The sequence below is a fragment of the Novosphingobium sp. genome (assembly GCF_965228995.1).
Lineage (GTDB): Bacteria > Pseudomonadota > Alphaproteobacteria > Sphingomonadales > Sphingomonadaceae > Novosphingobium.
Genome location: NZ_OZ245852.1, coordinates 2,284,690 through 2,342,170, shown reverse-complemented (window position 1 = coordinate 2,342,170; position 57,481 = coordinate 2,284,690). Strand labels below are relative to the sequence as shown.

The following is a 57,481-nucleotide window of genomic DNA, read 5'->3' as shown; positions in this document are numbered from 1 at the left end:
AGCCAAGTCCGCCGCTCGCCGTAGTGTAGAACGTGTCGCGCTCCGTGATCGGCAGGCGATCATGCATCGCGCCCCGGCTGGAGGCGGCTTCCTCGACCACGATCGAGCTCTTGGGGCGCAGCGCGGCGACCTGCTGCAGCAAGTAGGCATCGGTCATCACACTGCCATCCAGTCTCGGCAGCGGTGCGAGTTGCAGCGGCGGATCGCGGCGCAGCGGCGCTGGGCCGGAGAGTAGCGTCTCAACCGCGAGCCGGCAGTTCGCGACCACGGCATTACCTTCGGGCAGCCATGCCGCATGGACCGGATTGTCGCCGATGAACCAAAGGCTTGCGCCCGCCGGCACATGCGGCCCGAACCCCTCGACGTGGTAGAGCGACATCGGACCGCCCAGCGCGAGGATGAGGTCATGTCCGGCAAGGCTCTCGACGATTGCCTCGCGTCCGGCGGTCAGAAATCCGCGGAACAGCGGATGGTTTTCGGGGAAGCTGCACTGCGAGGATAGCGGCGCGACCCACACGCCGGCACTATGCCGTTCGGCGAGCGCGATCACCTGATCCCACGCGCCATCACGCGCGGCACCTGCCCCCACCACGATCACCGGTTTTTCGGCCCTTGCCAGCGCCGCTGCCACCTCGGCCAGCGCGGCCGGATCGCCGGGGTTGCGAGCGTACATGCGGCGCGCGGGGATCGGCTCGCAGGGCTGATCCCAATCGTCGATCGGCACCGAGACGAAGGTAGGCCCCCACGGCGGCTCCATCGCGACATGGTAGGCCCGCGCAATCGCCGCCGGAACGTCTTCGGCCCGCGCCGGCTCGCAGGCCCATTTCACGAAAGGCTGCGGAAACTCGGTCGCCTGCTGGGCAAAGAGGAACGGCTCGTAAGGGAGGATCGAGCGCGCCTGCTGCCCGGCGGTCACCACCAGCGGTGTCTGGTTCTTGAAGGCAGTGAAAAGATTGCCGAGCGCGTGCCCGGTTCCTGCCGAACTGTGCAGATTGACGAGCGCTGCATTGCGCGTCGCCTGCGCATAGCCATCGGCCATTCCCAGCACGACGGATTCCTGCAGGCCCAGAACATAGCGGAAAGCTTTCGGAAAATCGCGGAACATCGGCAGCTCGGTCGAGCCGGGATTGCCGAAGATCGTCGTCATTCCATAGGCTTCGAGCAGGGCGAAAGTCGCCTCGCGGACGGTCGTCATGGTCTCTCCCACAAGGTCTGCCAGCGGTTCTGCGCCCCTGCCGATGCAAACACAACCGCCGCCATGCACTCTGCGCGCGGTGCGAAACGCTTGCCACAAAGCCCCTTGCCGAGCAGCACCTGCCCCGCGATGAAGTGCACAAGAGCACAAGCACATGCCGCACGAGGATGCCCACGATGACCACCCGCCATCTCGTCGATCCCGATTTCCTGCCGCTGATCGATCTTCTGCCTGCGATGGCCTTCACGCGTGAGGCGCTCCCCACGATCCGCGCGGAATCGGAAGGCCGCTTCGCCTTTGTCGGCGCGCCGCCGATAGCGCCAGAGATCAAGGTGATCGAAGGCGATGGCGAGCCGCTCGAGGTCTACTGGTACGATCCCGCGCCCGGCACATCCGGCCGCCCGGCCCTGCTCCATATCCATGGCGGGGGCATGGTCATCGGCTCGGCGCGGTCCATGCAGCAGGCGCCCTCCGGCATTGCGGCCGCGCTCGCGGTTCCGGTAGCCTCGGTCGAGTATCGGCTGGCACCCGAACACCCCTTCCCTGCCCCTCAGCAGGATTGCTACGCCGCGCTCAAGTGGCTTGCCGCGAGCGCCGACGAACTCGGCATCGATGCGGCGCGCATCGGCATCACGGGCGAAAGCGCGGGTGGCGGTCTCGCTGCCGGGACTGCCCTGATGGCGCGCGATCTCGGGGGGCCCGCGCTCGCCGCGCAGTTCCTGACCTATCCCATGCTCGATCACCGCACCGGAGGCGATGCCTGCCCCTATGGCAATCCGGTGACCGGTGAATTCGTCTGGACCCGCGCACACAACCAGTTCGGCTGGGAAGCCTTGCGCGGTGACTACGCCGCTGACGATGCGCACAAGGGCTGGTTCTCGCCCTCGCTCGCGGATGACCTTGCCAGCCTCCCGCCGACATGGATCGGCACCGGCAGCCTCGACTTGTTCCTCGACGAAGACCTCGACTACGCGCTGCGCCTCGTGAAGGCAGGCGTGCCGGTTGAGCTGCATTCCTATCCGGGCGCAATCCACGCCTTCAATGCCATGGCCGAAGCCAAGACAGCCAAGGCCTTTACCCGCGACCTGCTCGGCGCGATGGCGCGGATGCTGGGAGTATGAGCGGCGCTTTGCCGCACCATTAGGAATACTGGGGCTGGCCCCGATTTTCAGGCATGGGCCCAATTCGTCGTTTCAATCCCGCCCGGCCCGATTAAGCTCTGCGGTAAAGGCAGAGAGGGAAGCCCCATGAATTTCGAGACGTTCATCACCTGCGCCGTTACCGGCTCGGGCAACACGGCCGACAAGCACCCGGGCCTCCCGATCACGCCTGCGCAGATCGCCGATGCCGCGATCGAAGCGGCCAGGGCGGGCGCGGCCATTGCGCATATCCATGTGCGCGATCCCGAAACCGGCAAGGGCAGCCGCGATGTTTCGCTCTACCGCGAAGTGGTCGAGCGCATTCGCGCGTCGGACACCGATGTCGTGATCAACCTCACCGCCGGAATGGGCGGCGATATCGTGTTCGGCCCCGGCGAGAACCCCTTCCCGCTCGATCCCGCCGGAACCGACATGGTCGGCCCGATGGAGCGCCTGCTCCACGTGCAGGCACTGCTGCCCGAAATCTGCACGCTCGATTGCGGCACGATGAACTTTGCCGAAGCCGACTACGTGATGACCAACACACCCGGCATGCTGCGCACGATGGCAGCCGAAGTGCAGCGGCTCGGCGTGCGGCCCGAACTCGAAGTGTTCGATACCGGGCATCTCGTGTTCGTGAAGGAAATGATCCGTGATGGGCTGCTCGATGATCCGGTGATGATCCAGCTGTGCATGGGCATCCCCTATGGCGCGCCGGACGATCCGCTGACGACGATGGCCATGGTCCACCAGCTGCCGCCGGGCGCGGTGTTCAGCGGCTTCTCGATCGGGCGCAACCAGTTGCCTTTCGTCGCCATGGCGGCGCTGGCCGGGGGCAACGCGCGCGTGGGGCTGGAGGACAACCTCTATCTCGGAAAGGGCCAGCTCGCCACAAATGGTCAGCTTACCGAGCGCGCGGCGCAGATCCTCACCGCCATGGGGGCACGAATTCTGACCCCGGCCGAAGTGCGCACCAAGCTCAAGCTGCAGAAGCGCTGAGGACCTGCGAGCCATGACACAAGACATTCGCCCAGAGATCAACCGGGTCGGCATCGTCGGCGGCGGCGTGATCGGTGCCGGCTGGGCCGCGCGCTTCGCGCTCAATGGGATCGACGTTTCGATCTACGATCCCGATCCCGAAATCGAGCGCAAGACCGGCGCGGTCATCGCCAATGCGCGCCGCGCGCTGACCCGGCTGTTTGGCAATGCCCTGCCAGCTGAAGGAACCGTGACGTTTGCCGCCAGCATCGCGGATGCGGTGCGAGAGGCCGATTTCATCCAGGAAAGCCTGCCCGAGCGTGAGGATCTCAAGATCCGCCTGCTGACCGAGATCGACGCCGCGATGCCGGCCCACGCGGTGATCGGCTCATCAACTTCGGGCCTCCTGCCGACGAAACTTCAGTCCGCCATGGCGCGGCCTGACCGGCTGGTGGTTGGCCACCCGTTCAACCCGGTCTACCTCCTGCCGCTTGTTGAAATCTGCGGCGGCGACCAGACGAGCCAGAAGACCAAGGACATTGCCGCCGCCGTCTACACGCGGATCGGCATGAAGGTCCTGCACGTCCGCAAGGAGATCGACGGCTTCATCGCTGACCGCCTGCTCGAGGCCGTTTGGCGCGAGGCGCTGTGGCTGATCAACGATGGCGTGGCCACCGCTTCCGAAATCGACGATGCGGTCCGTTTTGGAGCGGGCATGCGCTGGTCGTTCATGGGCACCTTCCTCGTCTACCGCCTCGCCGGCGGCGAGGAAGGCATGCGCCATTTCCTCCACCAGTTCGGCCCATCGATGGAGTGGCCGTGGACCAAACTGATCGGCCCCAAGCTGACCGACGAACTGATTGATACCATCGCCCGCCAGAGCGACGAACAAGCTGGCGGCATCGACTTGCGCACCTACGAAAAGCTGCGCGACGATTGCCTTGTCGACCTGACCCATGCGCTCGAACGCAACGACTTCGCCTCGGGCCAGGTCGCCCGCGCACACCGGGCGCGGCTTGCGGCGGCGGGCAAGAGCGATGCCCCGGCCATCGGTTCGCTCCTTGAAGACGGGCGAATGCTCACGATCACGACACCGGTCCAGCCCGAATGGATCGATTACAACGAGCACCTTACCGAATATTGCTACCTGAAGCTGTTCGGTGATGCGACCGACGTGGTGCTCGCCGCCATCGGCGCGGGCGCGGATTACGTCGCGGCGGGCAATTCGTGGTACACGGTCGAAACGCATATCCGCCACCTCGGGCAGGCCCGACTGGGAGACGACGTCGCAGTGCACACCCGCGTGCTCGCCGCCGATGCCAAGCGGCTGCACCTCTTCCACGAAATGGTGCGCGGGGCAGAAGCGGTGGTCATCGCCACTGCCGAGCATATGCTGGTGCACGTCGATGCTGCTGCCGAGAAGTCTGCGCCGGCGCCCGAGGCGATGCAGCAAGCCGCCGTTGCTCTCGTCGCAGGCCAGGCCCATTTGCCCCCGCCAGAGGGCATGGGTCGCCAGATCAAGATGCCGGGTTAAGGCAGTTCAGTTCGCCCCACTCCGTCTGTCCTGAGCTTGTCGAAGGATTGCTCTTTCTTTCTGTGGCCTTGCGCTGCGCTCAAACAAGAAGAACAGTGCTTCGACAAGCTCAGCATGGACGGGGTTGGGGGATGGTCTTGGGATCCAGATCAGCCGGCAGGGGAGAGTGACGCCGCATGGCCTTGGTTGAAAGCCGATCGATCGATTACGTCCCCCTCGCCGAACGGCGCGGCAAGGTAAACCATCTCTGGCCGGTCTGGTTCATGGGCGATGCGCACCTTGCTACGCTCGCTACGGGGGCGATCAGTGTGGTCGGCGGGCTCGACTTGTTCTGGTCGAGCCTCGCGGTGATCGGCGGCTGCGCATTTGGCACGGTGCTGATGGCGCTCCACTGCACGCAAGGGCCCCACCTCGGATTGCCGCAGATGATCCAGTCGCGCCCGCAGTTCGGCTATATCGGCGCGCTGCTGGTGTGGATCGTGGCGCTTGTCACCTACATCGGCTTCAACGCGCTCAACCAGTCGCTGGCAGCGAGCACGCTCAAGGAACTCGTCGGCCTGCCCGAAGTGCCCGCGATCATTGGTTTCGGAGTGGTGGCGGCGCTGGTGGCGGGGATCGGCTATGATCTCATCCACCGGACCCAGCGTGTGCTGGCCTATATCATGCTCGCGGCGCTGGCGGTCTATACCGCCGGGTTCTTCGCCACCGCCAATCTTGCCGCGCTGCTCAGGCCCGGCGAATTCAAGCCGACGTTGTTCCTTGTCCAGTTCTTCGCAGCGGCGGGCTACCAGCTCAGCTGGTCGATCTATGTCTCGGACTATTCGCGCTATCTCCCGCGCGAGGTGGGCATCCGGGCAGCATTCCTGTGGACCTTCTGCGGCGCGTTCATTGGCGGCACGTGGATGATGCTCGTCGGGGCGTTTGCCGGGGCGACGTTTACCGATCCCGATATCGTCGTCGCGCTTCGCCGCAGCGCGGACGCGATGTTCGGCGGGTTCGGGATGATCATGCTGGCGAGCAGTTTTTTCGGCCTCATCACCATCACCTCGCTCAATCTCTACGGCTCCTCGCTCACGCTGCTGAGCGTGATCGACAGCCTCAAGCCCATTCGGCTCGGCGCTCCGGCAAGGCTCAGCGCGCTGGTCGTGTGCCTGATCGCGTCGCTTTCGCTCTCGCTCACGATGGGCGGCAATGTGCTGCACGGGCTCGAGGCGTTCCTCGGCATCCTCGTCTACCTGTTCACCCCGTGGACCGCGATCAACCTTGCCGACTTCTTCTTCGTGCGGAAGGGGCACTATTCGATCCGCGCGATGTTCATGGCAGACGGCATCTATGGCCGCTGGAACTGGCGCGGGCTGACGGCCTATGCCTCGGGCTTCATCGCGATGATCCCCTTCTTCAAGACCGCGCTCTACGTCGGCCCGGTCGCGCGCAGCCTCGGCGGCGCGGATATCTCGATGCTGGTGGGCCTGCCGGTCTCGGCGGCGGTCTACCTGCTGCTCTGCCGCAATCTCGATCTTGCGAGGGAACTGGCGCAGATCCCCGCGCTCGATGCCAACCTCGAAACGGAGCCCGTACGATGAACCTGCGTCTTGCGGCCCTGGCGTTGTCGCTTATGGCCGCGCCCGCCATGGCAAAGCCGATCGCATTCCCGGACCGGTTCGATTCCATCGGCACGCCGGTATCAAGCCTCAAGACCAGTGAGGGCCGCACGGTCCACTACACCGATACCGGTGAAGCGGGCTGGCGCCCCATGCTGTTCGTCGGCGGCGCGGGCACCAGCGGCCGCGCTGCCGAACTGGTCGCCTTTCTCGATACGCTGCGCCGGCGGCTCAAGGTCCGCATCATCACTGTCGAACGCAATGGGCTTGGCGATACGGCCTATGATCCCAACTGGACCTTCGCCGACTACACCAGCGAGGTGCAGCAGGTTCTCGGCCACCTCGGGATCGGCCAATTCTCGCTCGTCGCGATTTCCGGCGGTGGCGCCTACGCCGGGCATATCGCGGCCGCGATGCCGGAGCGGATCACCTCTTGGCACATGCTGGCGGCCATCGCGCAGGCACCGGCAGACAGTTCGATGTGCTCGGCCCCGCTCCCGGCGCTCGAAGCAAACCTCACCGAACAGACCGGCGCCCCGCGCGTCTTTCAGGCCAAGCCGCCCGAAGGCATGGCTTCCAAAGTGCGCGGCTTCGTGGACCGCGCTGCCGATGAAGGCGCGCATGCCTACTTCATTGCCGGACAGCACGGCGATACCCGCGGCGTCGTGCGCGAATACCGCCGCTTCTGTGACGCGCCCGCACCCGTCAAGGCTTTCCCCGCACCGGCCTATTTCACTTATGGCGAGGCCGACAAGGTCGTCCCTCCCGCACAGGGCGAGTTCTGGGCCAGCACGGTCGCCGGGAGGGTGACCTTCCGCCGCTACCCCGGCGAAGGACACGACGTGCAGTACCGGCACTGGGATCAGGTGCTGCTTGATGTCGCGGGCTACGGCAGCCAGACGCTGGTCTGCACCAAGGGCCGGGCAAGGCTGCTTCCCGGCCTCGTCCAGGCAGCCGATCTTCCGAAGGGCACCACCGCTGGCGTCTGCGCCTGGAACACGAAGGAGCCGAACCATGGCGGCCAGTGAAACCCACGGCCTCACCACGCCGCTCGAAGGCGTTGCCGCCAACCCGTTCCAGCCCGGCGAAGTCATCCCCGCCCCGCTGAGGCTGATCCGCCCCACCGTCCCGCGCGAATGGGTCGATTACAATGGGCACATGAGCGAGAGCTGCTATCTCCTCGTCTTCGGGGATCAGTCCGACGCGTTCTTCCGCAAGATCGGCATCGACGAGGCCTATCGCGCCGGGGGGCATTCGCTGTTCACCGTGCAGACGATGATCTTCAACCTCGCCGAAGCGCACCTCGGCGATCCGCTCGATCTCTCGCTCCAGTTGATCGATGCGGACGACAAGCGCCTGCATATCTTCCACACCATGCACCACGGCGAGACGGGCGAGCTGCTGGCAACTGGCGAGCAGATGCTGGTGCATGTCGATATGACCGCAGGCCGCTCCGCCCCCATGCCGCCGGACCTGCACACGCGTGTGCATGCTGTCCTCGCCGCTCACGCCGGGCTCGAAAGCCCGAGCCAGGTGGGCCGCTCCATCGGAATTAGACGGGAACCCAAGTGATGCATTTCGAACTCTCCTCCGAACAGCAGATGCTGGTCGAAACCGTCCGCCGCTTTGTCGAGGCCGAGCTCTATCCGCACGAAAAGCTGGTCGAAGAGACCGACAGCGTGCCGGACGAGCTGGCCGCAGAAATCCGCGCCAGGTCCAAGGAGCTCGGGCTCTACGCAGTCAACATGCCGGCCGAGCTTGGCGGCGGCGGGCTCGGTACGTTCGATACGACGCTGATGGAGCGTGAACTTGGCCGCGCCAGCTACGGCCTGCAGATGATGATCGCCCGGCCCAGCAATATCCTGCGCGGCTGCGAGGGCAACCAGATCGAGGAGTACCTGCTCCCCACGATCCGCGGCGAGCGGCACGACTGCCTCGCCATGACCGAGCCCGACGCCGGATCGGACGTCCGCTCGATGCGCACCTTCGCGCGGCGGGACGGCGGGGATTTCGTCATCAACGGCTCCAAGCACTTCATCAGCCACGCCGATGTTGCCGATTTCGTGATCCTGTGCGCGGCCACCGGTGAAGCTGGCGGCAAGAAGACGATCAGTTGCTTCCTCGTCGATTTCGATACGCCGGGCCTCACCCGCCGGCGCGGTCCCAAGTGCGTTTCGCACCGCGGCTATCACCAGTGCGAGCTGATCTTCGAGGATTGCCGGGTGCCCGCCTCCAGCCTGCTCGGCGAGCTCGACAAGGGCTTCGAACTGATGGGCCAGTGGCTTGGCTCGACCCGCCTGCAGGTGGCGACAACTTCGGTCGGGCGCGGGCAGCGCGTGCTCGAAATGGCGACGCAGTGGGCCGCGACACGCAAGCAGTTCGGCCAGGCCATCGGCAAGTTTCAGGGCACCGGCTTCAAGCTGGCAGACATGAAGACCGAACTGGAAGCGGCCGAACTGCTCACATTCCGCGCTGCGTGGAAGGACGATCAGGGCACGATGACCGATACCGATGCGGCCATGGCGAAGCTGTTCGCCTCGGAGGCGCTGGCGCGGATTACCGACAATGCGCTGCAGATCTTCGGCGGTATGGGCCTGATGGATGAGCTCCCCATCGAGCGCTTCTGGCGCGATGCGCGGGTCGAGCGGATATGGGACGGCACCAGCGAGATCCAGCGCCACATCATCAGCCGCGCGCTGCTGCGCCCGCTGGAGGCATGAGCGCCACTCGCCTGGCCCGCCTGCTGCGCCCGCGCAGTCTGGCCATTGTGGGCGGCAAGGCGGCCGAGGAAGCCGTGCGCCAGTGCCGAGCGCTCGGTTTTGCCGGGCCGATCTGGCCGGTCAACCCGAAGCGCGCGGAGATGGCCGGCCTGCCCTGCTTCGCCGATATGGCCGCCCTGCCCGCTGCGCCGGATGCGGTGTTCATCGCCGCCCCGGCGCCCGCCACCATCGCGCTGGCCGGGGACCTGAGCGGCGCAGGCGGGGCGATCTGCTATGCCGCAGACTTTGCCGAGAGCGGCGAGGAAGGCCGCGAGAGGCAGGCCGCGCTGCTCGGTGCCGCGCAGGGCGTGCCGCTGATCGGGCCGAACTGCTATGGCATGCTTAATCTGTTCGACCGTGTTGCGCTCTGGCCCGATCAGCATGGCTGCCTGCCGATTGACCGCGGGAAAGGCGTCGCCATCGTCAGCCAGAGCGGCAACCTCGCGCTCAACCTGACGATGCAGGCGCGCGGGTTGCCCATTGGCTATGTCATTTCGGTTGGCAATTGCGCCGATGTGACCCCGGCAGACCTCATCGAAGCCCTGATCGCCGATGAACGGGTGAGCGCTATCGGCCTCCATCTCGAAGGCCTCGGCTCTGTGGCGCGCTTCTCCGAGGCCTGCCTTGCCGCGCGCGCAGCGGGCGTGCCGCTTGTCGCGCTGAAGACGGGCGCTTCGGCCAAAGGCGCGGCGCTGACCATGTCGCACACCAGTTCGCTCGCGGGCGCCGATGCGCTGTGTGATGCACTGTTCGCCCGCTACGGTGTCGCCCGCGCGCACGATCCGGCGACCTTCCTCGAAACGCTGAAGCTGCTTCATGTGGCGGGCCCCTTGCACGGGCGGCGGATCACAAGCGCGAGTTGTTCGGGCGGCGAAGCATCGCTGACTGCCGACCTCGCCGAAGCGGCCGGCCTTGAAACGCCGGACTTTCCGCCCGCCACCCAGGCCGCGCTGGAAGGCGTGCTCGGCGAGCGCGTCCATGTCGCCAACCCGCTCGATTACCACACCTATATCTGGGGCGATGAGGCAGCGCAGGCGGCGTGCTTTGGCGCGTTGATGAGGGCCGGCTTTGAGGCCGCGCTGCTCATCCTCGATTTCCCCCGCGCAGATCGCTGCACCGCCGCCGATTGGGACGTGACACTCGCCGCCTTCCGCACAGCTGTCCGCGCTCAACCGGCAGCGCCTGGCACTGTGCGCATCGTGGCGAGCAGCCTTGCCGAAACGATGCCCGAAGCCGTGGCCGCCGAGCTGATCGCCGAGGGCATCTTGCCCGCTTCGGGCCTTGCCGAAGCCCTGCGCGCGATCGCCGCTGCCGCTCATATCGGCGAGGCGTGGCAGCGGCCTGCCCCTGCCCCGCTCCAGCAGCAGACCAAGCCCGGTGCGGGCGAGGCCAAGGTCTGGGACGAAGTGCGCAGCAAGGCCGCGCTCGGTGCTTTCGGCGTGCCAGTACCGCGAGGGGTCGTGCTGAACCGCGCCGAACTCGTCGATGCCGAGTTGCCCGCGCCTTTCCCGCTTGTTCTCAAGGCTGTAGGTGCTGATCTTGCGCACAAGACCGAAGTCGGCGGTGTCGCGCTTGGCCTTGCCGACCGCGAGGCGATCCTCGCCGCGGCAGAGGGCATGGCAGGCCTATCGGACCAGTTCCTGATCGAGGAAATGGTGAGCGGCGCAGTGGCGGAGCTTATCGTCGGCGTGGGCCGCGATCCCCAGTTTGGCGTGTACCTCACGATCGGCGCGGGCGGCATTTTTGTCGAACTGCTGCGGCAGACGGCGCAAGTTCTCCTCCCCGCGAGCCCTGCCGATATCGCAGCGGCGCTTGCCAGCTTGCCGCTCCACAAGCTGCTGACCGGCTATCGCGGCAAGCCCGGCTGCGACATGCCAGCGCTGGTCGATACCATCACCCGGATCGCCGCATGGGCCATGGACCATGCGGACCGGCTCGAAGAAATGGACGTGAACCCGCTGTTAGCATTGCCCCATGGCGCGATGGCCGTGGACGCGCTGATCCGCATGAGGGAGCCTGAAGCATGAGCGCCGTTAAGCTCGAAAACCGTGATGGTATCCTGATCATTACATTGGACAGGCCCAAGGCCAATGCCATCGACGTCGCGACCAGCCACGAGCTCTACGAGGCATTCAAGGCGCTGAACGATGACCCGGCCCTGCGCGTGGGCATCATCACCGGCACCGGCCGGTTCTTTTCGGCGGGATGGGACCTTGGCGCGGCCAATGACGGCGAAGCGGTCGATGCCGACCATGGCCCCGGCGGCTTTGCCGGGCTGACCGAATACTTCAGCCTGACCAAGCCGGTGATCGCGGCGGTCAACGGCCTCGCTGTCGGCGGGGGGTTTGAGCTGGCGCTTGCGGCAGACCTTATCGTTGCGAGCGAAACCGCGAAGTTCTGGCTGCCCGAAGCGCAACTGGGGATGCTCCCGGACTCAGGCGGCCTCCTCCGCCTGCCCAAGGCCATCCCGGAGCGGATTGCACGCGAGATGATCCTTACCGGGCGGCGCATGGATGCTGACGAGGCGGCAACGCTCGGCCTTGCCAGCCGCGTCGTGCCGGGCGAAGCGCTTGTCGAGGCCGCGCTGGAGCTGGCGACGATCATCGCCCGCGCCGCCCCGCTCGCCATTACCGCCGCGCGCGATATTCTGCGCGCAGCTGAAGGGTTGGAAGTCGAGGCCGGCTACAAGCTGATGCGCAGCGACTGCATCCCGTCCTACCAGGCCATGCTCAAATCGGATGACGCACTCGAAGGCCCCCGCGCCTTTGCCGAAGGCCGCGCGCCGGAGTGGAAGGGCCGCTAGGCGGCTTCCCAATCCACCGGCTCGACCTTTGGCAGGATCGCCAGCCAGCCCACTAACCCTAGCACGTTGACCAGCCCCGCCAGCAGGAACGCAGTGCCGTATGAGCCGCCGCCCGCGTCGATCAGCACGCCCGCGAAGAACACGCCGATGATCCCGGGCATGTTGCCCATCATGTTCTGCACCCCCACCCACCGCGCGGCGGCGGACGGGCCGCCCATGATCTGCGGGATCATGAAGTAAGCGGGCGAGGAGAACCCGAGGAAGATCTCGTAGACGAACAGCAGCGCGATGCAGGCCCCGAGCGGCATGAACGGCATCGCCAGCATGCACCCCAGCCCCGCCAGATGCGCCAGCGCCAGCGGTGCCTTGAGCGTGAGCGAGGGCGACCAACCGCGCTGGATCAGCTTGTCGAACGCCCAGCCTGCGGCAAGCGCGGCCAGCGCGTTGACGAGATAGGCGCTGGAGACAACCTCGGCCATCTGCTCCTTCGAAAAGCCGCGCTGCATTTCAAGGTACATCGGCAGGTAGCCGAGGATGAAATACCAGTTCCAGTTCCCAGCAAAGTGCCCCAGCGAAGCACCCCACAGCGCCCGCCGGGAGAGAATCTGGCGCATCGTCACGGCCTGCCGCGCCAGCGTTTCCGCTGGCTTTGCTTCGCGGATCTGCACCCGGCTCCACGGCAACAGCCACAGCAGCGACAGCGCACCGAACAGCATGAATGTCGGCCGCCAGCCCCAATGCGCCATCAGCATGCCGCCGATCAGCGTGCCCGCCGCAGGGCCAACGAGATAACCGAAGCCGATCAGCCCGTTGGCAAGGCCCATCTGCTCTTTCGGCACATTGCTGGCGATGATCTTGGAGGTGGTGGTAAAGGCCACGCTTTCGCCCATGCCCAGCATCAGGCGCAGCACGAAGAGGCCGTAAAAGCCCCCCACAAAGCCGGTCATCAGGGTGGAAATGGACCACAACAAAGCGCCCAGCCCCAGCACCAACTTGCCGCCCAGCCGATCCGACAGCGCGCCTGCGGGCAGCTGGCAGAAGGCATAGGCGAAGTAGAACCCCGCCGCGAGCGCGCCATAGGCCGTCGCGGTAAGATGGAGATCGGCGCGGATCTGCGTCGCCCCGGTCGCGAGGTTGCCGCGGTCGATGTAGTTGATGAACAGGCTCGTGGCCATGAGGCTGACGATCAGCAACGGCGCGGTGGTGATGCGCGCGCCGGGATTATCGCGCATAGTCGGAGCCTTGCCGGTCCAGCATGCGCTTCAGCGCCGCGAAATGCAGCTCGATCCGGTCGAACCCCTCGACCTTTGCGGAACTGGTATATTGCTCGACAGTGGTGGACAGCACGGGATTACCCACCAACCGAACGGGCTGCCCGCTCGATTGCGCGATGATCTGCGTCATCGCCGCCCGCTCGAAGAAATAGAGCGTATTGAAGGCTTCGGCGACGCTGGTGCCCATCGTCACCACCCCGTGATTGCGCAAGAGCAGCACCGCCTTTTCGCCCAGCGCCGACGCCATGCGCCGACCTTCGCCGCTATCCAGCGCAAAGCCCGCATAGTCACACAGCGCCACGAGCCCGGCAAAGCCGATCGCGTTCTGGCTCGCCATGAGGAGCTCCGGCCGCTCGAGCATGCTGAGCGCAGTCGCATAGGGCATGTGGGTGTGCATCACGCAGCGTACATCGGGCCGGGAAGCATGGAGCGGCGCGTGGATGTGGAAGGCGGTGTCCTCCACCGGTCCCTCACCCGCCAGCTTGTTGCCCGCGAAATCGACCACGAGGAAATCCGATGCACGGATTTCGGACCAGTGCAGACCGAACGGCGCGAGCAGGAAGCGGTCCGCAAAGCCCGGCACCAGCAGCGTGAAGTGGTTGTCGATGCCCTCGTGATAGCCGAAATGAACCGCCAGCCGGTGAGCGGCCGCCAGGTCCACCCGCGCCTCCCATTCGGCCTCATCCATCAGCGAGATGGCTCCGGCGCGCCGTCAAGCTCGCGGATCAGCGGCTTTCTGAGCGACAGGATCACCGCCGCACCGACCGCGCCGATGGCCGCATCCATCGTCCAGAACGCCGAGGGGCTCATGGCATCGAAGTAGCTGCCGACCCAGCCCGCCGTGACATGCGCCGCAAAGGGCGAGAGGAACGCGACCCCCATCAGGGTCGAGGCGACGCGCGGCGGCGCGGCCTTGCTGACGATCGCCATCGTGGTCGGCCAGTAGTACATCCAGCCCAGCCCCATGATGAGCCAGCCCGCAACGGCCCAGAAAGCGCCGACGCTGTGCTGCTCGGTCACGCCAAGGTTGGAGAACGCGAAGAGCAGCGCCGCGCCCGCGACGATGGCCGTGCCGATGCCCTGCTTGGTGACGTTGGCCGGCTCCTGCCCTCGCTTGGCCTGCCAGCTCCACAGCGCCACGAGGATCGGCGCGGCCAGAATCGAGCCGAACGAATCCATGCCGGCAAACCAGCTTGAAGGCACGGTGCCGAGCGGCGTCACCAGATTGACCCACTGATCGACCCACAGGATGCCGATGCTCCACACCATCGGATAAGTGATCTCGGCCGGGAAGGTGAGCGCGATGACGAAAATCAGCACCGCCACGCGGCGGCGCTCGGCAGGCGTGAGCGGCGGTGCCTTCTCGCGCGCAGTCGCGACCGGCTTGAAATCGGGCAGATGGCGCTGGCCGAGCAAGTAACCGACCATAGCCACCAGCATCAGCACCGCCGCCACCGCGAAACCTGCATGAAAGCCCCAGATCGCGGCAACAAGTCCCGTCACCACCGGGCCGCTCGCTGCGCCGATGTTGATGCCGGTCGCAAAGATCGTGTAGCCCTGCGAGCGGCGCGATTCATCCTCGCGCGGGTAAAGCGTGCCGACTTGCGCCGAGATATTCCCCTTGAGGAAGCCCGACCCCAGGATCAGCAGCAGCAGTGCGATCACGAAGCTCTCGTAGAGCGACATCGCTGCGTGCCCGGCGGCCATCAGCAGCACACCGATCAGCACCGTCCGTTTCGGGCCGAGCACCCGGTCCGCCACCCAGCCACCGATGATCGGCGTGAAGTAGACGAGACCCGCGTACCAGCCATAGATGATCGATGCGAAGGCGACATCGCTCATCGGGCCATGGAATTCGAGCCCGTGCCGCAGCGCGCCAAGCCCAAGCACCTTGCCCGCATGGAGCGGCAGCAGCTCTTTCACCATGTAGAGCGTGAGCAGCGCGGACATCCCGTAAAATGAGAAGCGCTCCCACATTTCGGTGAAGGCTAGGTAGTAGACCCCCTTGGGATGGCCGGCGAATTGTTCGAACTGCTGCGCTTCGGCCGCCATTATCTTGTCTCACCCCGCTTCCGCATGCGTCGGTTCACGCCGCGCGAATCTGCATGGGATGGGCGATAGGCTGCCCATCCGTCAATTGCGAAAGTCATATGCCGGTTCAGGGGATCGTGATGACAGCATTGCCGATAAGCTTGCCGGACTCCACCGTCTCGTGCGCCCTCGCGCTTTCGGCCAGATCGAACGTCGCGGCAATGGCATGCCGGAGCGCGCCCGCCTCCAGCGCAGCGGTCAGCCTCGCGACCGTCGCCGCGCGTTCCCGTGCTGAAAGCAGGTAGACCAGCAGCATGCGCAAGCTCGCGTGCCGGAACATCAGCGGATAGAACGGGAGCTTGGGTTCGGCCTCCGCCATGGAGCCATAGGCCGCGATCACGCCGCCTTCGCCGAGGACGGCGCTCGTGACCGCCAGATTGCCGCCGAACTCGACTTCGACCACGCGGTCGACAGGCCTGCCCTGATTGGCCGCAAGGATCGCCGCCGCGACATCGCCCTCACGGTAATTCACCACCGCATGCGCGCCTGCCGCCTCGGCGGCGGCTGCCTTCTCAGGTCCGCTCACCGTCGCGATGACCCGCGCGCCGCCCCAGCGAGCAAGCTGGATGGCATAGTGCCCCACTGCGCCCGCACCGCCGGTCACGAGTACCGTCTGCCCGGTCACATCACCATCGGCGAATACAGCATGGCAGGCCGTCGACGCCGGAATGCCGAGGCAGGCTCCGGCCTCAAAGCTGGTCCCCTGCGGCAGCGGCACTGCCTGCGCTTCGGGCAGGCACACGAATTCGGCGCATGTGCCAAACGGCCGCCGCCACGCAGCGTTCCACACCCATACCCGCGACCCGATCCGCGCGGCTGGTACGCCTTCGCCCACCTGGTCGATCTCCCCGGCGCCGTCCGAATGGGGAATGACGCGCGGGAACGCGATGGGGCCGCGCACCCCGGCGCGCGATTTCACATCGGAGGGATTGACGCCCGAAGCGCGCAGGCGGACCCGCACTTCCCCCGGACCCGGCTGCGGATCAGCCACTTCGCCAAGCTGCAGCACCGCGTCGGCAGGGCCGGTTTCTTCGTACCAGACAGCGCGCATCAGGCCTCCATATCCAGTGCCAGGCTTTCCGTATGCCCGTCGATGGCAATCGCCTGCCCGGAAATCCGCGCCCCGGCGGGCGACATCAGATACTGCACCATCGCGGTCACGTCCTCACGCGTCGCGAACGTGCGCAGCGAGGTCTGCCGCTTGTATTCGCGCTCGACCTCTTCGATCGTCAGGCCTCGCTCCGCGGCATCGGCGGCGATCACCCGGTCGATCCGCGGCCCCTCGACACTTCCCGGGCAGATCGCATTGACGCGAATGCCTTCCGGCCCAAGCTCCATCGCCAGCGTCTTGGTCAGCCCGATCAGTGCCCATTTGCTGGCAACATAAGGCCCCCGCAGCGGGCAGCCGAAAAGACCTGCGGTCGAGCTCATCGTGATGATCGCAGAGCCCGGCGCGCGGCGGCGCAGCAGCGGGATGGCGCTGCGGGTCATCAGGAACATGCCATTGAGGTTGATGCCAATCGCGGCGTTCCACGCGTCGATCGGCTGGTCTTCCAGCCGGGCAGTTGGCCCTGCAATCCCCGCATTGTTGACGAGCAGATCGATCCCTGCAGTCCCCCGCGTAAGCAGATCGTCTGCGATCCACGCGTAAAATCGCTCCACCGATGCCGGATCGCTCACGTCGCAGACAGTGGCGGCTATGCCCTCCTGCTGACGCCCAAGGGCCGCGATTGCCGCTTCGTCCCGGTCGCCGGCATAGACCTGCCAGCCATCGGCGCAGAGCGCTTCGGCAATGGCAAGGCCAATGCCGCTCGCCGCAGCCGAAATGACGGCGATGCGCCGCTTCATCCTCCCCTACCCCCGACTTGCGCGCGATTCAGTCCTGCACGGTCCGATCGCCGGCCGGGTCAGAATGAAACTCGTGCCAGATGCCATTGAGGATCGCGACGCTCACGGCAAGACCAAGACCGAGGATCCACGCAAAATACCACATGATGCTTGTTCCTCTCAGTACATGTCGGGGTTCAGGCGGACTTCCTCGGCGCCCACGCGGCCGAACATCACCCGGTATGCCCAGGTGGTGTAGGCGAGCACGATCGGCAGGAAGATCATCACCACCATCAGCATGATGAACAGCGTAAGGTGGCTCGACGAAGCGTTCCACACCGTGAGGCTGGACGCCGGGTCGATGGAGCTGGGCAGGATGAACGGGAACATCGAAAGCCCGACGGTGGCGATGATGCCCACGACCGCGAGCGAAGAACCGCCAAAGGCCAGCGCATCACGGCGCATACGCAGCCCGGCGAGCGCAACTACCGGGCCGAACAGGCCGAGGACCGGCGCGGCCATCATCCAGTGGTGCTCCGCAAAGTTATCAAGCCACGCACCCGGCGCCGCCACAGCGCGGGCAAGATGGGGGTTCGAAGGGCCAGCCGTATCCACCAGTTCCGCCATGCGGAACCCAAGTCCTCCCAGGACGACAAAGGCGCCGCCCGCGGCAAACAGCACCAGCGCCGCCGCCGCCGCAATCGCGCCAAAGCGCCGCGCGCGAAACTGGACCGGGCCCGGTTCCAGCTTCATTGCCAGCCAGCCTGCGCCGTGCATCGTGAGCATCGCCACCGAAAGCAGCCCGGTCAGCAGGGCAAACGGAGTGAACAGGCCAAGCAGCGAGCCCTCGTAAAAACTACGCAGATCGCCATCGAGGCGGAACGGCGCGCCAAGCAGCACGTTGCCCACCGCCACGCCAAAGACCAGCGCCGGGACCAGTCCGCCGGTGAACAGCGCCCAGTCCCACCGCGCGCGCCATGCCGGATCAGGCCGCTTGGAGCGGTACTTGAAGCCCACCGGACGCAGGATCAGCGCACCAAGCACGAGGAACATGGCAAGGTAGAAGCCCGAGAAGCTTACCGCATAGACATAAGGCCAGGCCGCGAATATGGCCCCGCCGCCGAGGATGAACCACACCTGGTTGCCTTCCCAAGTCGCGCTCACGGTGTTGATCACCATGCGCCGTTCAAGGTCATTCCGGGCGACAAAAGGCAGCAGCGCCATCGCGCCAAGATCGAACCCGTCGGTCAGCGCAAAGCCGATCAGCAGCACGCCGATCAGCGCCCACCAGATCAGCCGCAGCGTCTCGTAATCAAGCGGCAGTGCCATCGCGGCTCTCCTTCATTCGGCCGGGACGCTGCGGGACGGGCTCGGCGCGGATGGCGGCGGCACCGGATCGCGGCGCGGCTGCCACGGCGTGTAGCCCTCCGGCCCTTTGCGGATCGCCGCGACCATGAGCCGCAGTTCGATCACCGCCAGCGCGGAGTAGAGCAAAGTGAACCCGGCGATGGTGGTCCAGATCTGCCAGATGGTCAGACTGGAGGCGCCAAGGAATGTCGGCAGCACCCCGTCGACCGCCCAGGGTTGGCGCCCGATCTCGGCAACCATCCAGCCCAGTTCGATGGCGACCCACGGCAGCGGAATGATCATGACCGCCGCGCGCAGAAACCACTTTGCATCGAACCGGCGCGTGTTGGCAAGGAGCAGCGCGGTCCCGAAGAAACCGATGAACAGGAAGCCGAGCCCCGCCATCCCGCGGAACAGCCAGAACAGGACGGGCACATTGGGCACAGTGGACCAGGCGGCCTTGTCGAGCGCGGCGCTGTCTGCCTTGCGTGGATCGGCAACAAAGCGCTTCAGCAGCAAGGCATAGCCCAGATCGTCCTTCGCGCTTTCGAACTGTGCGCGGGCGGCAAGGTCCTTCGGATTTGCCTTGAGCCGTTCCACCGCGTCATAGGCAACCAGCCCATGTTCGATACGCGTGCGGGCATGGGCGACCAGCGGGTAGATCCCCTCGACCTGCCCCGTCAGGCTCCGCGTGCCGATGATGCCGAGCACGTAGGGAATCTTCACCTCGAACAGCGTTTCGCGCCCGGCGTTGGACGGCAGACCGAACACCGCGATCCCCGCCGGTGCCGGCTCGGTGTGCCATTCGGCCTCCACTGCGGCGAGCTTCATCTTCTGGTTGTCGGTCAGGGTATAGCCGCTCTCGTCCCCCAGGACGACGACCGAGAGCGCCGAGGCAAGCCCGAAGGCGGCGGCCACCGCAAAGCTGCGCTTGGCCAGTTCCAGATGCCGTCCCTTGAGCAGATACCATGCCGAGATACCCAGCACGAACACGCTGGCAGCAACATACCCGGCGCTTACCGTGTGGACGAACTTGGCCTGCGCGACGGGATTGAACACGACATCGTAGAAGTTCGTCACTTCCATGCGCATTGTGATCGGGTTGAACGCGGCGCCGGTGGGATGCTGCATCCAGCCATTGGCGATCAGGATCCACAGCGCCGAAAGATTGGATCCGAGCGCGACCATGAACGTGGTAAAAAGGTGCTGCCGCGCGCTAAGTTTGTCCCAGCCGAAGAACATGAGCCCCACGAAGGTCGCTTCGAGGAAGAAAGCCATCAGCCCCTCGATCGCAAGCGGCGCGCCGAATATGTCGCCGACATAATGCGAGTAGTAGGACCAGTTGGTGCCGAACTCGAACTCCATGGTGAGGCCCGTCGCCACGCCAAGCACGAAGTTGATCCCGAAGAGCTTGCCCCAGAAACGGGTGATATCCCGCCAGATCGGGCGGTCGGTCATCACATAGACGCTTTCCATGATGACCAGAATGAACGACAAGCCGAGCGTGAGCGGCACGAACAGGAAATGGTACAGCGCGGTCAATGCGAACTGCAGCCGGGAAAGCTCCACCACTGCCATATCCATCGCATGTGCCCTTTCTCGGCCTGATCGCGGCAGCGTGTCCGAGTCTGACGCGGCCGTCGGCGGCAAATTAAACGATTCCAAATCATGAGGATACCCAAAGCAGCAGGGCTTGCCTGGACTTCCGATATAGTTGGCGCTGCAGTGTTTGCCTGGGGCGTCGCCACGGCGCTGGAAACAAGGCTTGCGGGGGGCACAGCGACTGCTCTGGTAACCGGCGCGGTGATGGTCGTTATCGGCGGTTTGCTCAGGCTAGCCAGCCAGTATGGCGCGCAAGTGCTGGGCTTTGACCAGGGACGCGCGCTGGCGCAAGCGCGCCGCGCCGCACTTTTTCCACGTCTGCTGGGCATTGCCGGCCCCGGCGCCCCCGCGCTCGGCGCGACGGCGACACTGGGGATCGACCACATCGCCGCCGAACAGGTGCGCGCCGCGCGGTTCGATCCGGTGCGCCAGTCCGCAACGCTGGCCCCCATCCTCGTCGTGGTCGTGGTCGCCTTCCAGAGCAGAGTGGCCGCGCTGATCCTGTTTGCCACTCTGGTCCCGTTCGTGATCGGCATGATCCTCGCCGGGGGGGCTGCCCGGCAGGCTGCAGACCGGCAGATGGCGGCGATCACCGCGCTTTCGGCGCTCTATGTCGACCGGATCCGCCGCCTGCCGATCATCCGCCATTTCGGCGCAGAAGATCGCATTGCCCGGCAGGCCGGCAGCGCCGCCGAGGACGTCGCCGAGCGGACCATTGCAGTGCTGAGGGCCGCGTTCCTTTCGAGCGCCGTGCTCGAATTCTTCGCCGCGCTGAGTGTCGCGCTGGTTGCGGTCTATTGCGGCTTCAGCCTGCTTGGCCTGCTGCCCTTCCCCGCGCCCGAGCATCTCGACTACCGCGCGGCGTTCTTCGTGCTGGTGATGGCGCCGGAATTCTACCTGCCGATGCGCCGCCTTGCTGCTGCCTACCACGAGAAGCAGCTTGGCGAAGCTGCGGAGGCAGCACTCGCAGAAGTGCCGGAACCCGTGGCCCATCCCAGCGCCTCCGAACATGTCGCACTGCACGATGTCGTCGTCGCATGGCCGGGTCATCGCATTGGTCCGATCAGCTTCGAACTTGGCCGAACCGGCCTCGTCTGCGTGACGGGGCCAACCGGAAGCGGCAAGACCAGCCTGCTCGCCGCAATCGCCGGGCAGGTCGCGCCGAGCGAAGGTTCGCTCGCAACCTTGCCTGCGCATGCCATCGCATGGGCCGGACAGGTGCCACTGCTGCTGCCGTCAACGCTCGAGGACAACCTGCGACTTGGGCGACCCGGTGCAGAAACAGCGGCTGTGGCCGCGGCGGTACACGCAGTGGGTCTGGGCACGCTGCTCGAGCGGCGGGCGGACGGCCTCGCGACAATGATCGACCACAACGCCGGCTGGCTCTCGGGCGGCGAGCGGCGGCGGGTGGGCCTCGCCCGTGCGCTGATCGCGGACCGCGCCCTGCTGCTGGCGGATGAACCGACCGCCGACCTCGACGCGGCGAGCGCCGAACAGATCGTCGCGCTGCTCGTGGCCGAAGCGACCCGGCGCGCAGTGATCGTGGCAACGCACGACGAGCGGCTGGTTGCCGCCGCCGACCGGATCATCGCGCTATGATCGCCGCACGCTTCCCTCTTCCCCTGCCGCCGCGCGTGGGGGGCCGGATCACGATTGCGTTCCTCGCCGCGCTGGCCGCCGGAGTGGCCGGGCTCGCCTTGCTGGGGGTTTCGGGCTGGTTCCTGACCGGTGCCGCGCTCGCCGGTGCAAGCGGCGCGGCGGGCGCGGCGGCCTTCAATTACTTGCTGCCAAGCGCGGCAATCCGCGCGCTCGCGGTGGTGCGCACCACGGCGCGCTACGGCGAACGGCTGTGGTCGCATGAGGCGGCGCTCCATGCGCTGGCCGGGCTGCGCGGCACGCTGTTCACCCGGCTCGCCCATGCTGATGGCCGCAGCGCGCCAGACCTGTCGGGCGGAGACGCCAGCGCGCGGCTGATCGGCGATATCGCCGCACTGGAAGACCTCGTCGTGCGGCGCCCCGGCATTCCGGCGTCCATCGGCACGGCGCTGGTCGGGCTTGCAGCGGTCATGCTGGCAGGGTGGCAGGCAGCGCTGCTACTGACCGCCGTGCTCGTCCTTCTGCTTGCGGCGCTGGCGCTGCTGCCGCCCCGCCTGAGCGCTGCGCCCGCGGCCGAAGCAGCCGCTGCCGTGGCCCGTCTGCGCCGCATGCTGGTGGACTACGCCGCAGCGCGCAGCGAAATCATCACCTACAGCCTTGCGGACCACATCACCGCGCTGCTGACCACCGAGGCGGACTTGCTCGACAAGGCACAGCGCCGGCTGACCCTCATCGAGGCGGCCAGCAGCGGTGCACTTGTCCTGGGCAGCGCGCTGGCCGCCGCGACGACTCTGCTGGCAAGCACCGCCGCGCCGCCGCTGACCGCGCTGGCCGTGCTGGCTGCGACCGCCAGTATCGAGGCCGTTGCCGCGATTGCCCGCTCGAGCGCGCGTGAGGCAGCGGTGGCCGAAGGTACCGCAAGGTTGCGCGTCCTGCTCACTCTGCCTGCCCCGACCGGCGAAGCCGCCTCGCCGGTCCTTGCGCCGCAGCCGCTTGCCCTCGGTACATCGCCCTACGCGCCCGGGAGCCGCATCGCGCTGACCGGGCCTTCGGGATCTGGCAAGACGCAAGTGATCGAGGCGCTGGCAGGCCTGCGCTCGCCATTCCACGCCCTTGCGCTGGGCGGCACGCCCCTCGGCGACCTGCCGAGCGCCCCAATCCGCGCGCAGATCGCGCTGGCACCGCAGGAGCCGATGCTGATCGCCGGGACCGTTGCCGACAACTTGCGCATTGCCCGCCCGGGGCTTGACGCAGCCGCGATGGAGCAGGCGCTGCGCACGGCGCAGCTCTGGCCTCGGATCGCGCGCATGCCGCAAGGGCTCGATACGGTGCTGGGCGAAGACGGCGGCGTGCTTTCAGGTGGAGAGCGCAAGCGGCTCTCGATCGCCCGGGCGCTGCTTGCAGAGAGACCCTGGCTGCTGCTCGACGAGCCGAGCGAAGGACTGGACGCCGCGACCGAGGCCGCGCTGGTCGAAGCGCTGCGGGGCTGGTTGGACACGCGCGGTGCGGGGCTGGTGATTGCCTCGCACCGTCCGGCGCCGCTGGCGCTGGCCAGCGACGCGCTCCCGGTCGAGACGATCCCTCTCCTTCGCGCCTAGCCTATTCGTCAGCCGCCGCCGCGCGCTGCATCGGATAGACTTGCCGCCGGTACCGCCACAATGAGGGAAACCGGCATGACAATCACCATCCTGACCCTGCTCAAGCGCCGGCCAGACATGAGCAAGGCCGATTTCATCGCCTATTACGAAACCCATCACCGCCTGATCGGTGAGAAAGTGCTCGGTCCCTGGGCGATCCGTTACGAGCGCAAGCACCTCCATCCCATGGACGGCACCGATGTGGACCACGATTTCGATGTGGCGATGGAAATCGAATTTGCCGACGAGGAAACCATGACGGCGTGCTTTGCCGCGATGGCCGATCCCGAGACGCGGCGCGAGATCACCGAGGACGAAGAGCGCCTGTTCGATCGGCCGCGCATGCGCGTTTACCGCGTGGAACGCCACTGTTCCGAGATGCCGGGCTGAGCGGTGCCTCAGAACACCAGCGTGCCGGCGTAGACCTGGCGCAGCACTTCGTTTGACAAGCGCTGCGCCCGCCGCGTTCGCGCTTCGCCAAATACCGGCTGTTGCAGCAGCAGGCCCATATGCAGCACGTTCACGAAGTCGCTGGCGAGCTTCATCTGCTCCCACTGATCACGCCAGTGCGGGAATGCCTCGATCATCTCGGCGATCCACACTTCGTCGTAGCGGCGGGCAACCGGACCGAAGAACTGATCGAGCTCGGCATCGGTCCGCGCTGCGACCGCAAGTTCGAGATAGGCCGCATATTCCCGCGTCTGCACACTGCGCCAGTGCGATGCTGTCGCGATCTCGAGCCGCTCGGCCTCGGTAGCATGCTCCATCTTGGCGAGATAATCTTCCAGAAACAGGCGCATCCGTTCGAAGAATACATGTTCGACAACCGCGCCGACCAGATCCATTCGCGTGGGGAAATGGTGGTGCATCGCGCCGCGTGAGACGCGGGTGCGCTCTGCCACTGCCTGCGTGGAGAGGCCGGAATAGCCGCCTTCGACGAGGCAATCGATCGCCGCTTCCACAATGCGCAGCCGCGTGCGCGCGCTCTTTTGCTGCTGCCAGCGGACCGGCTGCGCGTCATGCCCGGCCGGAAGCAGGGCATGCAGCACGCGCTGCTTCGTCATCGCTCCTGTCACTGGCTCGCCCCCGCCACGCTTGCGCCCCTTTTGCAGCAAGGCTCGATATCCTCCCGACCGCAGCGCAATCCTACTCCTTCGATCCCCGGCCAGCCAGCAGCATCTTGCGGAGCGCCAATGGGCCGGCTCAGAAGGCGGCGCGCAGTGAACACGACAAGGACTTGATAGATAATCGCAGGAATTCTCGCAATCGTCCCCGATGATATCCGTCCGCGCGATGGGTAAAGTCATGGCCGCAGTCCGAACTTCGGCGACCGGCCACATTCGGTGATGACAACGATCCATATCGATGCGGAGAGAACCGTGGCGGACCCCATCAACACCCTGCAGCAGACCGATCTGTCGCCGCTTGGCGGTGCAGGCCTGCGATGAGGTGGAAGATCATCCTCGCCGCGCTGCTGGCCTGCGCGGCTCCCGCAGAAGCGCGGGAGCTTCGGCCCGCGTCACTGCCGCCGGAGATGGTCTACCACATCTTCGTGCGCAGCTTTGCCGATAGCAACGGTGACCGGCAAGGCGATCTTGCCGGCATCCGCCAGCGGCTTGGCTATCTGCAGCGGCTGGGGGTTACGACGATCATGCTCACCCCGCTCTACCCCTCACAGTTCTACCATAACTACTTCGCCGATGATTTCGCAGGCATCGATCCCGAGTTCGGCACGAAGCAGGATTTCGCCGCGCTGGTGCGCGCTGTGCATGGGCGAGGGATGAAGATCATCCTCGACGAGGAAATCCAGTACGTGTCCGACCGGCATCTGTGGCGGACATCTTCGGCCGGGCAGCCTGAAAGCCCCTACAGCCGCTTCCTGCTCTACCGCGACGCGCAGAACCGTGTGCCGGTGCCGACCCTGCTGGGCACCAACGCCTTCACTGTCTGGCCCGGGCAGCAGCGACAGGTCTTCACCGTCAATCTCGCGGAGCCCAAGGTCCAGGCCTGGTTTGCGCACTATCTCGCCGATTGGGCCGATCCCGATCACGATGGCGATCTGTCGGACGGCGTCGATGGATTCCGGATCGACCACATGATGGACGATCTCGACAATGCGGGCGTGCTGAAGGACCTGCTTGCAGGCTTCTGGGCACCGATCATCACGCGGCTGCATGCGGTCAATCCGAAGCTGCGCTTCATTGCCGAGCAGGCGGACTGGGGCGACGGCGCGGACTTCTTCAGCAAGGGCCGAGTCGATCTGGTGTTCGCCTTTCCGATCTGGAGCGCGGCGGGCAAGCTTGATGCGACGGGCTTTGCTGCGGCCATTACCCGATCGAACGTGGTCATACCGCCCGGGCGCAGCCAGCTCGTCTTCACCGAGAACCATGATACGCCGCGCTTTGCGCATGGCGCCGCGCGGCGGGCAGAGATCCTGCGGCTGGGCGCGGCGATCACCATGCTGACAGGGTGGGTCCCGAGCCTCTATTACGGGCAGGAGATCGGCATGTCGGGCACGCAGACCGATGACTACGCCGCCAAAGGCGACCAGCCCGCCAACGCCGACGCGCGCGATATTCCGCTGCGGCAGGCGTTCCGCTGGGTGCCTGATCCGATGGCAGCCGGGAATGCCGCCTGGTACCGCGCCTTTCCCGAGGCCTATCACACGCCCGACAGCAACGTGCCGGGCGACGGCGCCTCCGTGGCCGAGCAGGATGGCAAGCCGGGCTCGCTGCTGAGCACCTATGGCACGCTGGCAGTGTTGCGGGCGCGCTGGCCTGCGCTGGCAAGGGGCGCGACGCGGGTGGTAGCGCAGCAGGGCAACCTCGTGTTGATCGAGCGGCATGCCGGGGCGAGCAAAGCGTTGGTGTTGTTCAACTTCAGCGGCGAGACCGAGCGCGCCAACATGCCCCTGCCCCGCAGCGCAGTGCGGCGCTACGGGGCGGCGCATTCGGGCGGCGGCACATCCCTCGTCGCCCCGCCCTACTCCGCGACCGTCTGGACCACCGCGCCATGATTGACCGCCGCCGTATGCTTGCGCTGACCGCATCTGCTTCTGCGCTGCCTTTCGCTGGATCGGTGTCATGGGCGGCCGAGGACCGCGCGGGGCTTGTCGATCCCTTCATCGGCACCGATGGCACCGGCCATACGTTTCCGGGCCCAAGCCGCCCGTTCGGCATGGTCCAGTCCGGGCCGGACAATGCATCTGCAGGCTGGGATTTCACCTCGGGCTACCAGTTCCGCGCGCCGCGCATCCTCGGCTTCTCGCAGAACCGGGCGAGCGGGACGGGCATTCCGGAGCTGGGCGATGTCTTGCTGCAGCCCAGCCTCGAGCGCCGCGAGGACCTTTCGAGCGCCTATGCCAAGGTGAGCGAAGTGGCGCGGCCGGGCTATTACGCGGTCACGCTGGCGGACAACGGCGTGCGGGTGGAAATCACCTCGACCCTGCGCAGCGCGTTCCACCGCTATCGCTTTGCGCGCGGCGGGCGGGTGTGGGTGCTGCTTGATCTGCAGCACGGCCTGACCTTCCGCGCCGACCGTCAGCCAGTGCAGTCGGTCGCCAACAGCTTCAGTGCGGACGGCTTCGAAGGCGAGGCGGTGCGGCAGAACTGGACCACGCGGCATGTCGCGTGGTCGGCCCAGTTTAACCGGCCCATCGCCGAGGCCCTGACTCTGCCGCCGCGCGCCGGGGACGCCGCACCGCGCTATCTGCTGGGCTTCGATCTCAGTGAAGATCGCGCCCTGCAACTGCGCATCGGGCTTTCGACCACCGACCGTGTCGGCGCACGGCGCAACCGCGATGAGCGCGGTGGGTGGGATTTCGATGCGGTCGCCGCAGAGAGCCGCAGCGAATGGAGCACCTTGCTGGACCGGCTCCGCATCTACGCACCGGCACGGCAACAGCGCATTTTCGCGGCCGCGCTCTATCACGCGTTCCTCCACCCTTCGGTCATCAGCGACGTTGACGGGCGCTGGCGCGGGCCGGACGGCACCGTGCGGCAAGTGGCCAAAGGCCTGCGCTATTCGACGCTATCGCTGTGGGACAGCTTCCGCGCGGCCAATCCGCTATACACGCTGCTGGTGCCCGAGCGCGTCGATGATTTCGTGAACACGTTGCTCGATCACTGCGATGCGGCGGGACGGCTGCCGAAATGGCCGATCTGGGGCGGCGAGACCGGCACGATGATCGGCGAGCCCGCGCTGCCGGTGATTGCCGATGCCTGGGCCAAGGGCTTTCGCGGGTTCGATGGCCAGCGCGCGCTGGCGGCGATGGTCGCGACCTCGACGAAGGATGCAAAGCCGATCTATCCGGGCGACGACTCCCTCTCAGTCTGGTCGATCTATGACCGGTTTGGCTACTATCCGTTCGATCTTGTCAGCGGTGAAACGGTCTCGCGCTCGCTCGAAGCCGGGATCGGCGATACCGCAACCGCGCGGATGGCGGCCATGCTGGGCGAGCAGTCCCAGGCCCGGCGATTTGCTGCGCGCGCCGCAGGCTGGCGGCAACTGATTGATCCCGAAACGCACCTTGCCCGCGGGCGCGACAGCAAAGGCTGCTGGCGCACCCCTTTCGATCCGCTGACGCCGACATCTCCGCTCAACAATCCCGGCGATTACACCGAGGCCAATGCCTGGCAATATACCTGGACCCCGGCGCTGCACGACACGCAGGGGCTGATCGAGGCGTGGGGCGGCAAGCCGGGCCTCAAGGCCATGCTGGACCGGTTCTTCTTCGGCCTGCCCGCGACCAAGGGCGCGGAATATCTCGGCCAGGAAGCCATGATCGGGCAATATGCGCACGGCAACGAGCCGAGCCACCACATTGCCTGGCTCTATGCCTTCACCGACAGCCCGGAGACCGGCCACCGCCTCATCGCGCGGATCGCAAAGGACTTCTACCGCGACGCGCCTGCCGGGATCATGGGCAACGAGGACGCCGGGCAGATGAGCGCTTGGTACGTCTTCGCAAGCCTTGGGTTCTATCCGGTCGATCCTGCGAGTGGTGCATATGTAGCCGCGGTGCCGCTGGTCAGCCATGCGACCATCACCGTCCCCGGCCACCGCCCGCTCCAGATCGAGCGTAGAGGAACGGGCGAGAGGCTGAAGGCCTTGCGCCTCGATGGCCAGACCCTGCCGCCCACCCGCATCCCGCATGGCAAGCTGGCGGCCGGTGGAAGACTGGTGTTCGAACTCTAATCCTTGCGGCTCGCGCGCGCCTCGCGCCTGATGATCTCCAGCCCCTCCGGATCGACCAGCTGGCCGTACAGCGCGAAGTTGTTGGCATGGCCGAACTGGTGGAGGTTGAACGCGGACTGGACCGCGTTCCACATCCCTTGCGCGTCCATCGACTGGTTGACGCTCATCTTGGCGGTCTTGAGCCCGATGGCCGGACGCGAGGCGATCTTCTCGGCCATCGCGAGCGTGAAACCCTCCAGCTCCGCGCGCGGGACGACTTCGTTGACCATGCCGAGCGCCTTGGCCTCAACCGCGCCGATCGGCTCGCCGGTAAACAGCATCTGCTTGGCCTTGCGGTGGCCAAGCTCGAAGGCGTGGACGAAGAATTCGTGGCCGTTCATACCGAAGGCGACCACCGGATCGGAGAACTCGGTATCGTCGGCGGCGATGATCAGGTCGAACGGCCAGATCAGCATGAGCCCGCCGGCAATCGCCTTGCCCTGCACCTGAACGATGATCGGCTTGGGCAGATTGCGCCAGCGCCAGCAGAAGCCGAGGTAGACTTCCTGCTCCCGCGACATGTGCCCCTGCGGACCCGGGCTGCGATAGCCGCCGAAGCCCAGGATCGGCGGGCGCAGATCGCCGATGCGAACGCGGTCGCTGAGGTCGTGGCCCGAGGAGAAATTCTTGCCGTCCGCCGCGAAGATCACGACGTTCACCTCGTCATCGTCCATTGCGATATCGAGTGCGTCGTTGATTTCGTAGAGCATGCGCATGCTTTGCGCGTTGTGCTTCTCGGGCCGGGCCAATGTGATCCGGGCGACGCGGGCCGCAGGCCTGTCGTAGCGGATATCCTCGAACTCAGGCATTTCGCTCATCGACGCGTTCCTTTCCTCTCCCGTACGGCCAAGGTCATGCACCGCCAGCGCGGGCCTGTCCGCCCGCATATTCGTCAGTTTACGGACGGTCCACGAGGCGGGATGGCTGGCGGCGAGCGGATGAGGATTTGACGATGGATCTGGGAATTGCCGGCCGCAAGGCGCTGGTCAATGGCGGCAGCGCCGGGATGGGGCGCGGGGCAGCGCTGGCGCTGGCGCGCGAAGGCGCCGAAGTGTTCATTTCCGCGCGCGGCAAAGAGCGGCTCGAAGCGACTTGCGCCGCCCTTGCCGCCGAAACCGGCGCGAAAGTGCATGCAATCGCGGCCGATCATGCCAGCGATGAGGGCCGCGCGGCGATCCTTGCCGCCTGCCCCGATCCCGACATTCTCGTCGCGACATGCGCGCCCCCGCCCTTCACCGGCGATTTCCGCGATGTCTCGCGCGAGGAATTCGAGAAGTCGGTCGCCACCGCGCTGCTGAGCCCGATTGACTACATCAAGGCGGTTTCCGGGCCGATGGTCGAGCGGCGCTGGGGCCGGATCGTCAACATCAGCACCGGCGCGGCCAAGTACCCGGCGGCCATGCGCGTGCTTTCAGGCCCGCCCCGCGCGGCGCTGGCCAACTATTGCCATGCGATCTCAAAGGAGCTGGCGCGCTACAACGTGACGGTAAACTCGGTGCTGCCGGGCATGCACCACACGCCGGGGATCGAGGACATGATGAACCCGCGCGCGGCGGCGAACGGACGCACTTATGACGAGGAAGTCGCGTCCTTCGTGAAAGCGGTGCGCATTCCCGCCGGGCGCTTCGGCGATGCCGAGGACCTTGGCGCACTGGTGGCAATGCTGTGCAGCGCGCAGGCCAGCTTCCTCACCGGCCAGTCGCTGGTGGTGGATGGCGGCATGGGGACTTCGATTTTCTAGGCGGCGGACTGGTACCCCGCCCCGCGGATGAGCTTGCCCGGCCGCGCGCCGGTCGATTGATCGAAGCGCCGGATCACCTCGCCCGCAACGACGGTCGCCTCGTAGCCGCTCGCGCGCTGATGCAGCCGCCGCCCGCCCGCCGGCAGATCGCGCACCACTTCGGGCAAATGCAGCGAGAGGCCGTCGAGGTCGATCACGTTCAGATCGGCACGCGCGCCCACCTTGAGCAAGCCGCGATCATCAAGCCCCACCGCCCGCGCTGCCTTGCGGGTCAGCATATGCACCGCCTCGGCCAACTCCAGCTTGAGCGGCCCCGCGCCCTTCACGAACTGGGTAAGCAGATACGTCGAATAGCTCGCATCGCAGATGGCCCCGTAATGCGCACCGCCATCGCCGAGGCCGGGGACGCAATAAGGATGACGCAGCATCTCGTGGGCGCTGTCCAGCGTGGCGTTCTCATAGTTGCCGAGCGCGGCGAGGAACAGGCCGCGCCCGTTTGTTTCCAGAAGCCGGTCGTAGGCGATCTCCTGCGGCGTGCAGCCCCGTGCGGCAGCTTGCCCTGCCATGCTCCTATGCGCGGGCGGCGCGTAGTCCGGCGGATTGTCGAGCGGGAACAGCCAGCGCCAGTTGCGCGCGAGCGCGTTGAACGGGTGGCCGGGGGCAAAGTCCTCGCTCAGCAGCGCCTCGCGCAGAGAAGGATCGCGCATCGCCGTGACTTGGTCGGGGATCGAAAGGTGCGCGATCTTGCTCCAGCTCGGACAAAGCACGAAGGGATGCACCGTCAGCTCCAGCCCCGCGATCAGCCCGATCGGGCGCGGCATGACCTGCGCGTGGGCCACGCCGCCCGCCGCATTGGTCGCTTCCAGCTTTTCCAGCACGCGCCGCCAGCGCGGCGGCGCATCGTTGCCCGAGGCGAGCGTGAAGGTGGCGGGGCGGCCGCTCGCGGCGATCACCCGCTCGATCACGCGGTATTCCTTGTCCCACCCGACGAAGGCATCGAGCACGACCTGGAACGTCCCCGCGCCAACGTCGCCCATGCCGCGCGTAATGGCTTCCAGCTCGGCGATATCGGCATCGAAGGTGGGGATCGCGCCGCCATCGGCGGTCTTGTGGATCGAGAGGCGCGAGGTGGCAAAGCCGATCGCCCCGGCGCGCATCGCCTCGGCCGTCAGGCGGCGCATGAGGGCAAGGTCATCCTCGGTCGCGGGTTCGCGCGCTGCGCCGCGCGTCCCCATCGCATAGACCCGCAAGGGCGAGTGCGGGAGGTAGGCGGCAACATCGATGTCGCGCTTTCCGGCGGCGACTTTGTCGAGGTATTCGGGGAAAGTCTCCCAATCCCACGCAAGCCCCTCGGTCATCACCACGCCGGGGATGTCCTCCACGCCCTCCATCACGTTGATCAGCATTGCGTGATCGGCCTTGCGGCAGGGCGCGAAGCCGACCCCGCAGTTGCCCATTACCGCCGCCGTCACCCCGTGCGCGGAAGATGGCGAGAGTTCTTCGGCCCAGATACACTGGCCATCGTAATGGGTGTGCACGTCGATGAAGCCGGGGGTGACGATCCGCCCCTTCGCGTCGATTTCCTCACTCCCGCGCCCGCTGAACGCGCCGATGGCGGCAATGCGTCCGCCCGCGATGGCAATGTCGCCCTCGATGAGATCGCCGCCGCTGCCATCGGCGATCGTGCCGCCGCGGATCACCAGATCATAGTCGGCCTGCATGGCCTTAGGCTCCTCTTGCCACGTGAACGATCCCGCCGATCAGCGATCCGAGCACGAATGTGTAGATTGGCGGCATCGAGATATAGAGCGGGATCAGTCGCTTCTCGGCCGCCTGATGATAGCCGCGCGCATAAAGCACCCGCATGAACGGCCAGATCGCGCCGATCCCGGCGGCCCAGTACGGGCTCACCACATAGGCGAACAGCCACATGCCGGGGAGGAACAGCACGAGGTGCTCCAGCGTGTTCTGATGCGCGCGCACATAGCGTTCGTATTCCTCGGGCCCGCTGTGCGAAGGCACCGCGATCTTGAACCGCCCGCGTGCCAGCCCCGCCATCAGCAAGGTGAAGTAGTAGGCCAGCAGCGCCAGCGCGCTGACGATCACGACGTAGACGTATGGATCGACCATGATGCGCGCATCCTCCCCTTGTTTGGCGCCAAGGCTGGCGCAGCGGGCGGTTCGCGGCAACTCGCACTTTTGTGGCCTAGCTCCGGCTCAGCAGTTCTTCCCTGAGCCTGGCCTTCCAGATCTTGTTCGCACCGCTGAGCGGCATCGGCTCGGTCCTGATGTCGAGCGTGCGCGGGCACTTGTAGTGCGCGAGGTGGGCGCGGCAGTGCGCGATCAGTTCGGTTTCGGTGGCGGTCATCCCCGCCTTGAGCGTGGCGACGGCGTGGACGGCTTCGCCCCAGTGATCATGCGGGCGGCCGAAAACCGCGCATTGCGACACCGCCGGGTGCGCCGCCAGCACGTTCTCCACTTCGAGCGAATAGACGTTCTCGCCGCCCGAGATGATCATGTCCTTGAGGCGGTCGACCACATAGAGATAGCCGCGCTCGTCGAAGAAACCGATATCCCCGGTGTGCATCCAGCCGCCGCGCAGCGCTTCGGCGGTGAGGTCCGGGCGGTTCCAGTAGCCCAGCATCACGTTTGGCCCGCGCGCGACGATTTCGCCCGCCTTGCCCGAGGGAAGCGGGCAATCATCGGGATCGACGACCGCGACTTCGGAGAAGAGCACCGGGCGGCCCGCCGAGCGCAGCAGGCCGCTGCCGTGGTTTTCTGGCAAGTGATCGCGGCAGTTGAGGATGGTCACCACGGGCGAAAGCTCGGTCATGCCATAGGACTGCAGGAGGCCGACCTTGGGCAGCGCCGCCATGATCTCCTTCAGCAGCGCCTCGGGCATCGGGGCTGAGCCGTAGGACAGCACGCGGAGCGAGGAAAGGTCCGCGCCCGGCAGCGCCGGATCATCCAGCATCGCGCGCAGCATCGTGGGCACGAACGTGGCATGGGTAACACCGGTGCGCTCGATTTCGGCGATGACTTCAGCTGCCGCAAAGCGCGGGAGGAGCACATGGGTACCGGCGGCATGCGTGACCGAGAACAGGCGCGCGGCCGCCGCCACATGGAACAACGGGCCGTGATGGAGGTGGACGATATCCGGCCCGAAGCCCAGTTCGCCATAGGTGTTCGCGGTGTTGGCGACGAAGTTGGCATGGCTGAGCATCACGCCCTTGGCCGCGCTCGTCGTGCCGCTGGTATACATGAGGACGGCGAGGTCATCATCGCCCCGGCCCTGATCGGGCAGCGGCTGTGCACTGGCGATCAGGCCTTCAAGCGAGAGCATGCCCTCACCCGGCTTCCCGTCTCCCGAGTGGATCAGCACGGTCGAACCGCCCGCAGAAGCCAGCAGCTCCTCGCGCCAGTCGCAGAAATCATCGCCGAGCACGATCACGTCGGGCTTGCAGTCCGCCACCTGATCGCACAGTTCGCCCAGCGCCAGACGGTGGTTGAGCGGCGTTATCGCGCCGCCCGCATGGATCGCCGCGAAGAAGCATTCTAGCGAGCGGTGGCTGTTGAGCGACAGCAGAACAACCCGTCCGCCCTGCCTGAGGCCGCGCGCAGCAAACGCCCCGGCAAGGCGGGCAACCCGGTCCGCAAAAGCATTCCAGCTGAACGACTTGGCGCCATCGATGACAGCCACGCCGTCGCCGCGCATGTGCACCGCACGGCGCAGGGCCTGACCCAGACTGACCGCCTTGTTCACTCGCCAGATCTCCCGTTCGCGCGGCCTGCCCGGCCGGTGTTGGCCCCCAATTGCAGGGGCTGCGGCTGTTTGACAATGCGGACAGATGGGGTCCCGGGCATTTACCGCCGTTTTCACCGCATAAGCCCCCGTCGGGGTCTTGCTCAGGCGAGCGCAAACGGGCCATGCGGCGCGGGATGACTTTGAAAGTGGACATGGGATTCGATGGTGGCGGCGGTCCGGCACTGGTCGACTTGGAGGAGCTGCTCGCAACGCGCCTGCTCGTCCAGGGCAATTCCGGCTCGGGCAAATCGCATCTGCTGCGCCGGTTGCTGGAGAAGAGCGCTGGTCAGGTCCAGCAGGTGATCATCGATCCGGAGGGTGATTTCGTCACACTCTCGGGCCCTTATGGCCACGTTTCGGTTGAGGCGATCGACTATTCCATCGGCGAGATCACGCATTTTGCCCGCCGCTGCCGGGAGCATCGTACGTCGGTTGTCCTGAGCCTCGAAGGGCTGGAGATGGAAGGGCAGATGCGCTGCGCTGCCGCATTCCTCTCGGGCCTGTTCGATGCCCCGCGCGAGCACTGGTTTCCCGCGCTGGTGGTGGTCGACGAAGCGCAGATCTTCGCCCCCGCTGCCGGCGCCGAAGTGAGCGAGGAAGTCCGCCGCGCCTCGCTTGGCGCGATGACCAACCTCATGTCGCGCGGGCGCAAGCGCGGCCTTGCGGGCATTATCGCGACCCAGCGCCTCGCCAAGCTTTCGAAGAACGTGGCGGCGGAGGCGAGCAACTTCCTGATGGGGCGCACCTTCCTCGATATCGATATGGCGCGCGCCGCCGATCTCCTCGGCATGGAGCGGCGGCAGGCCGAATCGATCCGCGATCTGGCGCGCGGCACGTTCCTGGGCCTCGGCCCCGCCATTGCGCGGCGGCCGGTCATGCTGCGGATCGGCCCGGTTGAAACCTCGGCGCGCAGCAGCAGCCCGGTGCTGGTGCCGCTGCCCGACGCGCCTTCGCTCGACATGCGCGAATTTCTGCTGGGCGGCCTTGACGAGGCTCCCCTCCCCCCGCCCGCGCCGACACCGCGCCCCCAGCCCGCCACGCTCGTGCTCGAGGAACTGGCGCGCATGCCGGTGGCGCCGCTGGGCGAGGATATGCCCGAGCCGGTCGATCCCGAACCGATCATGGTTGCCGCCTTGCGCGCAATCGTGGGGGACGAGGAAGCGACCGGCAAGACAACGGCGGTGCTGTTTCAGGACTTTCAGGTCCGCTGCCGGATGCTCGGCCTGCGCCAAGCACCGCTTGACCTTGCCGGCTTCACGCGCCGGTTTGCCGCCGCCCGCGCCGGTATCTTCGAGGGGCTGGAGGACGAATGGGCGCCTGCGCTCGAAGCCGGGCGCCGCGTGCCGGACGACATGCTCGGCGCGTTCCTCCTCATCGCGCGCGCCGCGAGCGAGAACCGCCCCTGCCCAAGCGATCAGGAACTGGCGCTCGTCTACGGCACCAGCTCGCTCGGCCGCGCGCGGCGGGTGCTGGGCTACATGGAAGAGCGCGACATCATCGTGGCGCGCACCGACCTTTCCGGCCGCCGCTCGATCACCATTCCGGCGCTCGGCTGGACGACATTGCCGACCGAAACCTGACCCGCGCAGGCGGAACGCGCCTGCCCGTCAGCGTCCCGTCAGGCCAGCTTGCTATTGCCCGACCGTTGATGAATGCAGGGGATCAATGGCGCGGGTTCTGGTCATCGAGGATAACGAGCGGCTGGCCGGGCTGATTGCCGATGGCCTCGCTGCGCAGGGCCATGTCTGCGACGCAGTCCACAGCCTTGCCGCTGCGGAGGATGCGCTGGCCGGCACGCCGTTTGACGGGATCGTGCTCGATCTCGGCCTGCCCGATGGCGACGGGGTCGATTGGATGCGCACCCAGCGCGGACCGCGCCCGCCCATCCTTGTGCTCACCGCGCGCGATGCGCTCGAGGATCGCATCGTCGGCCTCGATGCCGGAGCAGACGATTATCTCCCCAAGCCCTTCGCGATGAGCGAACTCGCGGCCCGCCTGCGCGCGCTGCTACGGCGGCCCGGTGGGCGACAGGACGCCGTTCTCAGCCTTGGTAATGTCCTGTTCGATCCTGCCAGTCAGCAGGTCACGGTCGGCGGAATCACGCTCGAACTCACCCGGCGCGAGGCGGCGCTGATCGAACTCCTTGTGCGGCGGGCGGGTCAGGTGGTCCGGCGCGGCGTAATCGAGAGCAGCCTCTACACCTTCGATGAGGCCGTCACGCCCAACGCGGTCGAAGCGAATGTCTCGCGCCTGCGCCGCAAGCTGGATGACGCGGGCGCCGTGCTCGAACTCCACACGATCCGCGGCGTGGGCTATATGGCACGGGCGCGCGGCGCATGACGCGGCCGCCCTCTATCGTGCGCCGGCTGACGGCAAGCCTTGCCTGGGTCGGCGGCCTCGGCGCGCTGCTACTGCTGATCGTGATCGGCATCGAGTACCGCATCTCGTTCAGCAACCTCTCCAATCACGAGGCCTTCACCCGCGCGATCCATGAACTCAGCGAGCATGTGCTGCTGCCGATGGCCGTCCTCATCCTGCCGATGGCGCTGGCGGGGCGCTGGGCGATCAAGAGCGGGGTGCGCCCGCTGATCGACGCTGCTGCCCAGATCGACGCACGCGCCGGGGAGACGCGCGGCGTGAGGGTTGATACCACCGGTTTTCCCATCGAAGCGCGCCCGTTTGCCGATGCAATCAACCGCGTGCTCGGCCGGGTCGACGGCGCCGCGGCGCTGCACGAGGCATTTGCCGCCGATATCGCGCACGAACTGCGCACGCCGCTCACGCTGCTCTCGCTGGAGCTCGACCGGCTCGATCACCCCGACGCAGGCCGCATGCGCGGCGACGTCGCGCGGATGCGGCGGCTGATCGACCAGCTCATGCTGCTCGCCCAGATCGATGCCGATCACGCCGCGCAGATCGCGCCCGCGCCGGTCGATCTCAGCGATGTGGCGGGAGATGTGATCGCGCAGCTTGCGCCTATTGCGCTCGATCGGGGGCTGCGCCTTGCGCTCGAGGCGGATGCGCCAGTCATGGTAACCGGACGGCGCGAGGCGATTGGTGCAGCGCTGCGCAACCTGATCGAGAACGCGCTGCGGGCGAGCCCCGAGGGCGGCTGCGTCACGGTGCGCACCAGCGCTGGCGGGCTTCTGGCGGTTCGCGATGAAGGCCCGGGCCTTTCAGCCGAACAACTATCACTGCTGAAACAGCGCCACCGCCGCGCCGACCATGCCAGCCGCGACGGCGCAGGGCTTGGCCTTGAGATTGTCGAGCGGATCATGCGCGCGCACGGCGGCAGCCTGGAATCCAGCGCTCCGGCGCGCGAATTGCGGCTGCAATTCCCACCGGCTGCATTGTCAGGCTGACGTCAGCATCACGTTTTAGGGCGGGCACCATGAAGCAGAATTCCTTGATCCTTGGCGGCGCAGCTGCCGTGCTGCTGGCTGGCGGGGGCTGGTGGTGGATGACCTCGCACGGCGCTGGCACACCTGCACCTGCAGCCAATGCCGCGCCCGCCGCCGCAAAGGACGGCATGATTGCGCTGTCCGCCGAACAGATGCACGCGCTCGGCCTTACTCTTGCAGTCGCTGCGTCTGCGCAGACGATGCCAGTGGCCAGCCTCCCCGCGCAGATCATGCCGCAGCCCAACGCCCGGGTTGCGGTTGCCGCGCAGTTTCCCGGCGTGATCACGCGCATCTTCGTCGTCAACGGCCAGGACGTGGCCGCAGGCCAAGCGCTTGCCACCGTCGCCAGCCGCGACATGGTGAGCCTCACCGCCGAACTCGCCCGCGCCCACGCGCGGCAGGGCGTCGCCCGCGCACAGGCAGCCCGGCTCGGCCAACTGGCGCGCGAGGGCATCATCGCCCCTGCCCGCGCCGACGAAGCTGCCTCGCTCGCCCGGCAGAGCGACATCGATGTCGGCGAACAGGCCCGGCTCATCAGCCTCGTACCCGGCGGCCGCGCAGGCGGTTCGGGCTATACGCTGAGCGCTCCGATCAGCGGCCGGATCAGCGCGATGAGCGCGGAGACCGGCAAGGCGGTGGACCCGGCCATGGCGCCTTTCGTGATCGATGGCGGCGGTCCGCTGCAAGTCACGGCGCAGCTGCCCGAGCGGCTGATTGCCGCCGTTAAGCCCGGCATGGCGGTGCGCATCGGCACGGTTTCCGGCACTGTCACGGCGGTCGGCCAGTCGCTCGATCCGGCCACTCGCTCCGCCACGGTTACCGCCGCAATCCCCGCCGGAAGCGCGACGGCGGGCAGCGCGACAGCAATCGAGATCGAAGGCCCGGCTCCCGCCGGTGCGGTGCGCATACCTGCGGCAGCATTGGGTGACGTAAGCGGCAGCAAGGTTGTTTTCGTTGCCGTGCGCGGCGGGGTCCGGGCGCGGCGCGTGACGGTCGCGGGCCAGTCCGGCGATAGCGCGGTCATTACCAGCGGCCTTGCCCCCGGCGAGCGCGTTGCGGCAAGCGGGGTGAGCGAACTCGCCGCCCTCGCCGGCGCCAACTGAGCGCGCATCGGCAATGCTCCGCGAACTTCTCGCCAAGGCGCTGTCCTACCGCCTGCTTGTGCTGGCCGCCGCGCTTGTGGTGGCAGGGATCGGCGGCTGGACCTTCGCCAACTTGCCGATCGATGCCTATCCGGACATTGCGCCGACGCAGGTAAAGATCATCCTCAAGGCGCCCGGCATGACCCCGGACGAAGTCGAGACCCGCATTCTCGCGCCGATCGAGCAGGAAATGCTGGGCCTCCCCAAGCAGGCCGTGCTGCGCGCCACGGCCAAGTACGCCATCGCAGACATCACCATCGACTTTATCGACGGGACCGACATCTACTGGGCGCGCCAGCAGGTGAGCGAGCGGCTTGCCGGGGTGATGGGCGAACTGCCCGGCGGAGTGAGCGGCGGTCTTGCCCCGATTTCGACCCCTCTGTCCGAACTCTACATGTTCACCATCGATGGCCCGCAAAGCCTCGAGGCGCGGCGCACTGTGCTCGACTGGACGATCCGCCCGGCGCTGCGCACCGTCCCCGGTGTTGCCGACGTCAATGCGCTGGGCGGCTATGTGCGCACGTTCGAAGTGCGGCCCGATCCTCTCGCGCTCGGCGCTGCGGGGCTCAGCCTTGCCGACGTGAAGGCGGCAGTCGAAAGCGGTAACCGCAATGATGGCGCCGGGCGCCTTGCCAATGGCGAGAACGCGCTGATCGTGCGCGCGGTAGGCGCCATACGCACGCTCGATGATCTGCGCGCGCTGGTGCTCCACGCTCCTGGCGGACGCGTGCTGAGGCTCGGCGATGTCGCGGCCGTCAGCGAGGGCAGTCTCACCCGCTACGGCGCGGTCAGCGCCGATGGCCGGGGCGAAACGGTCGAAGGCCTCGTCATTGCGCTGCGCGGCGCCGATGCGCGCAAGGTCGTGACCGGCGTCAAGGCGCGCATTGCCGAGCTTCAGCACAGCCTGCCGCCAGGCATGAAGATTACGACCTTCTACGATCGCTCGGACCTCATCGACCGGGCGGTTGGCACCGTGGAGGAAGCGCTGCTCGAGGCGACCATCCTCGTCGTGGTGCTGCTGGTGGTGTTCCTCGGCGATTGGCGCGCCGCCGCGATTGTCGCGACCACATTGCCGATGGCCGCGCTGATCTGCTTCATCCTGATGCGCAGCTGGGGCCTCACCGCCAATCTGATGAGCCTTGGCGGCCTTGCCATCGCCATCGGCATGCTGGTGGACGGCGCAGTTGTCGTGGTCGAAAACGTGGTCGAGCGGCTTTCCCAGGCGCATGGCGATCAGCAGTCGCCGCGCCTCCACCATGTGTTCCGCGCGACCAGCGACGTGATCGTGCCGGTTTCGGCCGGGCTCCTTATCATCGCGCTGGTGTTTCTCCCGCTGGTCTCGCTCGAGGGCCTCGAAGGCAAGCTCTTCGCTCCCGTCGCGCTGACGATCATCTTCGCACTCGTCGCCGCGCTTCTGCTGGCGCTGACACTGGTGCCGGTGCTCGCGTCACTGGGCCTGAAATCCGGCGCGCATGGCGAGCCGCGCCTCATGCGCTGGCTGTCGCCGCGCTACCGTGCACTGCTGGCAGCTGCCTTCGCGCGGCAAAAGATGGTCTATGGCATTGCCGCCCTTGGCCTTGTCGCCGCCGTCGCCGCCTATGGCGCGGTCGGCAAGACCTTCATGCCGCAGATGGACGAGGGCAGCGTGATCGTCCAGCTGGTCAAGAGCCCCTCCATCGGCCTGGCCCACTCGGTTGCCGGAGACAGCGCCGCGCAGCGCCTGCTCAAGGCCCGCGTGCCCGAAGTCGACCGCGTGATCTCACGCGTCGGCGCGGATGAACTGGGGCTCGATCCGATGGGCCTCAACGAGACTGACACGTTCGTCACGCTGAAGCCGCAGAGCGAATGGCGCGGTAGCAAGGATGCGATCATCGCGGACATGCGCCATGCAATGACGCTGCTGCCCGGCATTGCCGCGAGCTTTACCCAGCCCATCGAAATGCGCGTCTCCGAAATGCTCACCGGCTCGCGCGGGGATCTTGCGGTCAAGATCTTCGGCCCGGACGGCGCGACACTGGGCAAGCTCGCCGGTCAGGTCGAGGCGATCCTCAAGGCGACGCGCGGCGCTACCGAGGTGATGACTGTGGCCAACGACCGGGTCGATTATCTCCAGATCGATATCGACCGCCTCACCGCCGGGCGCGCGGGCATCTCGGTCGACATGATCGAGGACACCTTGCGCGGGCAGCTGGAAGGCGTGCGCGCAGGTGTGGTGGCAGAGGGCAATCGCCGTGTCCCCATAGTGCTGCGCGGCGGCGATGCCGTGCGCAGCGATCCCGCCGCCTTCGGTGATGTGATGCTGCGCGGCGCCGAAGGCCAGACAGTTCGCTTGAGCGATGTCGCGCATGTCCGCCCGGTTGCCGGCCCGGTCAAGATCGATCACGAAAACGGCTCGCGCTATGCGCTCGTGCAGGCCTTCGTCTCGGGCCGCGATCTCGTCGGCTATGTCGAGGAGGCCAAGGCTGCAGTGCAAGCGAGGGTGCCGATGCCAGCCGGATACCGCGTGGTGTGGGGCGGCCAGTTCGAGAACCAGCAGCGGGCCGCCGCCCGGCTCTCGCTGGTGGTGCCCGCGGCGCTGGTGCTGATCTTCTTCGTGCTCCTTGCCACGCTGCGTTCACTGCGCGCGGCGCTGCTGATCCTCGTCAACATCCCCTTCGCGATGGTCGGCGGCATCATCGCGCTGTGGGCAGCGGGCCAGTATCTTTCAGTGCCCGCCTCGGTTGGCTTCATCGCGCTGCTCGGCATCGCGGTGCTCAACGGGCTCGTCCTTGTTTCCTACTTCCGCCAGCTGCGCGCCGAGGGCATGCCCATGGCCGAAGCAGTGCGCCTCGGCGCCGAGCGCCGCCTGCGCCCCGTGCTGATGACTGCGAGCATCACCGCCTTCGGCCTCGTGCCGCTGCTCTTCGCCACCGGCCCCGGCTCCGAAATCCAGCAGCCGCTCGCCATCGTGGTCATCGGCGGGCTGGTCAGTTCCACCTTGCTGACCCTCGTGCTGCTGCCGATCCTGTTCGAACGCTTTGGTGAAAGCCCCGAGGAACGCGCCGATGGCTGACGTACTGCTTACGCTCCACTGCGCCGCCGCAGACGCCGAGGCACTTGGCGAAGCCCTGCGCGGCACTCTCCAGACGCCGGTTCACGTCCGCGCCGAGGCGGTGCTCGGCCTGGACTTTTCGGACGCAACCACCGCCGAACGCGTTACCGCGCGGCTAGACCGGCGGGCTGTCGAACTCGTGCTGCCTGAAGCTGAGCTTGCCGAGGCGCTCGCCGCAATGGGCCGCGTCCGGCGGAGCGGCGCCGTGCGCTGGTATACCAGCCCGGTGCTTGCAAGAGGGCGCATCGCATGATCCGCCGCAGCCTGATCGCCGCCGTTCTCCTGCCGGGCCTTGCCTTCGCGCAGGACGCACCGCCGCTCGACCAGCGCGCGGACCTGCCGCCCGCGCCCCTCGTCAGCGAAGCGCTCGACAGCTACCCCGGCGTGCTCTCCGCCGCCGCCCGCATCGACGCTGCCCGCGCGCAGGCCGGGGCACTGGCGCGGGGATCGCAGGAAGTCTCGATCTCGGCCACGGCGCTGCGCCGCGCGGTCGACCGCGAGGGCAGCTTCGCCGAGTTCGACGCGACCGTGACGCGGCCCTTCCGCCTCCCCGGTAAGGCACAGCTTGACCGCAAGACCGGTGCGGCGGGTGTCGCCTTTGCCCAGAACCAGATGGCCGACGCCCGACATCAGGCCGCATTGGCGCTGTCGCAGCAATGGTTCGATTGGGTTGAGGCCGGCGCACTTGCCGCGAGCGACACCGCCAATATCGCCTATCTCGCACGCGCTCTGGGCGCGGTGGAACGGCGTGCGGCGCTGCGCGATGCGGCAGCGCTCGATGTCGATCAGGCCCGCGCTGCCTTGTCACGCGCGCGCGGCCAGCGGGCCGACGCACTGGCCCGCGCAGCCGAGGCCCGCGCCCGACTTGCCGCCACCTTCCCGAGCATTCCGCTGCCCCCCGATCCCCCGGCACCGACCACGCCTGCAGAGCCGCCAATGGGTTTCGCTGCGCTCGCAAAGCTGGTGATCGAGCGCAGCCATGAAGTCGGAGCGGCACAGGCCATGGCCGACCGCGACGGCTTCGCTGCCGACCGCGCGCGCGCCGAACGCCATGCCGATCCTTCCTTCGGCGTGCGCGCCTTCAGCGAGCGCGGCGGCACAGAACGCGGGCTCGGCGTGGTCGCGACGATGCCACTGGGGGGCGGTTATCGCCGTTTTCAGGCCGACGAAGCCGCGGCCAATGCCCGCGCCGCAGCGCAGGATCTTGCCGGGGTGCAACGCTCCGTTGCGGCCATGGCAGCGGCGGACCGCGCGCTCGCCGAAACGCGGCTCGCCGGTTGGCAGGCGCTGGCGCAGTCAGCCGAGGCTGCGAATGCCGTGGCCGAGCGCACCATCGCCGGCGGCAAGCTCGGCGCCATCGATCTGGCCGATGTGCTCCTCGCCCAGCGCCAGGCCAATGACGCCCGGCGCGAGGAAATCGCCGCGCGCCTCGCGGCGCTGCGCGCGATCCTCAAGCTCGAGATCGATTCACACGTGGTCTGGATCGATGCCGATGACCACGGCGAAGGCAGCAGCGCGGCGCCGTAAGGCACGCCGGGCTCAGCGGAATTCGAGCTCCGGGAAGCCCGCTGCGGCCGACTGATCGAGCGCATCATAGTAGAAGTTCGCGCCGCCGAAATAGATCAGCACGCGCGCGCCCTTGTCGGCGCGGTTGGCGCCCATCATCCACGAATTGACCTTGTCGCCCTGCGCCATCAGCGTCTGCGCGTGAATGTCGGCGGTCTGCTTGGTCCACGCCGCTTCCGCCTCTGCCTTGGGCCAGAACGTCTTCCAACCCTCATGCTCCATCTTCTGGATGCAGGCGGTGATCCAGATGACGTTCTGCTCGATCGATGTCGGCAGATTGGCAAACGGCGCTTGCGGCCCGGTCACGATGAACATGTTGGGGAAGTCGGCCACGCAGACGCCCATGATGCTGCCCGAAACCGTGCCCCATTTCTCGTTCAACGTCTGGCCGGTCGCGCCGATGATGGGGAACGCTTCCAGCGCGCCGGTATAGGCCTTGAAGCCGGTGGCGAGGACGATGATGTCGAACTCGTAGTCCTTCGCCGTGGTGCGCACGCCGGTCTCGGTCACTTCGACCAGTGGCTCGCGCTTCTTGATGTCGACCAGATGCACGTTGTCGCGGTTGAACGCTTCGAGATAGCCGTGATCGAGCGGCGGGCGCTTGGCGAAGAGCGGGTAGTCGTCATAAGTCGGGCAAAGCAGCTCGGCGAGTTCGGGATCGTTGACCCGCGCTTTCATCTTGGACGTGATGAAATCGCCGGCGAGCTTGTTAGCTTCGGGACTGGCGAGCAGATCGTCGAACGTCTCGAACACCCAGCGGAAGCTGCCGGTCCAGTTCTCCTCGAATATGCGCTGGCGCTCCTCGGGCGAGGCATCGAGCACATTGCGGCCTACCGGGCTGTCGAAAGCCATGCCGAACACGTGGTTGCGGCACTTGGCGATGATGGCGTCGTAGTTGTCCTTGATCTCCTTTTCCCACTCCGGCGTCATCGGGCGCTGCATGGCGGGGAGGATGTAGTTGGGCGTGCGCTGGAACACGGTGACCTCGGCGGCGGTCTTGGCGAGTTCAGGCACCATCTGCACCGAAGTTGCGCCCGCGCCGATCACGCCGACGCGCTTGCCGGCATAGTCGAGCCCTTCAGGCCAGCGTGAGGAGTGGAAGATCGGGCCCTTGAACGTGTCCAACCCCTTGAGCGCGGGAATTTCGGGCTGAGAAATCATCCCCATTCCGCTGACGAAGTACCTGCAGGTAAACGATTCTCCGGTGCCGGTCGTGACCTGCCACCAGCCCTTGTCGGCCAGATAGCGCGCTTCGGTGATTTCCGTATTGAGCTGGATATGCGGCATCATGTCGCACGTGTCGACGACATAGCGCATGTAGGCCTGCGTCTCGGCGCGGCCCGGATAGCGCTTGGTCCACTTCCACTCCTGCAGGATCTCCTTCGAGAAAGTCAGGCAGTAGTAGTAGCTTTCGCTGTCGGTCGCCGCACCCGGATAGCGGTTCCACGCCCAGGTCCCGCCGACGTCCGAAGCGCGGTCGAAGACTCGGACCGAGAGGCCCGCCTCGCGCAAGTAGTGGATGAGCGCGATGCCGGCAAAGCCAGCGCCGATGCCGATGGCATCGAAGTCAGGTCCGCTGGCGCCGGTGGTTGCGGAAGCCGCCCCAGCCTCAGGGGCGATGGTGGTGGTGGTCATCGGTCATCCTCTCCTTGCAGCCGTCGATTGCGGCTGCGATAGGTTTATGATCAGTGTGTTGCAGGCCATTCCTGCGGAATCAGTAGAGTGTATCCATGCAGGCCCTCGAATAAGGCAGCAGCTCGTCCACCGCACCGGCGCGCACTTTCTGCAGCCAGTTAGGATCGGCGAGCAGCGCCCGGCCCACGGCGACGAGATCGAAGTCGCCGCGCTCGAAGCGCCGCACCAGTTCGTCCATCGACTTCAGCGTCGGCACGGATTCGCCCGCGACGAAATCTTCCATGAGATCGCGGTCGAGCCCGACCGAGCCCACCGTGATCGTCGGCTTGGCGGTGATGTGCTTGGTCCAGCCGGCAAAGTTGCGGTCGTCCTCCTCGGGGAAGGCGGCTTCCCAGAAGCGGCGCTCCGAGCAGTGGAAGATATCGACCCCGGCGTCCGAAAGCGGCGCGACCCAGCGCTCCAGCTCGGCGGGATTGGTGGCGATCTTCGCATCGTACTGGTAGGTCTTCCACTGCGAGATGCGGAAGATGATGGTGAAGTCTGGCCCCACCGCCTTGCGCACCGCCGCTACGCAATCGGCAGCAAACCGCCCGCGCTGGGCAATGTCGTCTCCGCCGTAGCGGTCATCACGCTTGTTGGTCGCCGTCCAGAAGAACTGGTCAAACAGGTAGCCATGTGCGCCGTGCAGCTCGACCGCATCGCAGCCGATCCGCTGCGCTTCGACCGCGCCGCGCGCGAACGAGGCAATCACTTCGTCGATGTCGCTGGTGCTCATCACCCGTCCGCCCGGAATGTCCGGCCCGACAAGGCCCGAGGGACTTTCCAGCGGCGGATGCGGCGAATCCGGGTAATTGAAGTCCTCACACCCGCCAACGTGCCAGAGCTGCGGGATGAGCGCCCCGCCCGCGCGGTGAACGTCGGCGGTGGCGCGCGCCCAGGCAGCAAGGCCTTCCTCGCCGTGGAAGGCGGGCACCGTATCGGCCGCGACGGCGCCGGGCCGGTCAACCGCTACGCCCTCCGTGATCACGGCAGCGACGCCGCCCTCGATACGGCGGCGGTAGTAGTCCGCCGATTCCTGGCTGAGAATGCCGCCCGGCGCGAAATAGCGCGACATCGGCGCCATCACGAAGCGGTTGGCCAGATGCAGTGACTTGCAGTCAAACGGCGTGAAGAACGGATCCAGTGACGTCATTGTGGTCATCTCGCTTCGGGTCAGAGCTTGGCCAGAAAATCGCCGAGCGCGGCGTTGTAGGCCCCGGCATCCTCGATGAAGGGCGCGTGTCCGCAGCCCTCGATCACCGCGAGCGTGCCGTGCAGCGCCATTGCCGCCGCCGCCTTGCCCACGCCGGGATCGAGGATCGCGTCCGCACTGCCTACGATCGAGAGCAGCGGCACCGGCAGCGCCTTGAGCGCTTCGCGCTGGTCCACTCGGCCCAGATCGATCAGCGATTCGATTACGCCCGGTCCGCTGTCGATGAAGGCAGCCCACATCCAGTCGACCATGGCATCGCTGACAGGTTTGGCGCAGACCCCGCCGGCAAGCCCACGGAAGAACGCCGCGCGGTCGCCGCCGAGCGCTTCCTTGGTCGCCTCGAGCGAACCCGGCTCGCCCCCATAAGGGAAATCGTCCGATTTGATGAACCGCGGTGCCGCCCCGCATGTCAGCACCACGCCCGCGCAGGCCGTGCCCAGCAGGCCCGCCGCTTCGACCGCAACCGCACCGCCCAATGACCAGCCATTGAGCACGACCGGCTTATCAGTGCAGGCCCGCACAATCCCGGCCACATCGCCCGCGATGGCGGCAATCGAGACATCGTCGAAATCCCGGTCGGACTGGCCGCAGCCCCGGTGATCAACCACGATCACGGCATGACCTGCTGCCTTGAGCGTCTCGACTGTGCCGGCCCAGATCCGGCCAGACATTGCCCAACCGTGGATCAGCACGACCGGTACACCCGCCGCGCGATGGTGTTCATAATAGACCGAGCGGCCATCCCCGCAATCGAACCGCGCCATCATCTCTCTCCCGGATTTGCCGCCCGCTATTGCGGTGCGGCCAGCGTAATGCCCGTCAGCGGGCTGAAATGCTGCATGGTCACCTTGCGGCGCGCGATCTTCCACACGCCGCCGCGCCGCTCGAAGCGATCATGATACGTCGCCGCCACGGTCTGCGCCTGGCCCTCGCTGCTGTTGCCGATGCAATAGACGTCGCAGATTCCCTGGACCACATCGACGCTCACGGGGGTGATGCGCAGATTGGTGGTGTAGTGGGTCGAGGCGCCCCAAGCAGGCCAGAGAATGTCCTCCACCGCATGGACGACACCCTCATGCCCCACGAAATCACCGAACGGCGGGCCGATTTCCCACACCGCATCAGGCCACCAGATCGCGAGGAACCGCCCCATGTCGCGCTTGTCGAAGCCCAGGCAATAGTCGGACGTCAGATCCTGCAGTGCGAGGCGGGTCTCGAGCCAATCGAGCCGCTGTTCGAGCGTCGTGGCCATCAAATGGCATCCTCTTCGAAATACGACGCAAACTTCGCCAGCGCAGCCGCGCGGGTGTCGGGGACGAAATAGGTCGGCCACTGGCCCGGCGCCGGATCGACGCGGCGCAGGATATCCCGCGCGACCGAGACCTTGTGAACCTCGGTCGGCCCGTCGACGATCCCCATTTCCGGCACGTACTGCCACATGTCCATCAGCGGCGTTTCATTCGACATGCCGAGCGAGCCGTGCAGGTGCAGCGCGCGGTAGACGACATCGCGCAGCACGCCGGGCATCGCTGCCTTGATCGCGGAAATCTCGCGCCGGACGCGGTGGGTGTAGCCCTTGTCCTGATCGAGCAGCCACGCGGCATAGAGCACGTGGAGGCGGAACTGGGTGATCTGGGTGTAGCTGTCAGCGATGCGCTCCTGCACCATCTGCTTGTCGGCCAGCCGCTCGCCCTTGGTCACGCGCGAAACCGCCCGCTCACACATCATGTCGAGCGCCTTGTTGAGCATGCCGACCGTGCGCATGGCATGGTGGATGCGCCCGCCGCCGAGGCGCGACTGCGCGACATTGAAGCCGCCGCCAACCGTGCCCAGCGTGTTTTTCAGCGGCACGCGGCACTGGTTGAAGCGCAAGTAGCCGTGGACGCCGCTGCCGATCTCGTCCTTTGGACCAACGGCAGTGTTGCGCACAATCTCAAGCCCGGGCGCATCGCGAGGCACGATGATCGTGGTCGAACCTGCATGCACCGCCACATCGGGATCGGTGATGCACATCACGATGAGAAACTCGGACATGTCGGCGTGGCTGGCAAACCACTTCTCGCCCTCGATCACCCAGTCGTCGCCGTCAGCGCGGGCGCGGCAGAGGAATTCGCCCGGATCGGCACCGGCCTGCGGCTCGGTCATCGAGAAGCACGAGACGATATCGCCATTGAGCAGCGGCTGCAGATAGCGCGCCTTCTGGTCCTCGGTGCCGAAACGGGCGAGGATTTCGGCATTGCCAGTATCGGGCGCCTGCGTGCCGAACACCGTGGGCGCAAAGCGGCTGCGGCCGAGGATCTCGTTCATCAGGCCGAGATGCAGCTGGCCATAGCCCTGCCCGCCGAGTTCCGGCCCGAGGTGACAGGCCCACAGGCCCTTGTCTTTCACCACCTGCTGCAGCGGCTTCATGATCCGGCGCGCCTTGGAACGCGGATCGAACGGATCGCCGGGCCCCCGGAATACAAGGTCCATCGGCTCGATCTCGCGCTTCACGAAATCGCGCATCCAGTCGAGCTTCTCGGCAAACTCGGGTTCGGTCGAAAAATCCCACGCCATGGGTTAATTACTCACCTTTTCAGCAACCTGCATACCAGCCCCCATCGACCCACAGCTCCGCGCCCGTGATGTAGCGCGCCTCGTCCGAGGCGAGGAACAGCGAGGCATGGGCAATGTCCATCGGTTCGCCGACCACGCCCATGGGGATCGAAGCCTTGATCGCGGCGTCCTGCTCGGGTGTGATATCGCCGAGGATCGGAGTGCGGATCTGGCCGGGGAAGATCGTGTTCACACGCACGCCCTGCTTCACGAACTCGAGCGCGGCGCCCTTGCCCATGACACGCACGGCGGCCTTGGAGGCATGGTAGCTGATCGCGCCCGGGCTGCCGATGAGGCCATAGAGCGAGGAGATGTTGACGATGGCGGAACCCGTACCGGCCTTGACCAGCTCGGGAGCACCGGCCTTCATGCCGTAGAACACCCCGGTCTGGTTGACCGCGACCATCTTGGCCCAGCCTTCGGGTGTTTCATCCACGATCCCGCCGGGGTGGAAGATGCCGGCGTTGTTCACCAGCGTCGTCAGCTTGCCGAAAGTCGCCACGGTGTGCGCTACCGCCGCCTGCCAGCTGGCAAGGTCGGTCACGTCGAGCCGGGTGAAGGCAGCATCACCGCCCGCATCCTTTATCTTGCCGACAACGTCCGCGCCGAGCGCTTCCTGCAAGTCGCCGATCAGCACCTGCGCGCCTTCGCGGGCGTAGAGCATGGCCTGGGCTTCACCGAGTCCGCTCGCACCGCCGGAAATGAGCGCCACTTTGCCCTCGAGCCTGCCGCTCATTGGACCTCTCCCTTGTTCGTTATGGTGCCTTGTGGACCACATTTACTAGTTTCAGACAAGCAAAATTTGCAGCGTACGGATCACTTCGAGCCGGCGGCATCCCAGCATTAGTGCCAAAAATACTCGCCCAATCCACAGCCTCACTGATTCCACGCCCAACCTCAGTCGCAATATAACTTGTTCGGGTATAGCAAGTTTGATAGAACCGCCGCAGGCAACGAGGTCCGCTGCGCGTCGGGAAGGAGAATCCCCCGCCCCATCGCGCAAGAATCAGGATGCCGTCGCCGAGGATAATGTGGCCGCGCCAAAAGAGCGCGGCATGAGAGGGAGAGACGGGATGAGCATGTCGGTAAAGGCAATGCGCGCGCTTCTGGCGGCGTCTATTTCAGCCGCCGGTCTGGTCGCGGGCCAAGCCCACGCCCAGCAGGCCGGTACGAGCCAAGCAAGCGCCAGCGAAGCGAATGAGGGCCTCGAGGCCATCGTGGTGACCGCGCGCAAGCGCACGGAAAACCTCCAGAACGTGTCTTCCTCGGTCAGCGCGCTCAGCCTCACCGATCTTGGAAAGCGCTTCGATTCGGACGTGCGCGATTTTGCCAACTCCGCGCCCAACGTGCTCATCGACGATACCCAGCAGGGCCCCGGCGGCGTGGCCGCCATCTACATCCGCGGCGTGGGCGTGGCCGACGTCGAGAAGTCGGTTGATCCCGCAGTCGGCGTGGTGATCGACGATATCTACCTCGGCCAGAGCTCGGGCAGCCTGCTGAAGGCCATCGACGTCGACCGCGTCGAAGTGCTGCGCGGGCCGCAGGGCACGCTGTTTGGCCGCAATGCGACCGGCGGCGTGATCAATCTCGCCCGCTCGCGTCCAACGCAAGACCTCACTGGCAAGGTGCGCGGCACCTATTCAAGCTTCGACACCTACGATTTTCAGGGCGTTGTCAGCTTCGGCCTCGCGCCCAATGTCGCGCTCAAGGTCTCGGGCGCCTACAATTCGTCCGACGGCTATATCTTCAACAAGACCTTCAACCAGCCGGGCCAGAAATCGGACTTCCGCGCCATCGGCGGCCAGCTGCTGCTGACCCCCACCCCCGCGCTCGAAATCAGCCTCAGCTACGATCACCAGCTTACCCGGCAGGATCCGCCGCAGCTTTCTGCGCTGACCAAGCCGACCGATCTGTTCTGCGCGGCGTACAAGTATTGCTCGCCCACTCCGGACCAGCCGATCACTGGCGACCGCTATGTCAGCATCAGCAATGCGCCCGTCAACAAGAGCGCGCGCTTCCAGCTCGACATGGCGATCGGCAAGGTCAAGTACGAGCTCGGGAACAACCTCGATTTCGAGTACATCCTCGGCTACCTGAAGACCAAGGAATCGATCAACCAGGACTTCGATTCCACCCCGCAGACGCTCTACCACACCGATCGTCCGGCTCGCTGGCGGCAGGTCACCAACGAGGCCCGCATCGTGATGGGCGGAAATGGCCCGCTCACCTTCGTGCTCGGCGGTTACCAGTGGTTCTCGAAGTACACCATCAACCTCAAGAACTACATCGGCTTTGCCGGCCCGCCGTTGCTCACCAGCGCGCAGGACGTGACCCAGACGACGAAGTCCTGGGCCGGTTACTTCGAGGGTGACTACAAGATCACCGACAAGCTCAAGCTCACGCTCGGCGGCCGTTACACGCACGACACCAAGACCACGCAGGTCAACGACAAGACCATCTACATTTACGGCACGCTCGAAGAGAAGAACCCGATTGTGACGCTCCCGCCGGTGGCCGGGGTCAATATCGTGATGCCCACGCCCATTCAGGCGAGCTGGTCGAAATTCACGCCCAAGGTGAGCCTCAGCTACAACTGGACGCCCGACGTGATGACGTATGCGCTGTGGTCGCGCGGCTATCGCGGCGGCGGGTTCAACGGTCGTCCCGCCACGATCGGCGCTGCCACCACGCCCTACAATCCCGAGACACTCGACAACTATGAACTGGGCTTCAAGACCCAGTTCCTGAATGACAAGATCCGCCTCAACGGCGCCTTCTACCTGATGAAATACAAGGACATGCAGCAGGACCTCGACGTGCCGGCCCCCGGCACCTCGACCGGGCGCGAGAACCGTACGATCAACGCCTCGAAGGCCGATCTCAAGGGTATCGAGCTCGACCTGACCGCGCGCGTCACCTCCAGCCTGACCATTGGCGGCAACCTCGGGTACCTGGATTCCAAGTACAAGGACTTCTTCGGGGACATCTACAGCACCGGCACGCCGGTCGATGCAACGTTCCTCAAGATCCGCCGCGCGCCGCGCTGGACCTGGGATCTGCGCGCCTCGTATGAAAACAACGTTGGCCCCGGCACGCTGATGGTCAACGCCGAACTGCACCACATCGGCGCGCACGAGCTGACGTTCCTCAACAACCCCAACTTGCGCAATCCTGCCCAGAACCTGCTGGACGCCTCGATCAGCTACAAGATCAACAAGACGATGATCAGCGTGTTCGGCAAGAACCTCATCGACGAGAACGGCTGGACCATTGGCTACGACGTCCAGAACGTCTGGAGCTATGGCGCGCCGCGGCCGCCTCGTTCGTGGGGCGTTGCGGTCACCCAGACGTTCTGATCCGGAGCTGCAAGCAACATGGTGCAGGTTCCTGCCGGATCCCGGCCTGATGCCCGCCGCTGGCTGGTGACCGGGGCATCGCGCGGCATTGGCCACGCGGTCGCCTCGCTCGCCGCCAGCCGGGGCGAGCGGGTCTGCATCGTTGGCCGCGATCCCGGCATTGCGGGGATCGCGGACGCGATCGAGGGAGACGTCTTCGGCATATCCGCCGATGTCACCAGCGCAAGCGACGTTGCGCGCATCGCCGCCGAAGTCGAAGCGCGCTGGGGCGGGCTTGATGTGCTTGTCAACAATGCCGGCCTGCATCGCGGCGGCGGGCTCGACCGGATCGCGGACGAGGACTGGGAAGCAACGCTCGCCACCAATCTGTCCGCCCCGATGCGGATGGTCCGGGCGCTCTCGGGCCTGATGCCCGAAGGCGGATCGGTGGTGAATGTCGGCGCGGTCGTCGGCTTCCGGGGCTTTCCCGGCGACAGCTGTTACGGCGCTTCCAAGGCGGGGCTCACCGGCCTCACTCGCGTGCTCGCGGTCGAGCTCGCGCGGCGGCAGATCCGGGTCAACATGGTCGTGCCCGGTTTCGTCCAGACCGAGATGACCGCCACCATTTCAGACCGCGCGCGCAAGGCGATCATTAGCCGCATCCCGCTTCAGCGCATGGGCACGACCCAGGAAATGGCCGATGTGTGCTGGTGGGTCGCGAGCGCACCCTACATGACCGGGTCCGTCGTGTTCACCGACGGAGGCCTGATGTGCAACCTGTAGATGCCGAGAGGCGCCTGCAGGCATGGCTGGCCGAAGCGACCGGGCGCGACGACGTTACGCTCGGCCCGCTGCTCACCGGCGGCAATTCCAACGTCACGCGCCTGATCGAGACCCGCGAAGGCCGGCTCGTGCTGCGCCACCCGCCGGTCAACGTGATATCGGACAAGGCCGCCGCCGGGATCGAGCGCGAGTACCGCGTGATCTCCGCGCTCGCGGGCCGCGCGCCCGTGCCCAAGGCGGTGGCATGGTGCAGCGATACCGACGTGATCGGCCAGCCTTTTGCGGTGACCGAATGGGTCGAGGGTGTTGCGCTGACCGAACACCTCCCTGCCGGTTGGCCGGATACCGACGAGACCGTGAACCAGCTCGGCCTCGCAATGGTCGAAGGCATCGGGCACGTTCATGCCGTGGATTGGCAGGACGTACTGCCCGCAGACTTTGCGCGGCCGGAGGGCTTCGTCCAGCGGCAAGTCGAACGCTGGCTGAAGGTGCGTGCGGCGGACCGCGTGCGCGATCTTCCGCTGCTGGAAGAAATCGGCGCCTGGCTCCTTGCCAACCAGCCCGCTGCGGGCCGCGCCAGCGTGATTCACTGCGATTTCCATCTCGACAACTGCCTGGTCGCGCCGGACCGGCCGGAGCTTCGTGTCATTCTCGATTGGGAGATGGCGACGCTGGGTGATCCGCTCATCGATTTGGGCCTCTGCCTGTTCTTCTGGCAGCGCGATCCGGCGGCTGAACTCGGCTTTCCCTTTGTGCAGGGCCTGACCAACCGCCCGGGCGCCCTCCCCGCACGCGCGCTCGCCGAGCATTGGTCCGCCGTCACCGGTTTCGGCCACGAGCACATCGACTACTACATCGTCTTCGCTGCCTGGCGCCTCGCCGCCATTGTCGAGGGCGCCTGGGTGCTTCACGCGCGCGGCAAGGAAGACAGCGCCTATTCGCGCGGCCTCGAGCGCGATGTGCCCGCCCTGCTGAAAGAGGCGGCAGCGATCCTCGAGAAGGGGAAAGTCCGGTGAGATCGACAATGATGGATCATCCGCTGTCGACGCAGATGATCTTCGATCGCGGCGAACGCCTGTTCGGCGCCAGTCAGGTTCTCTCGTTCGACGGCACCGCCATGCAGACGCGCAGTTTCGCCGGGACCGCCCGCCGCGCCCGCCAGCTCGCGGGTGCGCTTGCCGCGCTGGGTGCGCCGTTCGGCGAGCCGGTCGCGACCTATTGCTGGAATAATCCTGCACATCTCGAAGCCTATCTGGCGATCCCGGCGATGGGCGCGGTCCTCCACACGCTCAACGTGCGCCTGCCGGCCGAGCAGATTCACTACATCATGACCCATGCCGCAGACCGCGCACTGATCGTCGATGCGGTCCTGCTCCCTGCGGTTGCGCCTGTGCTGGGAAAATGCCCGGCGCTCGACCACGTGATCGTCGTGGGCGAGGCTCCCGCTGTGATCGAGGGTTTTGGCGGGACGGTCCACAGCTACGAGGACCTGATTGCCGCCGCCGCACCGATGACAGCGTGGCCCGAGCTTATCGAGAACGATGCTGCAGCGATCTGCTACACCTCGGGCACCACCGGACTGCCCAAGGGCGTCGCATATTCGCACCGCTCGGTATTTCTGCACAGCCTGGCCTCGATGGCGGCGGATACCTTTGCCATCTCGAACCGTGACCGCATCCTCATGGTCCCGCCGATGTTCCATGCCAATGCCTGGGGCATGCCCTATTCCGGCTGGCTGGCAGGCAGCGACCTGATCCTCCCCGGCCCGCACCTCCAGAGCGCGCATCTTGCCCGCCTCATCGCGCAGGAGCGGCCCACACTGATGGCTGCGGTGCCGACGATCCTTAACGATCTGCTCCAGGCCCACGCCACTGCGCCGCTCGATCTCTCCTCGTTCCGGACCATCGTCTCGGGCGGCTCGGCGGTTTCCGCGAGCCTCATCGAACGGGTCAAGGCGGCATGGGGCGTCGATGTCGTGCAAGGCTGGGGCATGACCGAAACGAGCCCGATGTGCGTGCTCTCGTTCCCCCCGCGCGAGACGGGGCCGGAAGGCGAAACCCCGTGGCGCGCCAAGGCGGGGAGGCCCGTTCCCGGGATGGAGGTGCGCATCGTCGATGACGACGACCGCCGCCTGCCCGAGGACGGCAAGGCCATGGGCCATTTGCAGCTGCGTGGGCCTTGGGTGACGGGCGGGTATCTTCACGAAGGGTCGGAAGGGTCGCGCCTCACCGAAGATGGCTGGCTGCGCACCGGCGATGTCGGGCGGATCGATACGCTCGGCTTTGTCGAAGTGACCGACCGCGCCAAGGACCTTATCAAGTCGGGCGGCGAGTGGATTTCCTCTGCCGATCTCGAAAACGGCATCGCCGCACTGCCCGGCGTTGCCGAAGCGGCTGTCTTCGCGATCCCCGATTCGCGCTGGGAAGAACGCCCGCTTGCCGTGGTGGTCCCGGCGCCCGGTGCGAAACTTGTCCCCGCCGCATTGCGCTCTGGCCTCCGCGAGCGGTTTGCCAGATTCATGATACCCGAGTATTGGGCACATGCGGACTTCATCCCGAGGACAAGTGTCGGCAAGTTCGACAAGAAGACACTCAGGGAGCAGTTCGACGCCGGAGGGATGACTGTCATCGTGGAAACTGGGTTCACCTCCGGAGACTAGGATTGAACGTGAATATCTCATCTCCCGGCGAACTACCGGTCGAGCGCCCGAGGCTGACCCAGGGCGAACGCACCGCACTTTCTGACGCACGCATGTTCGAGGCGGCGATGCACCTGATCGTCGAACTCGGCACGCATAACACCACGCTCAAGGAAGTGGGCGAGCGCGCGGGCTACAGCCGCGGCCTTGCCAGCAACCGTTTCGGCTCCAAGGAAACGCTGTTCGGCTTCCTGGTGCGGGACTTCAACGAGAAGTGGGCCGCCGAACTGCGCCGCTTCGTCGGCAAGAACACCGGGCTCGCGGCCATCGAGGGCGCGCTCGATGCGGTGGAGTTCTTCCTGCTCAACCGCACCAAGCAGATGCAGGCGATGTATATCCTGTGGTTCGAATCGATCAGCAGCTACCCGCTGGTCCGTCGCCGCCTCGCCGCCAACCACATCGCCTACCGCAAGGATACCGCGCGCTGGCTGGCGCAGGCGATCAGCGACGGTGAAGTGCGGCCCGAAGTCGACCCCGAAAGCTTCGCGGTCGAATTCAGCGCCTTCATCTTCGGACTCGTTTACCAGTGGCTGGCCAATCCTTCGGCGATTAATCTCCACACCCTGATGCAGCACTACCGCGACAACACGATCCGCATGCTGCGGCGTCCCTCCGTCTGACGGAAGCTCCGGCAGAGCCTGCCCGTTCCGCAAAATGGCCTGTTCGGCCAAGCCAGAGAGCTCTGGTCAGCCGCCATATGCCGCCTTGAACAATTCGGGCAGATGCGGGCTCCGCTACGGAAGCGCCCCGGTTGCCAATCACCGTGTTCCCGGAACAGATCCGGAAAGGCTACATCGGCCGGCGAGAAGCACCACGCCAAGGTGCCGCCAGCATCCAAGGCGGGGGAGCCATATTCCCTGCGAAGCGAGGGAGAGACCCAATGAGCGATGCGACCTTGTTCCTGACCGACGAACGAACCTTCTGGCACTGCACCGGCGTTCAGGCGCTGTTCTTTCCGATCGGTGACTGGGTTGAGCCGCCTTCGGGCAGCTATGGCGCCGATACACCGGCATCGAAGCGCCGACTGCTCAATCTCGTCCGTGCCGCCGGGCTCGATCAACATCTTGAGGTGCGCAGCGCTGCGCCGGCTACGCGCGAGGATCTGCTGCGTATCCATCCCGCCAGCTACATCGACGAATTCAAGCGGGTGAGCGACGCCGGTGGCGGCGAGCTCGGCCTTTTTGCCCCGTTCAGCAAGGGCGGCTTCGAACTCGCGGCGCTTTCTGCCGGCCTCGCCATTGAGGCCGTGGACGCGGTCGTCGCAGGCCGCGCGCGCAATTCCTATGCGCTGTGCCGTCCGGCAGGGCACCACTGCCTTGCCGATCAGCCGATGGGCTTCTGCCTGCTTGCCAATATTCCCATCGCCATCGACGCCGCCAAGGCGCGGCACGGCCTCGGCAAAGTCGCGGTGGTCGATTGGGACGTGCACCATGGCAATGGCACGCAGAGCATCTTCTACGACCGCGGCGATGTGCTGACGATCTCGATCCATCAGGATCGCTGCTTCCCGCCGGGCTACACCGGCCATGAGGATCGCGGCGAAGGCGAAGGGCTTGGCGCCAATCTCAACGTGCCGCTCCCCGCTGGCAGCGGGCACGAGACGTACTTGAGGGCGCTGGACCGCGTGGTGATCCCGGCGCTGCAGCGTTATCAACCCGATCTCATCGTCATCGCCAGCGGCCTCGATGCCAATGCGGCCGATCCTCTCGCCCGGCAGATGCTGCATTCCGAGAGCTACCGCGAGATGACCGAGCGCATGATCAAGGTGGCGGACGAACTGTGCGGGGGGCGGCTCGCCGTGATCCACGAGGGCGGCTAT

The 57,481-nt window shown here is 66.3% G+C and carries 48 protein-coding genes (2 of these 48 running past the window's edge); 28 read left to right on the top strand and 20 right to left on the bottom strand.

What is annotated here, in order from left to right; translation table 11 throughout:
- Nucleotides 1–1,195, bottom strand: the 5' portion of a protein-coding gene (gene mdlC, locus ACO056_RS10870; protein ID WP_421846581.1) for a benzoylformate decarboxylase. 362 nt of this gene lie to the left of the window's left edge; 1,195 of the gene's 1,557 nt are visible here — the first part of the coding sequence; its start codon is at nt 1,193–1,195; the stop codon falls past the left edge of the window.
- Nucleotides 1,196–1,371: 176 nt separating this feature from the next.
- On the opposite strand from mdlC, the gene ACO056_RS10865 reads away from it, so the two are divergent.
- From ACO056_RS10865 to ACO056_RS10825, 9 genes are all read left to right on the top strand, one after another.
- Complete coding sequence (locus ACO056_RS10865) at nt 1,372–2,316, top strand: alpha/beta hydrolase (protein WP_421846579.1); 945 nt, start codon at nt 1,372–1,374, stop codon at nt 2,314–2,316.
- A 126-nt stretch (nt 2,317–2,442) separates the two neighbouring features.
- On the top strand, nt 2,443–3,333 hold the full coding sequence (locus ACO056_RS10860; protein WP_421846577.1) for a 3-keto-5-aminohexanoate cleavage protein: 891 nt from the start codon (nt 2,443–2,445) through the stop codon (nt 3,331–3,333).
- Nucleotides 3,334–3,346: 13 nt separating this feature from the next.
- Complete coding sequence (locus ACO056_RS10855) at nt 3,347–4,846, top strand: carnitine 3-dehydrogenase (RefSeq protein ID WP_421846575.1); 1,500 nt, start codon at nt 3,347–3,349, stop codon at nt 4,844–4,846.
- A 176-nt stretch (nt 4,847–5,022) separates the two neighbouring features.
- Nucleotides 5,023–6,429: a purine-cytosine permease family protein gene (locus ACO056_RS10850; RefSeq protein ID WP_421846573.1), complete on the top strand. Its 1,407-nt coding sequence runs from the start codon at nt 5,023–5,025 to the stop codon at nt 6,427–6,429.
- Nucleotides 6,426–7,475 carry an alpha/beta fold hydrolase gene (locus ACO056_RS10845; protein WP_421846571.1) on the top strand — a complete coding sequence of 350 codons (1,050 nt, stop codon included), beginning with the start codon at nt 6,426–6,428 and terminating at the stop codon, nt 7,473–7,475. The genes ACO056_RS10850 and ACO056_RS10845 overlap by 4 nt, the downstream gene beginning before the upstream one ends.
- Nucleotides 7,462–8,019, top strand: a complete 558-nt coding sequence (locus tag ACO056_RS10840; RefSeq protein ID WP_421846569.1) for a thioesterase family protein — start codon at nt 7,462–7,464, stop codon at nt 8,017–8,019. Before ACO056_RS10845 ends, ACO056_RS10840 begins: the two co-directional genes overlap by 14 nt.
- Nucleotides 8,019–9,167, top strand: coding sequence for an acyl-CoA dehydrogenase family protein (locus tag ACO056_RS10835; protein WP_421846567.1), 1,149 nt, complete (start codon nt 8,019–8,021; stop codon nt 9,165–9,167). Before ACO056_RS10840 ends, ACO056_RS10835 begins: the two co-directional genes overlap by 1 nt.
- Nucleotides 9,164–11,233: an acetate--CoA ligase family protein gene (locus ACO056_RS10830; RefSeq protein WP_421846565.1), complete on the top strand. Its 2,070-nt coding sequence runs from the start codon at nt 9,164–9,166 to the stop codon at nt 11,231–11,233. Before ACO056_RS10835 ends, ACO056_RS10830 begins: the two co-directional genes overlap by 4 nt.
- Entirely contained in the window at nt 11,230–12,009 is a 780-nt protein-coding gene (locus ACO056_RS10825; protein WP_421846563.1) for an enoyl-CoA hydratase-related protein, read from the top strand. The genes ACO056_RS10830 and ACO056_RS10825 overlap by 4 nt, the downstream gene beginning before the upstream one ends.
- Here ACO056_RS10825 and ACO056_RS10820 read toward each other — a convergent pair.
- From ACO056_RS10820 to ACO056_RS10785, 8 genes are all read right to left on the bottom strand, one after another.
- Nucleotides 12,006–13,241, bottom strand: coding sequence for an MFS transporter (locus ACO056_RS10820; RefSeq protein WP_421846561.1), 1,236 nt, complete (start codon nt 13,239–13,241; stop codon nt 12,006–12,008). The two genes, ACO056_RS10825 and ACO056_RS10820, sit on opposite strands and share 4 nt — an antisense overlap.
- A complete protein-coding gene (locus ACO056_RS10815) occupies nt 13,231–13,971 on the bottom strand; it encodes an aldolase (RefSeq protein ID WP_421846559.1) in 741 nt (246 codons plus the stop codon). The genes ACO056_RS10820 and ACO056_RS10815 overlap by 11 nt, the downstream gene beginning before the upstream one ends.
- Entirely contained in the window at nt 13,971–15,335 is a 1,365-nt protein-coding gene (locus ACO056_RS10810; protein ID WP_421846557.1) for a peptide MFS transporter, read from the bottom strand. Before ACO056_RS10810 ends, ACO056_RS10815 begins: the two co-directional genes overlap by 1 nt.
- Before the next feature lie 106 nt (nt 15,336–15,441).
- The gene (locus tag ACO056_RS10805) at nt 15,442–16,425 is read right to left on the bottom strand and encodes an NADPH:quinone reductase (RefSeq protein WP_421846555.1); all 984 of its coding nucleotides are present in this window, start codon (nt 16,423–16,425) and stop codon (nt 15,442–15,444) included.
- Nucleotides 16,425–17,222 (bottom strand): SDR family oxidoreductase, encoded by a 798-nt coding sequence (locus ACO056_RS10800; protein WP_421846553.1) that lies wholly within the window; start codon nt 17,220–17,222, stop codon nt 16,425–16,427. The genes ACO056_RS10805 and ACO056_RS10800 overlap by 1 nt, the downstream gene beginning before the upstream one ends.
- Nucleotides 17,223–17,250: 28 nt before the next feature.
- A complete protein-coding gene (gene cydX / locus ACO056_RS10795) occupies nt 17,251–17,367 on the bottom strand; it encodes a cytochrome bd-I oxidase subunit CydX (RefSeq protein WP_298170350.1) in 117 nt (38 codons plus the stop codon).
- Between the two features lie 14 nt (nt 17,368–17,381).
- Nucleotides 17,382–18,530, bottom strand: a complete 1,149-nt coding sequence (gene cydB / locus ACO056_RS10790) for a cytochrome d ubiquinol oxidase subunit II (protein WP_421846551.1) — start codon at nt 18,528–18,530, stop codon at nt 17,382–17,384.
- 12 nt (nt 18,531–18,542) lie between these two features.
- The gene (locus tag ACO056_RS10785; RefSeq protein WP_421846549.1) at nt 18,543–20,132 is read right to left on the bottom strand and encodes a cytochrome ubiquinol oxidase subunit I; all 1,590 of its coding nucleotides are present in this window, start codon (nt 20,130–20,132) and stop codon (nt 18,543–18,545) included.
- Nucleotides 20,133–20,216: 84 nt separating this feature from the next.
- Here ACO056_RS10785 and ACO056_RS10780 point away from each other — a divergent pair, with 84 nt between their 5' ends.
- From ACO056_RS10780 to ACO056_RS10770, 3 genes are all read left to right on the top strand, one after another.
- Nucleotides 20,217–21,749, top strand: a complete 1,533-nt coding sequence (locus ACO056_RS10780; protein WP_421846547.1) for an ATP-binding cassette domain-containing protein — start codon at nt 20,217–20,219, stop codon at nt 21,747–21,749.
- Nucleotides 21,746–23,344, top strand: a complete 1,599-nt coding sequence (locus tag ACO056_RS10775; protein WP_421846545.1) for an ATP-binding cassette domain-containing protein — start codon at nt 21,746–21,748, stop codon at nt 23,342–23,344. The genes ACO056_RS10780 and ACO056_RS10775 overlap by 4 nt, the downstream gene beginning before the upstream one ends.
- A gap of 75 nt (nt 23,345–23,419) precedes the next feature.
- The gene (locus ACO056_RS10770) at nt 23,420–23,773 is read left to right on the top strand and encodes an EthD domain-containing protein (RefSeq protein ID WP_421846543.1); all 354 of its coding nucleotides are present in this window, start codon (nt 23,420–23,422) and stop codon (nt 23,771–23,773) included.
- Nucleotides 23,774–23,781: 8 nt separating this feature from the next.
- Here ACO056_RS10770 and ACO056_RS10765 read toward each other — a convergent pair whose 3' ends face one another.
- A complete protein-coding gene (locus ACO056_RS10765; RefSeq protein ID WP_421846541.1) occupies nt 23,782–24,447 on the bottom strand; it encodes a TetR/AcrR family transcriptional regulator in 666 nt (221 codons plus the stop codon).
- A gap of 380 nt (nt 24,448–24,827) precedes the next feature.
- Between ACO056_RS10765 and ACO056_RS10760 the strand changes: the two genes are divergently transcribed.
- Both ACO056_RS10760 and ACO056_RS10755 read left to right on the top strand, forming a co-directional pair.
- Nucleotides 24,828–26,399 carry an alpha-amylase family glycosyl hydrolase gene (locus ACO056_RS10760; protein WP_421846539.1) on the top strand — a complete coding sequence of 524 codons (1,572 nt, stop codon included), beginning with the start codon at nt 24,828–24,830 and terminating at the stop codon, nt 26,397–26,399.
- On the top strand, nt 26,396–28,579 hold the full coding sequence (locus ACO056_RS10755; RefSeq protein WP_421846537.1) for a GH92 family glycosyl hydrolase: 2,184 nt from the start codon (nt 26,396–26,398) through the stop codon (nt 28,577–28,579). Before ACO056_RS10760 ends, ACO056_RS10755 begins: the two co-directional genes overlap by 4 nt.
- Here the strand turns inward: ACO056_RS10755 and ACO056_RS10750 are convergent.
- A complete protein-coding gene (locus ACO056_RS10750) occupies nt 28,576–29,436 on the bottom strand; it encodes an enoyl-CoA hydratase (RefSeq protein WP_421846535.1) in 861 nt (286 codons plus the stop codon). The two genes, ACO056_RS10755 and ACO056_RS10750, sit on opposite strands and share 4 nt — an antisense overlap.
- 134 nt (nt 29,437–29,570) lie before the next feature.
- On the opposite strand from ACO056_RS10750, the gene ACO056_RS10745 reads away from it, so the two are divergent.
- A complete protein-coding gene (locus tag ACO056_RS10745; protein ID WP_421846533.1) occupies nt 29,571–30,359 on the top strand; it encodes an SDR family oxidoreductase in 789 nt (262 codons plus the stop codon).
- Here ACO056_RS10745 and ACO056_RS10740 read toward each other — a convergent pair.
- From ACO056_RS10740 to ACO056_RS10730, 3 genes are all read right to left on the bottom strand, one after another.
- Complete coding sequence (locus tag ACO056_RS10740) at nt 30,356–32,080, bottom strand: N-acyl-D-amino-acid deacylase family protein (protein ID WP_421846531.1); 1,725 nt, start codon at nt 32,078–32,080, stop codon at nt 30,356–30,358. The two genes, ACO056_RS10745 and ACO056_RS10740, sit on opposite strands and share 4 nt — an antisense overlap.
- A 4-nt stretch (nt 32,081–32,084) precedes the next feature.
- Nucleotides 32,085–32,489: an MAPEG family protein gene (locus tag ACO056_RS10735; protein WP_421846529.1), complete on the bottom strand. Its 405-nt coding sequence runs from the start codon at nt 32,487–32,489 to the stop codon at nt 32,085–32,087.
- A gap of 76 nt (nt 32,490–32,565) precedes the next feature.
- Entirely contained in the window at nt 32,566–34,122 is a 1,557-nt protein-coding gene (locus ACO056_RS10730; protein WP_421846527.1) for an acyl-CoA synthetase, read from the bottom strand.
- Nucleotides 34,123–34,286: 164 nt separating this feature from the next.
- Between ACO056_RS10730 and ACO056_RS10725 the strand changes: the two genes are divergently transcribed.
- From ACO056_RS10725 to ACO056_RS10695, 7 genes are all read left to right on the top strand, one after another.
- A complete protein-coding gene (locus tag ACO056_RS10725; RefSeq protein ID WP_421846525.1) occupies nt 34,287–35,744 on the top strand; it encodes a helicase HerA domain-containing protein in 1,458 nt (485 codons plus the stop codon).
- 85 nt (nt 35,745–35,829) lie between these two features.
- A complete protein-coding gene (locus ACO056_RS10720; protein WP_421846523.1) occupies nt 35,830–36,504 on the top strand; it encodes a response regulator in 675 nt (224 codons plus the stop codon).
- A complete protein-coding gene (locus tag ACO056_RS10715) occupies nt 36,501–37,526 on the top strand; it encodes a sensor histidine kinase (RefSeq protein ID WP_421846521.1) in 1,026 nt (341 codons plus the stop codon). Before ACO056_RS10720 ends, ACO056_RS10715 begins: the two co-directional genes overlap by 4 nt.
- A gap of 29 nt (nt 37,527–37,555) precedes the next feature.
- Entirely contained in the window at nt 37,556–38,668 is a 1,113-nt protein-coding gene (locus ACO056_RS10710; RefSeq protein ID WP_421846519.1) for an efflux RND transporter periplasmic adaptor subunit, read from the top strand.
- 13 nt (nt 38,669–38,681) lie between these two features.
- Nucleotides 38,682–41,759: an efflux RND transporter permease subunit gene (locus ACO056_RS10705; RefSeq protein ID WP_421846517.1), complete on the top strand. Its 3,078-nt coding sequence runs from the start codon at nt 38,682–38,684 to the stop codon at nt 41,757–41,759.
- Nucleotides 41,752–42,051: a DUF3240 family protein gene (locus ACO056_RS10700; protein WP_421846514.1), complete on the top strand. Its 300-nt coding sequence runs from the start codon at nt 41,752–41,754 to the stop codon at nt 42,049–42,051. Before ACO056_RS10705 ends, ACO056_RS10700 begins: the two co-directional genes overlap by 8 nt.
- Nucleotides 42,048–43,325, top strand: a complete 1,278-nt coding sequence (locus tag ACO056_RS10695) for a TolC family protein (RefSeq protein WP_421846512.1) — start codon at nt 42,048–42,050, stop codon at nt 43,323–43,325. Before ACO056_RS10700 ends, ACO056_RS10695 begins: the two co-directional genes overlap by 4 nt.
- Before the next feature lie 12 nt (nt 43,326–43,337).
- Here the strand turns inward: ACO056_RS10695 and ACO056_RS10690 are convergent, their stop codons facing one another.
- The 6 genes from ACO056_RS10690 to ACO056_RS10665 form a co-directional block, all read right to left on the bottom strand.
- Nucleotides 43,338–44,999 carry a flavin-containing monooxygenase gene (locus ACO056_RS10690; RefSeq protein WP_421846510.1) on the bottom strand — a complete coding sequence of 554 codons (1,662 nt, stop codon included), beginning with the start codon at nt 44,997–44,999 and terminating at the stop codon, nt 43,338–43,340.
- A 79-nt stretch (nt 45,000–45,078) separates the two neighbouring features.
- On the bottom strand, nt 45,079–46,191 hold the full coding sequence (locus tag ACO056_RS10685) for an NADH:flavin oxidoreductase (RefSeq protein ID WP_421846508.1): 1,113 nt from the start codon (nt 46,189–46,191) through the stop codon (nt 45,079–45,081).
- A 20-nt stretch (nt 46,192–46,211) separates the two neighbouring features.
- The gene (locus ACO056_RS10680) at nt 46,212–47,015 is read right to left on the bottom strand and encodes an alpha/beta fold hydrolase (protein WP_421846506.1); all 804 of its coding nucleotides are present in this window, start codon (nt 47,013–47,015) and stop codon (nt 46,212–46,214) included.
- A gap of 26 nt (nt 47,016–47,041) precedes the next feature.
- Nucleotides 47,042–47,503, bottom strand: a complete 462-nt coding sequence (locus tag ACO056_RS10675) for a nuclear transport factor 2 family protein (protein WP_421846504.1) — start codon at nt 47,501–47,503, stop codon at nt 47,042–47,044.
- Complete coding sequence (locus tag ACO056_RS10670; RefSeq protein WP_421846502.1) at nt 47,503–48,807, bottom strand: acyl-CoA dehydrogenase family protein; 1,305 nt, start codon at nt 48,805–48,807, stop codon at nt 47,503–47,505. Before ACO056_RS10670 ends, ACO056_RS10675 begins: the two co-directional genes overlap by 1 nt.
- Nucleotides 48,808–48,826: 19 nt before the next feature.
- Entirely contained in the window at nt 48,827–49,582 is a 756-nt protein-coding gene (locus tag ACO056_RS10665; RefSeq protein ID WP_421846500.1) for an SDR family NAD(P)-dependent oxidoreductase, read from the bottom strand.
- 337 nt (nt 49,583–49,919) lie between these two features.
- Between ACO056_RS10665 and ACO056_RS10660 the strand changes: the two genes are divergently transcribed.
- The 6 genes from ACO056_RS10660 to ACO056_RS10635 form a co-directional block, all read left to right on the top strand.
- The gene (locus tag ACO056_RS10660) at nt 49,920–52,202 is read left to right on the top strand and encodes a TonB-dependent receptor (RefSeq protein WP_421846498.1); all 2,283 of its coding nucleotides are present in this window, start codon (nt 49,920–49,922) and stop codon (nt 52,200–52,202) included.
- An 18-nt stretch (nt 52,203–52,220) separates the two neighbouring features.
- Nucleotides 52,221–52,964 carry an SDR family NAD(P)-dependent oxidoreductase gene (locus ACO056_RS10655; protein ID WP_421846496.1) on the top strand — a complete coding sequence of 248 codons (744 nt, stop codon included), beginning with the start codon at nt 52,221–52,223 and terminating at the stop codon, nt 52,962–52,964.
- Entirely contained in the window at nt 52,952–53,980 is a 1,029-nt protein-coding gene (locus ACO056_RS10650; RefSeq protein ID WP_421846494.1) for a phosphotransferase family protein, read from the top strand. The genes ACO056_RS10655 and ACO056_RS10650 overlap by 13 nt, the downstream gene beginning before the upstream one ends.
- 8 nt (nt 53,981–53,988) lie before the next feature.
- Nucleotides 53,989–55,623: a long-chain fatty acid--CoA ligase gene (locus ACO056_RS10645; RefSeq protein WP_421846492.1), complete on the top strand. Its 1,635-nt coding sequence runs from the start codon at nt 53,989–53,991 to the stop codon at nt 55,621–55,623.
- A gap of 8 nt (nt 55,624–55,631) precedes the next feature.
- Nucleotides 55,632–56,282, top strand: a complete 651-nt coding sequence (locus ACO056_RS10640; protein WP_421846490.1) for a TetR/AcrR family transcriptional regulator — start codon at nt 55,632–55,634, stop codon at nt 56,280–56,282.
- Between the two features lie 260 nt (nt 56,283–56,542).
- Nucleotides 56,543–57,481: the 5' portion of a class II histone deacetylase gene (locus tag ACO056_RS10635; protein ID WP_421846488.1), read on the top strand. Its footprint extends 174 nt past the window's final position; 939 of the gene's 1,113 nt are visible here — the first part of the coding sequence; the start codon lies at nt 56,543–56,545; the stop codon falls past the right edge of the window.

Excerpts from the sequence above, each read along its gene's own strand:
- ACO056_RS10865 (WP_421846579.1), top strand. The coding sequence starts at position 1,372 with ATGACCACCCGCCATCTCGTCGATCCCGATTTCCTGCCGCTGATCGAT.
- ACO056_RS10860 (WP_421846577.1), top strand. The coding sequence starts at position 2,443 with ATGAATTTCGAGACGTTCATCACCTGCGCCGTTACCGGCTCGGGCAAC.
- ACO056_RS10855 (WP_421846575.1), top strand. The coding sequence starts at position 3,347 with ATGACACAAGACATTCGCCCAGAGATCAACCGGGTCGGCATCGTCGGC.
- ACO056_RS10850 (WP_421846573.1), top strand. The coding sequence starts at position 5,023 with ATGGCCTTGGTTGAAAGCCGATCGATCGATTACGTCCCCCTCGCCGAA.
- ACO056_RS10845 (WP_421846571.1), top strand. The coding sequence starts at position 6,426 with ATGAACCTGCGTCTTGCGGCCCTGGCGTTGTCGCTTATGGCCGCGCCC.
- ACO056_RS10840 (WP_421846569.1), top strand. The coding sequence starts at position 7,462 with ATGGCGGCCAGTGAAACCCACGGCCTCACCACGCCGCTCGAAGGCGTT.
- ACO056_RS10835 (WP_421846567.1), top strand. The coding sequence starts at position 8,019 with ATGCATTTCGAACTCTCCTCCGAACAGCAGATGCTGGTCGAAACCGTC.
- ACO056_RS10830 (WP_421846565.1), top strand. The coding sequence starts at position 9,164 with ATGAGCGCCACTCGCCTGGCCCGCCTGCTGCGCCCGCGCAGTCTGGCC.
- ACO056_RS10825 (WP_421846563.1), top strand. The coding sequence starts at position 11,230 with ATGAGCGCCGTTAAGCTCGAAAACCGTGATGGTATCCTGATCATTACA.
- ACO056_RS10820 (WP_421846561.1), bottom strand. The coding sequence starts at position 13,241 with ATGCGCGATAATCCCGGCGCGCGCATCACCACCGCGCCGTTGCTGATC.
- ACO056_RS10815 (WP_421846559.1), bottom strand. The coding sequence starts at position 13,971 with ATGGATGAGGCCGAATGGGAGGCGCGGGTGGACCTGGCGGCCGCTCAC.
- ACO056_RS10810 (WP_421846557.1), bottom strand. The coding sequence starts at position 15,335 with ATGGCGGCCGAAGCGCAGCAGTTCGAACAATTCGCCGGCCATCCCAAG.
- ACO056_RS10805 (WP_421846555.1), bottom strand. The coding sequence starts at position 16,425 with ATGCGCGCTGTCTGGTACGAAGAAACCGGCCCTGCCGACGCGGTGCTG.
- ACO056_RS10800 (WP_421846553.1), bottom strand. The coding sequence starts at position 17,222 with ATGAAGCGGCGCATCGCCGTCATTTCGGCTGCGGCGAGCGGCATTGGC.
- cydX (WP_298170350.1), bottom strand. The coding sequence starts at position 17,367 with ATGTGGTATTTTGCGTGGATCCTCGGTCTTGGTCTTGCCGTGAGCGTC.
- cydB (WP_421846551.1), bottom strand. The coding sequence starts at position 18,530 with ATGGCACTGCCGCTTGATTACGAGACGCTGCGGCTGATCTGGTGGGCG.
- ACO056_RS10785 (WP_421846549.1), bottom strand. The coding sequence starts at position 20,132 with ATGGATATGGCAGTGGTGGAGCTTTCCCGGCTGCAGTTCGCATTGACC.
- ACO056_RS10780 (WP_421846547.1), top strand. The coding sequence starts at position 20,217 with ATGAGGATACCCAAAGCAGCAGGGCTTGCCTGGACTTCCGATATAGTT.
- ACO056_RS10775 (WP_421846545.1), top strand. The coding sequence starts at position 21,746 with ATGATCGCCGCACGCTTCCCTCTTCCCCTGCCGCCGCGCGTGGGGGGC.
- ACO056_RS10770 (WP_421846543.1), top strand. The coding sequence starts at position 23,420 with ATGACAATCACCATCCTGACCCTGCTCAAGCGCCGGCCAGACATGAGC.
- ACO056_RS10765 (WP_421846541.1), bottom strand. The coding sequence starts at position 24,447 with ATGACGAAGCAGCGCGTGCTGCATGCCCTGCTTCCGGCCGGGCATGAC.
- ACO056_RS10760 (WP_421846539.1), top strand. The coding sequence starts at position 24,828 with ATGAGGTGGAAGATCATCCTCGCCGCGCTGCTGGCCTGCGCGGCTCCC.
- ACO056_RS10755 (WP_421846537.1), top strand. The coding sequence starts at position 26,396 with ATGATTGACCGCCGCCGTATGCTTGCGCTGACCGCATCTGCTTCTGCG.
- ACO056_RS10750 (WP_421846535.1), bottom strand. The coding sequence starts at position 29,436 with ATGAGCGAAATGCCTGAGTTCGAGGATATCCGCTACGACAGGCCTGCG.
- ACO056_RS10745 (WP_421846533.1), top strand. The coding sequence starts at position 29,571 with ATGGATCTGGGAATTGCCGGCCGCAAGGCGCTGGTCAATGGCGGCAGC.
- ACO056_RS10740 (WP_421846531.1), bottom strand. The coding sequence starts at position 32,080 with ATGCAGGCCGACTATGATCTGGTGATCCGCGGCGGCACGATCGCCGAT.
- ACO056_RS10735 (WP_421846529.1), bottom strand. The coding sequence starts at position 32,489 with ATGGTCGATCCATACGTCTACGTCGTGATCGTCAGCGCGCTGGCGCTG.
- ACO056_RS10725 (WP_421846525.1), top strand. The coding sequence starts at position 34,287 with ATGCGGCGCGGGATGACTTTGAAAGTGGACATGGGATTCGATGGTGGC.
- ACO056_RS10720 (WP_421846523.1), top strand. The coding sequence starts at position 35,830 with ATGGCGCGGGTTCTGGTCATCGAGGATAACGAGCGGCTGGCCGGGCTG.
- ACO056_RS10715 (WP_421846521.1), top strand. The coding sequence starts at position 36,501 with ATGACGCGGCCGCCCTCTATCGTGCGCCGGCTGACGGCAAGCCTTGCC.
- ACO056_RS10710 (WP_421846519.1), top strand. The coding sequence starts at position 37,556 with ATGAAGCAGAATTCCTTGATCCTTGGCGGCGCAGCTGCCGTGCTGCTG.
- ACO056_RS10705 (WP_421846517.1), top strand. The coding sequence starts at position 38,682 with ATGCTCCGCGAACTTCTCGCCAAGGCGCTGTCCTACCGCCTGCTTGTG.
- ACO056_RS10700 (WP_421846514.1), top strand. The coding sequence starts at position 41,752 with ATGGCTGACGTACTGCTTACGCTCCACTGCGCCGCCGCAGACGCCGAG.
- ACO056_RS10695 (WP_421846512.1), top strand. The coding sequence starts at position 42,048 with ATGATCCGCCGCAGCCTGATCGCCGCCGTTCTCCTGCCGGGCCTTGCC.
- ACO056_RS10690 (WP_421846510.1), bottom strand. The coding sequence starts at position 44,999 with ATGACCACCACCACCATCGCCCCTGAGGCTGGGGCGGCTTCCGCAACC.
- ACO056_RS10685 (WP_421846508.1), bottom strand. The coding sequence starts at position 46,191 with ATGACGTCACTGGATCCGTTCTTCACGCCGTTTGACTGCAAGTCACTG.
- ACO056_RS10680 (WP_421846506.1), bottom strand. The coding sequence starts at position 47,015 with ATGGCGCGGTTCGATTGCGGGGATGGCCGCTCGGTCTATTATGAACAC.
- ACO056_RS10675 (WP_421846504.1), bottom strand. The coding sequence starts at position 47,503 with ATGGCCACGACGCTCGAACAGCGGCTCGATTGGCTCGAGACCCGCCTC.
- ACO056_RS10670 (WP_421846502.1), bottom strand. The coding sequence starts at position 48,807 with ATGGCGTGGGATTTTTCGACCGAACCCGAGTTTGCCGAGAAGCTCGAC.
- ACO056_RS10665 (WP_421846500.1), bottom strand. The coding sequence starts at position 49,582 with ATGAGCGGCAGGCTCGAGGGCAAAGTGGCGCTCATTTCCGGCGGTGCG.
- ACO056_RS10660 (WP_421846498.1), top strand. The coding sequence starts at position 49,920 with ATGAGCATGTCGGTAAAGGCAATGCGCGCGCTTCTGGCGGCGTCTATT.
- ACO056_RS10655 (WP_421846496.1), top strand. The coding sequence starts at position 52,221 with ATGGTGCAGGTTCCTGCCGGATCCCGGCCTGATGCCCGCCGCTGGCTG.
- ACO056_RS10645 (WP_421846492.1), top strand. The coding sequence starts at position 53,989 with ATGATGGATCATCCGCTGTCGACGCAGATGATCTTCGATCGCGGCGAA.